Consider the following 55833-nt stretch of genomic DNA (forward strand, 5'->3'; position numbering starts at 1 on the left):
ATACGACGGCGGCAGCCTCACGGCCCAGCGCGTCGTCGTCGCCATACCGCAGACGCTGGCCGGCCGGCTGCGCTACGTCCCGCCGCTGCCAGCGCTGCGCGACGGACTCACCCAGCAGATGCCGGCCGGGGCTGTGATCAAGCTCCACGTCGGTTACGACGCCCCGTTCTGGCGCGAGGACGGACTGAGTGGAACGGTACTCAGCCTCGACGACGCGTTCAACATCGTCCTGGACAACAGCCCGGACGACGGCTCCTGCGGGGTGTTGGTCGGTTTCCTCGAGGGCGCCCACGCCCGCACCGCGAGCCTGATGAGCGCAGCGGAGCGCCGCGAGCTAGTTATCACTGCGCTCGTGAAGTACTTCGGCCCGAAGGCGGCTCACCCGTTCGACGTCGTCGAGCAGGACTGGAGCACTGAGGAGTTCACCCGCGGCTGCTACGGTGGGCGGCTCGGCGCGGGCGCCTGGACCCAGTACGGTCCGGCCCTCGCTGCACCTGTGGGCAGGATCCACTGGGCAGGTGCGGAAACGTCCACGGTTTGGAACGGCTATATGGACGGTGCCATCCGCTCCGGCCGTCGAGCCGCCGACGAGATACTCAAGGAACTCTCGTGACCAGCGTCCTCATCTATCCGGACAGCTTCTGGCCACACGCCTGATCAGCTGCTGCCCGAGGCGCGGACTACTGCTGCCGTCCCAGGTCAAACCCTCGGCCCAAGTGGGATACTAAGCCATGGCTTCTTCCTCTGGCGGGAGTACTCCCGGTGTAGTTGCAGTGATCGGTGCAACGGGCAGGCAGGGGTCGGCTGCGGTCCGGCATCTCCTCAACGACGGATGGCAGGTGCGTGCCCTGACCAGGAATCCGTCCAGCGCCGCTGCACAGGCACTGCTCTCGCTCGGTGCCGAGCTTCAGCAGGCTGATACCGAGGATCCCGGCACTCTCCGGGTGCCGTTCCAAGGGGCCTACGGGCTCTTCAATGTCCAGAACCCGCAGACAATCGGGGTCGAGGCTGAAGTGCGGCAGGGCCGGAACGTGGCGGAGGTTGCAGCCGCGGCCGGTATACGCCATGTGGTGTACGGGGCGGCAGGCGTCAGCGACCAACTGACAGGCGTTGGCTCCTGGGATTCGAAGCTGGTCATCGCCCAGCGCTTCCGCGAACTGGGACTGCCGCTCACCGTGCTGCGGCCCATGGCGTTCATGGAACTGATGACGGACAAAGGTTACTATCCGCAGTTTTCCACCTGGCATCTGATGCCAAAGCTGATGGGCCCGTCCCGGCCGGTGGGCTGGCTATGCGTTGACGATCTGGGTGCCATCGCCGCCCGGATGTTCGCCGACCCGGAACGGTGGAGCGGTGCAGTGCTGGGACTAGCATCAGACGTGCGGTCAATAGACGAGTGCCGCAGTATGTGGCAGGAACGGACTGGGCGAAGACCGCGTGGGTTACCGATGCCGGAGAAGCTCTTTGAACGGTTCGTGGGGAAGGACCTCACCACAATGTGGCGGTGGCTGCGGACAGGGCAGTTCGACATGAGCACCGAAGCAACCCGCGAGATCCTGCCCGAAGCCCGGACCATTAGGGAATGGCTGGCGGAACAGGCCAGATAGCAGGGGGCAGGACGCCGGCCGCATCGGTCACGGCGGGATTGGCAGCACTGCATGCACCCGCCCGCCCCGGGGGGTGCTCTCGGCGGAGAGCGTGCCGCCCAGCTCGGCCGCACGCTCGCCCATAGAGGCAATTCCGACGCCGGCCTGCCACGGCGCACCGGTGCTCCCGTCATCGGTGACCTCGATCTCCAGGGCCTCCTCGCGGACTGTGAGGCTGACCGTCGCGTTAGTCGACATGGAGTGCCTGGCCACGTTAGTCAGCGCCTCGACGACGATGCGGTAGACCGCCACCTCGACGGCCGCGGGCAGCGCCTCCAACCGATCTGCGCGCAGATCGACTCGCAGTGGTGTCCCGTCAGGAGTCCGCAGGGCCAGTGCCTGCTGCCGCAGGGCGGTGACGAGACCGAGCTCGTCGAGCGCCGGTGGACGCATCGCGTAGACCAGCCCCCGGATGTCCTCGAGCGCAGTCACTGTCTCCTGGCGCAGGGTCCGCAGCAGGTCCTTTGCTCCGGAAGGGTCGGTGCGCAGGGTATTGCGTAAGGCGTCTGACGTGAACGCTATCCCGGAGAGCCGGGCGCCGAGGCCGTCGTGGAGGTCGCGGCGCAGCCGACGGCGTTCCTCCTCGATTGCGGTGATGGCCTGGCCGCGTGACTCCCTCAGTTCGTCGGCCAGTGCCCGGGCGCGCAAGGTCTGGGCCAGCAGAGGCGCGACCAGGCTGAGCACGTGGCTGTCACCCGCGGACAGGGTCAGGTCACCGGGCCGCAGCCCCACCGCGAGCTCCCCGGACCGGTCCGGGCCCAGGGCCAGCGGGAGGGTCCTGGTGTGGGTGACCTTTGACCCGGACTCGGCGACGGTTTTCCCGTCCAGGCGGAGCGCAGAGTACGGGAGGACCAGTGCCTCGCGGATCGCCCGCAGTGCGAGCACAGGGTCATCGCCGATGTGGCCGACCACCCGGGTGGCCGCCCCCAGCGGGTCCGGCCGCGCCCCGAAGAGGAGCTCGTCTACAACGGCCCGCAGCACCACCTGCAGCGGATGAAACGTTGTCGCCGCGAGGGCGCCGATGATCGCCAGCGTGCCCGGAGGCGGGACGCGGCCGCCCAGGACCTCGACCAGCGACTCGACGGTCATGAAGAGGGCCACGTAGCCGACCACCGCGGTAACGAAAACCACGAACCGCACCATCAGGCCCCTGACATCGACCACCTCGGGCCGGCGGACCCCGATGTACAGCGCGGGCGCGACGGTGCTCATGGCGAGGTAGGCGATCACCTCTCCCACGGTGCCGAGCTGCAGGAACGGGGTGATGAACATGGTTATCACCACCAGTGACCCCGCGAGCGCCATCCACTTGAGGGCCCACCGGTCGCCGTCCGAGGCACGTTCGATCTTCCACCAGGTGTGCGCGATCAGGGCACAGGCGATCACCAGGACCATCGCGGTGCCAACCGCGTCGCTCTCTGCCCAAACCACCGCAAGGATGCCCGAACCTCCGATCACCACCAGCGAGACGAAGTCCACCGGATGACGCCAGGTGAGGGCCGGGTAAGCGGTCAGCGCGAGCGGCGCCAGCAACGCGCCGCCGATGGTGAAGGCCAGGCGCGGCGCGTTGATTCCCCCCGTCGCTTCCAGAACGGCCCCCGAGATGATGGCCAGTCCTGCGAAGACCATGAGGACGGCGCTCGGCCGGACCCGCGGAACGCCGAGCAACGCCAACCCGCTGATGGCCGTGCTCAAACCAAGGGCGGCCAGCGCGAGCAGCGCAGGAGAGGCGGTCACGTGCCGAGCCCGCCTTCACGGGCGCGGATGATCGCGGCGGCCCGGTCCAACACCTCGAGCTTGGCGAAGATGCTGGTCAGGTGGTTGCTGACCGTCTTGGGGGAGAGGAACAGCGCCTCGGCGATCGCCGTCGTACGTCTTCCGGACGCGAGCAGGTCGAGAATCTCGCGCTCGCGCGCGGTGAGCTCCGGGAAGGGGGCGGGCCGTGGTGTGGGTGGTGCAGTGAAGTAGCCCAGTATGCGTGCCGCCACGCCGGGTCCGAAGATCGCCTGCCCGGTGACCACCGCGCGGATGGCGGCCACGATCTCCTCCTGCCCGGCTCCCTTGAGCAGGTAGCCACGGGCTCCGGCCTGCATCGCGGTGAAAACGGTAGCGTCGTCGTCGTACATGGTCAGCATGAGCACCGCCGTCTCCGGCACCGCGGCACGGATCCGGCGGGTGGCCTCCACCCCGTCGAGACCGGGCATCCGGACGTCCATGAGTACGACGTCGGGCCGCAGGAGTTGTGCCTCCCGCACGGCGGTCTCGCCGTCGCCTGCCTCGCCGGCCACCTCGAGTCCCTCCAGGGTTTCGATCAGCGCCCGGAGCCCGCCGCGGACGACAGGATGGTCGTCCGCGATCAGCACCCTGAGGTTCATGAACCCATTATGGGCGCGTACGCTCCCGGTTGATCCGGGAACTTCCTCCCTTTCGCCGGGGATCCGCGGGAAAATGGACGGGGAGGCCGTCCCTCGTGGACGGAAGCGGCGCGAGCCGAGAGTGGAGTTGTCCGCTTCATCCATCCACCCGAGGAGCAACCATGAAAACCACATCGAAACGGCAGAAGGTCGGCCTCCTGCTGGCCGGCTTCTACAGCGTGCTGAACGTCGTCGGCGTGCTGTTTCCCCCTCCGGAAGGCCAGGTTGGCCCGCCGATCGGCATCCTCATCGTCGACTGCGGGCTCGGCCTGGTTGGCCTGGTCGCCGTGATCATCACGTGGCGTACCGGCAACCGCGCCGCGCTCCGCGTCGCGGCCGGCGCGAGCATCATCATGACCCTCACCGCACTGCCGGCGTTCTTCGTCGACGTGCCAGCAGTTATCAAGCTGCTGGCTGGCGTAGCCGTGCTGCTCACGATCGCGGCCGTCGTGCTCATGTTCTCGCCGGGGCGCCGCACGACGCCGGTCCTGGACTGAGTCTGATCGCAGTCGTCATGGTCCTTATCGCCTTCGCGGCCGGCCGCTCATCCGGGCGCGAAGGCGGGATCGGCGCTGCGCTTGCAATTCGCCGGACGGGTGCAGATCAAGCGGCTCTTCGCGGCTGAGGCCCGGCCCGTCGTGGTGACCATTCTCGACCGCGCCGCCGACTTCAGCACAGCAACCACCGCGCCGTTGCTCGGCCTGCCAGGACGAAGGCGGTTCGCTGCGCAGGCTACAGTGTCTCGGGAACGGGCGTCCCGGGAACAGCGTGAAGAAGTCCGTCATTGGATTGCCCTTGACGCTAGTCAGTGCGACCAGGACCCCTCCCCGGCAGGATTTTTGTCGTCCGCCCTCACACCGCACAATGGCCCTAACCTATTCGTGCGGAACGTGTTAGCGGCCCGACTGCGGGTCAGATCTGGTCAGGCCAGCCAACGCCACCAGCGTGACTTCTCGGGTTCCGGCGTCGGTTCCGGCTCCGGCTCCTCGCCCAAAGCCAGCGCGGCCTCGACGATGTCGTCCGCGGTGAGCGTCATGACGGCCTCACGATCAAGCGCGTCGAGACTTTGTTGCTCGTCGCGCGACAAACGCAGCGCCTGGCGGTTGAGCGACTGCTCGAACAGCGTGCGGGCGAACCGTGCGTTGCCGGAGTCCTCGCCCGCGTGGAGCCCGGTGAAGATGCGGCGCAGAATCTGGTCCGCACCCGGCTCCAGGGTGTACTCGTGCTGGGCCAGCATCTGGTGGAAGATCGTCTGGAGTGCGTCGACGGAGTAGTCGGGGAACGTGATCTCGCGCGCGAACCGGGAGCGCAGTCCGGGGTTCGAGAGCAAGAAGGACTCCATCAGCCGCGGGTACCCGGCCACGATCACGACCAGGCGGTGGCGGTGGTCCTCCATCCGCTTGAGCAGGACCTCGATCGCCTCGGGGCCGAAGTCCATCCGGCCGTCCTCCGGAGCAAGCGCGTAGGCCTCGTCGATGAACAGGACGCCGTCCAGCGCACGCCGGATCACCCGGTCTGTCTTGATGGCGGTCGCGCCGACGTACTGCCCCACCAGGCCTGAACGGTCGACCTCGACCAGGTGGCCTTTCTGCAGCAGACCAACCGCGCGGTACATCTCGGCCAGGAGCCGCGCCACGGTGGTCTTGCCCGTGCCCGGGTTTCCGAGGAACACCAGATGCTGTGATGTGGCCACCTCCGGCAGGCCGTGCGCCTTACGGCGGGCCTGGACCTGGAGCAGTGCGACGAGGGCCCGCACCTGTTCCTTCACGGTCTCCAGTCCGACCAGAGCGTCGAGCTCGGCCTGCACTTCGGACAGCGGCCGGGCCGGCCCGGGTCTCGCACCGATGAGATCGCCGACCAGGTCGTCAACGCGCTCCGAACCGTGCAGCCTGAGCTGGTCGGTCAGATGGCCGATGGTTTCGCGCAGGTCATCGAGCGGATTGCGGCTGGCAGCCATGCATCCACTGTAGTACTCGATGCCCGGCCGGGGGCGGGGTTGGCTTCACCAGCATCAACTAAGCCGAGCCTTGGGGCCGCGGTCTGGCCCCTTACGTCCGGGAGGCCAGGGCGTCGAACTGCTCCTGCCAGAGGGACAGCTCGCGCTCCATGTACTGCCTGCGCGCCGGGGTCCACTTGGGCCAGATATCGGTCGCGACGTGGGCTTCCGGCCGGTCGCGGACAGAGGCCACAATCGGCTTCGGCCTGGGGCTTGCGACAGGCTTTCGGACAGCGGGCTTCCGCCGGGTGAGGCGGGGCTTGAGGTCCGCGATCCAGAGCACGAGATTGCCCAGGACCCAGATGATGCCGACGAGGACCAGTGCGGCAAGAAGGAAGCCGACGTATGCCAGCCACCCGAGGGCAAGAAAGACCAACATGGTCCATTTTACCCACCTGACCCCCGCTTGGAGCAGGCCTCAGCGGCATCCTTTGGATGTACTGCCTGCTCTCGGAAAGTACGACGGCGGCACTCACCTCCGGCGGTTCGGTCACCCTTCGGATTAGGTAGGGCGATCTGCCTGTTGCCCCTATCCGGCTGGGCATCTGTTGGAGCAAGATACCCCCATGAAAAGAACAGTTCTGGCCGGGTTCGCAGCGGCAATGATGGCCTTCGGTGCAATCAACTCGGCGGTAGCCGGTAACGCGGCACCGGCCGACCCATCACATGTCGTTGGCCAGATCATGGTCAAATTCCGCGACCACCGCGCGGCAGCGGACACCCTGCGGCAGCACGGACTGAGCGAAGGGCCCGGAATTGGCAGCACAGGCGCCCATCTGATCAAGGCTCCCGCCGGCAAAGAGCTTCAACTCATCGAAGCCCTGAACCGCAATCCCGCCGTTGAGTACGCCGAGCCGGACCACGTGGTCACTCCGGCCACAGCTGACCAGTACTTCAGCCGCCAGTACGCCCTGCAAAATACTGGACAGTCCTTCACCAACACCGCCGGCACACTGACCGTAGCCGCAGGCAAGGCAGACGCCGACGTGGACGCCGTCGAAGCCTGGACGTTCACGAAGGGGGCCGGGATAAGGGTCGCCGTGCTCGATTCAGGAATCGCCAACGACAACCCCGACATCACACCGAAGGTTAACGCCCGGGCCAACTTCACCACCGGTGAAACCGGCGACGACAACTACGGCCATGGCACCCACGTGGCAGGCATCGTCGCCGCCGCTCACAACACACAAGGCGTGGCCGGTACTTGCCCGGAGTGCACCATCCTGGACGGCAAAGTGCTGAACGACAGCGGGATCGGATCCAGCTCAGGGCTTGCAAGCGGCATCAACTGGGCGGTCAGCAATGGTGCCAAGGTGATCAACATGAGCCTCGGAGTGCGGGCGTCACGCACTCTCGAAACAGCCGTCAACAACGCATGGAGCAAAGGCGTGGTGCTGGTTGCCGCAGCCGGTAACGGAGGCAACCAGACCAAGATCTACCCGGGTGCCTACCCGAACGTCATCGCCGTCGCTGCTACCGACAACAAAGACGCCAAGGCATCCTTCTCAACATATGGCGCCAGTTGGGTGGACATCGCAGCACCTGGCGTCAACGTCTACTCAACGTTCCCCAACCACGAGTTCGTCCTTGAATCGCAATACAACCGGTCACGGGGTTACGACGTCGGCAACGGCACCTCGATGTCCTCACCGATCGTCGCGGCCACAGCGGCCCTTGTGTGGAGCAGGAATCCTGACGCGACCAGCGAGGTGGTCCGGGGCAAGGTCGAATTGACCGCGGACGCCATTCCCGGTACCGGCACGTACTGGAAGCATGGCCGCGTGAACGCCTACAACGCAGTCAAGTAGTCGCGGGGCCAGCCGACCATTTGCCGCTGGGTTGCCCTAGGGGCAACCCCTAGATCGCGATAGAATGACGGGCAAATGACATCTCGGCGGTGAGGTGAATGCCCAAAAAGCAAGACGGGTCCGACGGCTTGGGAGTGGCGGTTTTTTGGTTCGTGGTGATCCTGATTTGGATCGTCGTCACCTATCCATGGCTGCTCCTGTTGGCGGCCGCGATCTGGTTCGGCATCGTCCTTACCAGCCAGCCGAAGCAAGTCCGCCGTCGACCCCGCCCACCGACAATCACGCCTCCGCGGGTGCCCAGAACAGTGGCCGCAAGGCCTCCCGCAAGGAAGCCGGCACCCGCCCCAACGCCAGCGATCATCCCGCCGCCGGTCAAATTCGCCCCTCCCGACTTCATTCGTAAGGACCGCGAATACAACCGGTTCCTGGCCAGGACATGGGACGAGGAGTTCGAGGCGCTTATAAAGAAGCGCGAGCAATACCCCCAGCCCTAAAGGCGCCATCTAAAACGCTGGCATTCTTCCCGCACGCCCGTCGTCCCTCTGCGGAGCTTAACCGCGCGCCACCAGCCCCGGCACCCTGTCCTGGATCTCGTAGGAGGCCTTCGTGCTGACGGGGGATCCCGGCGTCGTGACGTAGTCCAGCACCCGGAAATCAGCAGTCAAAGCGTCCTTAGTGATGCGCGTGTTCACGTATCCGCGATTGTCGTTGTAGAACTTCAGGTGCGGGTTCCAGGCCATGACCGGGTCGGTGGTGGAGCCAGTGCCGTTGCCGGTGGAGGTGATGGAGGTGCAGACGAGTTCCGAGCCGACCACGGGGGAGGCAGGGTCCTTGTAGTCGAGTTTGAGGTCGTTTGCCCAGTTACGGTGCACGTCGCCGGTGAGAACCACGGTGTTGCGGACGCCCGCATCCACCCAGCCCTGGGTGATGCGGCGCCGCGATGCGGCGTAGCCGTCCCACCCGTCCATGGAGACGTCGTCGACCTCCGGCGCCTGGGCCCGATCCCGTTCGGCGAAGAACACCTGCTGACCCAGAATGTCCCAGCGCTGGGTCGAATTCTTGAACCCGTCCAGCAGCCACTTCTCCTGCTCGGCGCCGGTGATGGTGCGGTCCTCGGCCAGGCGTTCGGCCACGTTCTTCTGCCAGCCGTCGCCGGCGAGCTGGTCGTCGCGGTACTGCCGGGTGTCCATCATGTGGAAGTTGGCCAGTTGGCCCCACTGGATGGTGCGGTAGATCTTCATGTCGAACCCGGCCGGCACGGACGAGGCACGCAGCGGCATGTTTTCGTAGTACGCCTGGAACGCTGCGGCGCGGCGCTGCCGGAACCGCTCGGTGGTGTCGTTCAGCTGCGCGGCGTCCGTGTTCTCCGGGATCTCGTCCGCCCAGTTGTTGTCCACCTCGTGGTCATCCCAGACCACCAGCCACGGCGCGATCGCGTGCGCGGCCTGCAGGTCGGCGTCGGACTTGTACTGCGCGTGCCGCTGCCGGTAGCCGGCCAGGCTGGACGTTTCGGGGCCCTGGTGGTCGCGCGGGTTGCCGCCGCCGATCACGTAGCTGCCCTTCTTGTACTCGTACAGGTAGTCGCCCACGTGCAGCACGAGATCCGGGTGGTCCTCGGCGAGACGGGTGTAGGCGGTGAAGTAGCCGTGCTCGTACTGCGAGCAACTGGCGAACGCCATGGCCAGCGCCGTCGGCGTTTCGTGCGGCGCCGGGCTGGTGAGCGTGCGGCCCACCGCGCTGACGTGCCGACCGGTGCGGAACCGATAGAAGTATTCGCGCCCCGGCCGGAGGCCCTTCAGCTCCACGTGCACTGAGTGCGCGCTTTCGATCCTGGCGGTTTCGACGCCGCGGGCTACTACGGTGCGCATGCGGGCGTCCTCGGCCACTTCCCATTCGACGGCGACACTGCGGGAGGGCATGCTGCCCAGGCCGTCCACGGCCAAGGGGTCCAGCGCCAGCCGGGTCCAAATTACAAACCCGTCCGGCCACGGCTCGCCGGAGGCGATGCCGAGCATGAACGGATCGGTGCGGAGACCGGCGTCGTCCGCTGTTGAAACGGCGACGGCGGCACTCGGCAGGGCGGCGACCAGCCCGGCCCCGAGGCCGGCGGAAATCAGGGATCTGCGTGAAATGTTGTCCATGGCTTCGAACATACGGAAGCCTGTTGGACGGTGTCTGAGGCCTTTATGAATGGGTGGTTAACTGCGTGACAAGACCTGTCGACTCGCCCTTGCGGCATGACGAGCTTCGGCCCGTGGAAATCACAGGGCCCCGTTACACTTGCCGGGCTCCCGGACATTATCCACCGGGGCCGTTTGCAGGAAGTTTAGCCGTGAGGACGGCTGCGGCCACTGTGGCCGCTGATGGTCGACGCTGAGGGCCGCGTTTCCTATTACGGGACAACGCTGGCCAACAAGGCGGTCATCCTCAACGAATGGGGCTTCATCAACATGGCGGACCTTGATACGCGTCCGTTGGTCACTGGGCAGTTGACCGCCGAGACGGCGTCGTGCGGGCGTGAGACCCTTCCCGTTTTCGACGTTTGGCCGGAACGGGAAGGAGGCAGCCCGTTCCAGAAGGGCACGCGGTGTAGCGCTGCCCACGCCCTGATCCCAGGCGCCCCGGATGATGGTGTCAGCACCGAATCTTTGACAGGGCTCGCCATCGAGCTATTCAGTTCCTCAGGGCCTCTGCGATCTGCTGGGCTACCTCGGCGGGCGTGAGGTGGGTGGTGTCGATGACCTCAGCTTCAGCGTGGAGCCAGGTTCGGGCAGCTTCGGCATACGGTTCCAGATAGCCGAGTCGGAAGGGGGAAGGGATGGGATGGTCCGCAGCTATCCGGGCGTAAAGGGTGTCCTGGTCGGCATGGATCACGAAGTGCCGTACCGGAATGCCATGTTGAGCTAGGCCGCCGCTAATTTCGCGCCAGTACTCTTCTACCAAAACGGTCATGGGCATCACCAACGTGCCGCCAGTGTAGTCAAGTACGCGCTTGGCGGTCTCCACGACGAGGGGTCGCCATGGCGGCCAGTGCTGGAAGTTGTCCGTGGCGGGCAGGCCGGGAGAGATGTCCATGAGTGTTTCGCCAACCTTTTCGGCGTCGAACACTCTCGAATCGGGAATGAGCTGCTGAACAAGGGCACTCGTTGTCGTTTTGCCGGCACCGTGGGTGCCGTTGAGCCATACGATCATGGCACCAAACGCTAACACCGAGCAGCCAACACAAGGGCTGTTCACTACTCCCGGGGTGCCTCACGTCTACCGCCAGGCCTCGCTATGGACTGCCTTATTTGGGAGGCCTAACCTGAGAGAAGCGGACAAAGGAGTCGTCATGAAACGCTTGCTTATCGGACTTGCCACGGCGGCCATGGTCGCCCTGAATGCAGCACCGGCCGGGGCCGCTCCCAACATTTACCACACCATTTCGTCGACGAATGCCTCTGCAGCGGTGGTCGAAACCGTCGGCTGCGAGCGGACGGAGATCTTCGTCTCCTCCATGTCGGGGATGTTCGCTGCCCAGCCCGGTCCCGTGAACAAGCAGGGCCTGACCAGTGTTTTCGTGCGCATCTCCGACGTCTGCGCGGCACCCGGCCGCGGCGTGGTGCTGTTCCAGGCTGACGGCCAGAACTTCGCACCCCTGGAGGCTGATCCGAGACTGACCAGCGCCTCCATCACCACGCAACTGGCTGGTACCGACGGCGACGGCAACCCCGTCACCATCAGCCTCTCGGCGACGTGGACCGGTACCGGCCAGCTTGAGCACAGCACCCTCAGCTCCCACGAGAACATCCCGGGTCTGGGCAACGTCAACTCTGTGGACAACAACCTCAGGCGCGCCGCCACGGCAACTGTGTCGGTCACGGTCAACGGACTGACGGTTTCGGGTACGGACAGCAACGCAGTGCTGGAACAAGTGAAGGCGCGCTGCATCGAAATCGCCCGGCCTGGTGTGGAGGAGTTCTTCCCCTGCTTTGGGTTCCCGGGGTAGCGGATACCGCACGAAAGCACGGAGCAATTCGAGAGTGAAGCACAGCGGCAAGCCGTGGCGGTTGCTGCCGCGTAATCACGCAGGCCCGCCGCCGTCGGGCGCTTCAACGTCCGACGGCGGGGGTACAGTCCACCGGATTCCAGCAGTACGCGCAGCAGCGCACCGCTGCTCCAAAGCCTTAGCCCACGTGTGCCACAAAAGGTTCGATCACGTGGATCTTCTGCAGGGGTGACGACGATCAGCAGCGGGAGCTTCATCCGCTGGTTACGGCCGGGAGCCCGCACCTGGCGACAGGACGTTCAGGCCCGCATCAACAGCGGCGGCCAAGAGTTCGGCATCGTAGGCCACGAGAAGATCAGCCTGCAGGCGGATTGCACATGCCAGATGAATGGCGTCGGCGCTTCGCAGCCTGCCGGGCAGGGCAGCCGCATACATCAGATCGGACCGTGCGATGTCAACAAGATTGATGCCGCCGAGTGCCGCATTGACCAGCTCGCCTGGCAAACCACGCCGGTGCGCTGCGCAGTGGAGCTCCGTGTAGAGCAGCATCGAAGCCACCAGCCTGTCGTTCCGAGATCCAGCTGCCGATAAGTACTCCGCCGTGGCTGCTGATTCGCTTTCCTCCACCGCCACCTTGAGGACGGCCGAGGTATCCACGTAAATGATCAACTGTCGCCACGAAGGTCGTCTAGAATCTCCGCCGTGCTCGATTCTGAGGTAACGCGCGGCAGGGTGCGGAAGTCGACAGGCCCCATGGCCGGGCGGACCTGGCCTGCCAGGAGCAGACGTTCAAAGGGCGAGGCCGACGGCGGGATCAGCGTCGCAGTGATCTCGCCATTGTTGGTGACATCGATTGTTTCGCCGTTTTTTACGCGTTCGAGGATCTTGCTGCTCTGGTTACGGAGCTCCCGGTGCGGAATGGTTGTCATGATTGCCTCCGTAGCAATCGTAGCAACCGGAGGTCCGGAATGTAAATATCAGCATGTCCGCAGCATCTCAAGCCGCAGCCGGGCTCGATCCTTCCGCAGCCTCCCAGTGCCGCCGAAGCAAATCAGCCAGCCGCTCGGGCTCGATCCGGTGGGGTGGGTCGAAGTGGTGGCGTTTGGGGAACACCTCCAGATGGAAGTCCGGAAAGAACACCCTTGCCAGCCGGCTGGCAATCTCGCCGTAGTCGTCCGGGTTGCTCAGGCCGCCCAGGGCGAGGAACACGGGCCGCGGAAAGGCGGCCAAGCGTTCCCTTTCCAAGTCATAGCTCTTGAAGGTCCGCAGGAAGGCCCGGATGCCGGCAGGCCGTTTAGCCATCCACGGCGGCGGGGGATCCTCCGGCGGTGGCGGCAGGACGACGTCGGGCCTGACTCCCAGCCGCATGAACGCGGACAGGAACTGCTCCGGCGGAAGTGCCTCCAGCTGCTCGTACTTCTTCCAGAGTTCCGCGTGGGCTGGGCTCCAGTCCCAGCTCCCGGCCCAGGCGGGCTCAAGCAGCGCCAGGCTGAGCAGCCTGTCAGCGTGCTTGGCGGCAAACGCCAGCGCCACCGCGCCGCCACCGGAGTACCCCACCAGATGGAATGCCTCCCACCCGAGGGCATCGGCCTCGCGCAGCACGCCGTTAACCTCTGTGTCCAGGGTCCAGTCCGCCGGAGGCTCGTCGCCTGCATAGAGCTCGAGGTCCTTGGCGACAGCCTGGACATCGGGCCCCATCGCTTTGATCAATTCGTTGTACGCCGGCTCTGCGGGGAGGACAGCACCCGGAAGCAGGATGACCCGGATCGGTTGCATCGCAGTTACTTCCCGGCGGCCTTGGGCTTGCGCGCTTTCGGTTCCTTGGGCGGCAGGGTGGCGACATGGTCGAACGCCTTCCCCACCCAGGCGCGGACCCGCGCGTCGTCGCCGTCACCCTCTGCATTCCACACTTCCGGCAACCCGCTGTAGCCGGCCATGGGCCGCTCGGCCGGCCCGAACGGGACCGTCCGCTCCGTGCTTTCCAGCTCCACCCTGTCCGCCTCGTCCAGCTTCACGCCGATGACGGGGCCGAAAAGCCCGGCGAACATGTTGCCGTTCACGAACGCCCCCAGGTTGCCGAACATCGGCTTCACCACCACGTCCGGATGGTCCGGAACCGCCGCCCGGAACCGTTCCTTGTCGGCATCGGACGCTTTGGGCATCTCCATGGTTCTTCTCCCCGGGGTAGTGGTGCGCTGGATCTGTTGGCAGGATATGCCCGCGCTGCCGCCGCGTACAGGGCCCGACGGCGGCGCCTGGCCCGGGTGCCGGACGCCCGGCACCTGCCGTGGATGGGCGGGTGGTAAATGCTGTCCGGAAACTCCTGTACAGTTGATTTTGTTGTTGTGTTTATGCAGTTGGTAGTTCAGGCAGTACGCGCGGTCGAAAGTCCGCGTTCTTCTGAAGTAGCGGTTTTGAACACCCCACACCGGAGGACCCGAAAGTCGGGACTTTTCCTCCACCTTCACGAAGGACAATAATAATGGCTACTGGTACCGTCAAATGGTTTAACGCTGAAAAGGGCTTCGGCTTCATTTCCCCCGATGACTCCTCACAGGACGTTTTCGCACACTACTCTGCGATCGCTTCCTCCGGCTTCCGCTCACTCGAAGAGAACCAGAAGGTCTCCTTCGAAACCGAGCAGGGCCCCAAGGGTCCCCAGGCCGTAAACATCCAGTCCCTCTAATTCTTTAGAGAAACTGGGGCCTTAGGGTTTCATATTTCAAAAGCAGGGCCGGTCATTGACCGGCCCTGCTTTTTTGTTCGCCCACCGGCTTAGCGGCTGTGTCCTCCAGGGTGCTCTCACTCACCGCCCCCTACGCACCGGCTCGAAGATGTATTCGACCTAATAATACTTTATTCGAATACATATCCACATAAGCACACTTGACTCTGGAGGGCGCCAGCCCACCCCCGTAGCTTGGAAACAACCAGCCGCAACATCCAAGGGGGACATGGACAGACATCCGGCGGGCGCTCTCGACCCAGCCTGATCCGGTACATAGAGCGCAATACCTAGAAGCCAGGGCCCGCCCCCTGGATTCGGCATTTTCGGCCCCAGAAATCGGATTTTCGCACACAGATTTGGGGGTCAAGCCACCCAAGGCCGACAAACGACACCTAGCCTCCACTTTGGAGGGCAAGCATTTCCCATGCAGGCATGGGCTGGCAGCGAGGTTGGCGGACGCCATTGGGTCATGCACCTATGACGGTGACCTGATCCTTTTCAGCTGGGATGAGGGGACCACAGAAGGTTGGATCACGTGTTCGAACAGGAAGTGCAACGGACGCTGGACTACGTGGCACGCGGCATCGGCGTTCGGATCGACGGTGCACCTGGAAGCGGTCGAACAACCATTCTTCAAGAGGTCGTAAAAAGGCTGGAAAAGACCGGAGGTACGGTCTACGTGTTCGCCGGGCTTCGCACCCATCGGAACATCGCTTTCGCGGGCGTCCACGGTCTTGGACTTGATATCCGATTGGGTATCCGGGGCGTGTTGGGGGCCGCAGATGCACTGACCGCATACCTGTCGAAGCCAGGTCAGCATGTCCTCATGGTCGACGACATCGAGTACGTCGATAACGAGTCGCTGGCCGTCATTGAGGCCGTCCTCCTGAGGACGAAAAGGCCCTTGGTGGTCACCGTGGACGATTCCAAACTGTACTCAAAGGCTCAACTGCGGGTCCTTAGCCGTGGCCCAGGAGCCCAAGTACAGCTCAATCCGCTGCGCTATGGGCAAGTCAACGAACTGATCCGTCACACTCTCGGTGCCGCAGCAGATGCGGACGCCACTGCACGGATCCTCACCAAATCAGCCGGAAACCCGAGGCTGGTGGTCCGCATTGCTGAAACCGCCTCGCTGAGCAACCTGATGGCGCTCAGGGACGGTCAGTGGCAACTGACCGGAGATTCCCTGTGGAACGATCATCTGCGCGGCACCGTTGAAGCTCTTCTCGAGGGCCTCAATGCAGCCGAGCTCACGGCACTTCAAACGATGGCGATAGTGGGAACCTCGCCTATCGAGGTCCTGCAGAAAGTGATCCACTCGAATGTCCTGGAGACATTGGAGCGGCGTGGATTCGTCTCAGTCATGGAGGACCATCACGGCTGCACCTCCGCAGCGATCAGCCCGCCCGTGCTTGAAGACTATTTCCGCGCGTCTGGGCTCAGTGGCGGCCGGCAGGTCCTGCGGAACAGAATCGCACGGGCCCTGCGCACCTTGCCTCCACATCCACTCGGCGACCAAAGCGCTGCTGACTCGTTCAGGAGCGCCCTGAACGCATTGCATGGTGAGCGAAGTACCAACGACGCCGCAAGCACGCGTCACTTCCATGAGCAGATCCAGGTCAGGGAGCAGGCCCTATACCGGCTGTGGGAGGCCGAAAAATCCGTTTCGAGCGCGGTTGCCTTCCTGAGGGTGCACTGGGGTGCGCCGATTGACGAACTGCGGATTGAACGCGTCTTCAGCCAAACCAGGACGGCTGACGGAGATCCGGGCGACCTCCTGTTCCTCGCTGTGACCCACGCCTTATGGACGATTTACTCCGGCCAAGGGGTGGCCGCGGCAGTCAGCACGCTAAGGCGCTTCGGGACGGAGCACCCCGGCTGGGAGGCTGACGCGGAAGCGTCGGCGCTCTTCCTCACGGCATCCTATGACCGGATGCCCTGCGACCTCGATGCAGCAATGGCCAGGTTAAAACTCACGCCCGGCGAAGGGGGAGTGGCCAATATTGCGTGGGGAATGCTGGATCTCTACAGATTCAATCCATCGGGTGCACTCGAGGCCATCAACTCAGCGAAGGGATTCGCAGTCTTTCCCCGCATGGAACCGTTCATCCGTGGAACCGCCTTGTTCGTCTCCGGGCGAATCGAGGAAGCTCTCACGTTTGCCTTGGAATGGCGTTCCGAATCACGCCGCAACCTCGACCAATTCGGGGTGGTTGCGAGCAGCTACATTGCTGCCCAGGCTCTCGTCTACTGCGGTTACTTCGACGAGGCTGAGTACCTGATGGGGAGTGTATTCGCCATGGGCCGCCCTGGCTTCCTCGTCGACTCGCTGCACGATGCAATGCTGCGTCTGGCCGGCCTGCGTTCGGCAACAACGGCTAGTCTCCCGAGGACAACCTTGGCCGCGCAATCGCGACGGCGGGCCCCGCAAGTAGGTCCGCTCCCCGGGATCGGAAGAGGCGTCTATGACCTTATCGCAGAGCGCCCCATCCAGCCCGAAGGCTTCGACAGGCGGGCAGCCAGGCTCATAGAGAGGCAACTGGACCATGGCTATGTATTGGAAGCGGCATTCAGCGCGCTCTTCTCCACCTGTCTTCTTCCCGGCCGGAGGGTTCTCGAACTGCTGCGGCGCATAATGCGGGTAAGTGGCACTGCCTCCTATGACCAGTTGGTATCAATAGCCGGCGCCGTAATCGAGGGAGACCACCAACTACTGGGTCTGCTGTTGAAGCACTATGAACCCGATGCACACACTTATCAAGTGGGAATGCTTCTGCGCGGGGCCTCCAAACGCCACCTCCTGCTTGGTGATAGCCGCGCAGCGGAAGCAATGGACCAGGCGTTCACAGCATTTACGGCACGATTTCCCCCTAACAGCGAGATTCTGGCCTTCAACGTCCCTGGTCATTTGCAGCTGACGGTTCGCGAAATTGAGATCTCGGCCTTGGCAGGCCATCGCACGAACACGGAGATCGCCGAGCATCTGGGCATTAGCACCCGGACAGTTGAGAACCACATTTCGAATGCGCTGCGGAAAACAGGGGCCACATCCCGGAGCGCGCTTTTTGACCTCGTGCGGAATTCCTACGCAGCCAAATAGGCCCTCAGGCCATGAAGCGGCGCCTATATGTACGGGACTTTTGAAAGACACCACCTAATCTGCGCTAAAGACCACTCAAAAAGACCCAAACCGCCACCTAGGGCCCCAAAACCGGCCATAGTCTCCTTTTTGGTTGCACACGGCGCTTGTTTTGGGGGAGCGCTTCCGTCCCTTGCCGATGCACTGCCTTGGACCCAGCCGGCCAACGAACCGGCCCCTCGTGAAAGGAACCTTTCTTATGAAAAAGACCAGCACCGGACGCAAGCGCGCCTTCCTCACTGGAGGTGCCCTGCTGGGCGTGACAGCACTGCTGACTGCCGCTGCGTTCACCGACTTCGCCAACCTCAACATCGGCAACGGCACCGATGACTCCGGTCTTGGCGGCAACAACCGCTTCAACATCCAGGTGATTGGCACCGACGACAAGGGCCTGCCCGTAGCGGGAACGTGGCAGGAGGCCAATACGGCGGCTGGCGTGAACATCAAGGTTCCGGGCGCGGACCTCATCACGCCGGGAGACACCGTCTCGGTGGACATTCCGTTCCGCAACGAAAGCCCGGCCCTTAGCGCAGCGATCAACTTCTCGCTGAAGGATCGTGCGGGCAAAACGTCAAGTCCCGCTTTGGCAGCAGCGCTTCGTTACACCATCACCCTTAACGGTGTTGCGATCGCAACCAATGTGACTCAGGCTGCCGTCTCGGCGCTGAACCTGGGCACCTTCGTCCACGGTGCTGACGCCGTCCTCGGCGTCAGCATCAGCCTCCCGGACCAGGGCAGTGCTGAGGCCAACAACGCCCTGCAGGGACAGGTCTCCTACGTACAGGCCCACTTCGACGCAACGTCCGTAAAGCCGTAGTCGATGCGGGGCTGGCGGGATCTTTGGGGGACCCGCCAGCCCCGGTCTCTATCACGGAACACCCGGACCATGAAGGACACAGTATGAGGAATCATCGCCGCGGACGACTGCGGTTATTGCTTGCAACCGGATCCCTGGTTGCGGCGGGGGCCCTGATCACCGCGGCCTCCTTCACCGACTATGCCGACGTTGATGTGGCATTCGACGGTTCCCGCAACACTTTTGACATTGTGACGGCAGGGAAGACCGATCCTTCATGGCTGCCTACGCAGGCAGACTGGGAACAGGCAAATCCCCGTGCGCTGCGTATTGCCCTGACTCAGGACGGGAGCGGCTACACCATGGCTCCAGGAAGCGTCCTGGACCTGAGGATCGCCGCCAAGAACAACAGCCCGCGGCTCTCGGGAATCCTGAGCCTGAATCTGGTGGATCCGCTTCCGCGTGGCGCGGAAACCAACCCGCAGACGGGCACCTACGTCGAGCTATTCGACCAACTCGTGTTCACCGTGGCGGATCAGGGTGTCGTGCTTCTCGACCACGTTCCCGCAGACCGGCTCAGCACACTCACCTGGCCGAAGCCTTTGGCTGCCGGCGAATACAAGCTTTTGGACGTCCGCATTGAACTGCCCCAGACCGTCGATAACCGTTGGCAGATGGCCTCAACCGATGTCCAGTTCAACTTTGAGGCGGTGACCCCATGAGGCACGGAACACTAAAGGGCAGCGGACGGAAGCGTCTCGCCCTGGCCTCCGGCGCGCTGGTCCTGGCCATCGGCGCGGGGGCAACCGCAGCGGCCTTCACGGACGTTGCCCGGCTTAATCTCGGAACCGGTGCCCCCGGTTCTGGTATCGGCAATCCCCAGCGGTTCGACATCGCAGTGAAGGACAGTACCGGCATACTGCGAGACGCCGAAACACCGCAAGCGGCAGTGGTACTTCCGCTATCGGCTGGAACCGCCTTCTCCGAGACCACGCCGGTGCAATTCGACGTAACCGTCGCGAACCGGCAACCAGGGATCACCGGAGACTTGGCCGTCTCCCTCTACGATCCCGATCCCGTGAATCAGGATCTTTTCGGCCGGCTGCTGTTCACGGTCTATCTTGACGGAGCGGCCACGCCAGCAGTAGCCAATGCTTCAGCGGACCAAGTCAACCAGGCGGGCTTGGCTTTCCGGGGCGTCGCTCCCGGCCAGGAGCACCGCATCAGCCTGTCGGCAATTCTTCCAGCCAACAGCGGCACCCAAGTGATCGGTAAATCCACGCAGCTCGGCGTCCTCACCAATGGAGAAAGCAAATGATCGCGCTTCGCAGCGGCCGCGCGTTGGTCATCCTCTTGACAGCATTATTTATGGCGCTGGTACAGGCAGCTGGTGCATCGGCAACACCAGCCGACCTCATCGAATCAACGCCCACTTCCGTGGCGATTGATGCTCCTGCACCAGGGGAGACACAGAGTTGGAATATGTCGGTGAGGAGTGTTGTGGACTCACCTTTGCCCCTCGGGCTGGAGATCAGCGGACAGTCTGATGTCCTTTTCTCGGGCCCGACGCCGATCGAGCTCACGGTGAAAACCTCCGACGGCGCCACCGTGGTTGATCGGGTACCGATAGGAGCGGTTCTCGGCCGGTCGCTGGCGTTGCCGGAGCTCCAGGGCGGGCCCTCCTACAACCTCACCGGCACTGTCACCCTGCCGCGGGCGGCCGGCAACGCCTACCAAGGCGCAGGCGGCATGCTGAAGTTCCGATTCGTCTCGATGGCCGATCGGCCTGTCGTCGCTCCCGTCGACCCGGTGCCGGACAAGCCGGCTGCCGGTCCTGGTCTCGCTTACACCGGCCTGAACAACTTGCTTCCTGTGGCTGCCACGGCAGCGGTCCTGCTTGCTGTTGGCGCTGGTTTCCTCCTCATTCGTCGAAAGAACCCCGCTCATGAGTAAGCCACCAATGATTCCGCGCCGGACCTACCTGGCTGCTGCAGGCCTGCTGGGGCTGGCAGCGTCTGTCGGTGCTGCACAGCTGCCAACAGCAACCAGTGCAGCGTACAAAGACCGCACGCATGCCCGTTCCGCGGCAATTCCTGTGAACGCAGGGCCTCCGTTGATGGCAGGTATCGCGAACGCACGCATGGTCGACACCGGGCTGGGCGTCGGAAATGACGGAAATGTGTATGTCTGGGGCCTCACGTACTACGAAATCAACGGTGATGTCCCCACCTCTGGATGGCAGAAACCGCCACAGAAGGTGGCGGGCATCCCGGAAGGCGCCGCGCGTCAGGTGACCGGTCAGATCTACAACGCCAACGCGCTTGACAAGGACGGCACTGTATGGGGCTGGGGATCAATTAACAATCGGGACGGTACAGACGCCGCGAAGCCCAACGGGAACGCCAAGCAAGTCCGTATCAACAGCGCTTGGAACGGTGCGGGCGTGGTTCTGGATAAGATCACCAAGATCTCGTCCACGGAGTACGCCGGCGCCGGCATTCGCAGCGATGGCACCATATGGCACTGGGGCTTTCCAACCGGGTATGGCGGAAACGCCGCGGCCGGCGCAAGCCAACTGATCGGACTTCCTGACCCCTCTGTTCCGGGCAACCGCCCTGCCTACCTGAAGGGCGCCTACACCAACTTCTTCGTGATCCTGGAGAACGGGGAAGTGTACTACTGGGGTGGCGGCGGCGGGAATAGTCTGCCGTCACTCATGCCCAACGTCGATGCCAGTCCGCGCCTCGTCAGTGCACTCGCCCCCTGGTTCCGCCGCAACGTCTCGTCAGGTGCGCCGTTTATCGTGGCGGTCGACGGCGGTATCGGCATGGGTGCGGCGCTCCTGTCCAATGGCCAGGTAGTCAGTTGGGGATCGGACTACACACGAACCGGCAGGGGATCGACCCCGACGCCTCGTGAACCCGGGCTGGTCCCGGCTCTCTCCAACATCACATCTATGCAGTTCGGGTTCACTGGCGTTGCCATGATGAACAACGTCGGAGAGCTCTGGGGCTACGGAGCAAGCGATGACTATGGGCGGTTCCCGCAGGCCCCAACGCGAATCGATACCAATGTGGTCCAGTACGGATCGGGCCAGGGCTTCTACCTCTGGCAGAAATCTGACGGGACGTTCTGGGGCAGGGGCTACAACCCGCAGGGATCAATCGGATTGCCCACTGGACAAATCAACACAACCCGCCAGGTCTCGTGGAACCTCGGAATGGTGGCGAAATGAGGAAGCTGACAATGACTCGAATCCAGCAGCGATGGGCCGTTCCGCGTACAGGTCGAATCAGGCTGGTCCTCACCGCAGGAGTTCTCCTTGCAGCCACCATGGCCGGCACTAGTGCAGCCATGACTGACTTCGCACGGCTGAACATTATCGGCGACAGCCTGATCGAGTCCCCGGAGTTTGATATCGGGGTCGTGCGGGACAACGGCACCGTGGAACAGGCTGACACCGCTGCTGGCTTTGATTGGGCTGTGGCGGGAGCGGCTGCCCTGGTACCTGGCAAGTCAGTGGCAACCACCATCCCTGTCTTCAACAACACGTCGAACCTCAAAGCGGACACTACTTTCAAGATTGTTCTTCGGAACGGCGACGGGACAGTTGCAGCGGGAATTCCGAACATCCTGCCCTTCCTGCGTTTCACCGCAACGGATGAGGGTGGCAAGGCCATCTTCTCCAATGTCCCGTGGGATCAGGCGAAAGGGGCCCTCGGGGTGCTGGAGCCCCGATGGGGTGCGGTCCTTAACCAGGGCGACAGATACACTCGCGCGGCAGATGGGGCTGAGAAGAAACTGAACCTGACCATTACGTATCTGGATGCTCCCGGCGTCGAGAATTACAACGGTGGGCAGGCTGCTATCGCGGTGCACTTCGACGCAACATCGGTGGCTCCGTGAGCCTCCCGCCTGAATTCTGGAAGGAGGACTTGGAGGACGACGCTACTGAAAAAGCCACTCGGCCCCAACTGCATCCTGCGGTGCGGATCTACGCCTTCCTCCGTTCCGGGATCTTGTCGCTGGGTGCCGTGGTCGGCGTCGCATGTATCGCTGCTTTCGCGGTGTCGCTTCTCTTCGGTGTGCGTCCGCTTGTGGTCGTCTCGGGATCGATGGAACCCACAATCCCCGTTGGCTCAGTGGTCTTCTCCGCCCAGGTCTCCGCAGGTGAACTCAAGGAGGGTTCGATTGCGACGGTCGAACGGCCGCGTAACCTCGGGCTGGTTACACACCGCGTGGTCAAGTCCGTCGAGCCAGCGTCCGGGGTCTATGAGCTGACACTCAAGGGCGACGCCAACGCCCAAGAAGATCCCGAACCCTACACTGTGCAAACCGCCGGCAAATATGTGTGGCACATCGTCGGCCTCGGCTACCTTGCCAGCTTCCTTCAGTCCCAAGACGGAATGATCTTTGCCCTTGCTGCCGGCTTGCTTGTCCTCGCCCTGTTCGTTCTTGATCCGGTGCGATCGAAGGGTGGACAAAAGGCTCGCGACGGAGCGACCCATGGAAAGCATTCCTGACTGGATTGCCAGATCGCGGAGTACCCTCGGCCACGGGAGGCGACGCATGGTCACTTCCGTCACAGATCGGTCTTCGATTGCGTTGGTCCAATACGCGGACAGGTCGTTGGCCTCGTGCGGTGACACCATCTTCTTCACCGCGTGGATTCTGAACAACTCCGAAGAGACGCTCGCAGATGTGTCCCTGATGCACGGTTTCCTGACCGACGCAGTCTCGGGGAAACTGTCGTACGCAACTGTGCCGGTCTCCGAGGACTTGCGAATCCCTTCCTTGTCGCCCGGGAAGAGCGCGAAGTTTGGTTTCACCTATGTGGTCACGTATACGGATGTAGCCGAGGGAGGGAAGATTGTGAGCGCCATGCAAGTCAGGGCGAGGTCTAATTCCGGGAATCACCGCGATGAATGCGACGCAACTGTCCGTTTCAAGTTTTGAATAGCCGAAATTTCACTAAGGAATCCTAAGCAACCTTCTAACCGCACGCATTAATGGCTCGGATCTACGCAGGGAATGAGCAGGGTTCCCCGGTCCGGCAGCATGCGAGCACCTAATTGCAGGATTACACCACTCATTTCCGGTGACATGACCACTTAGCCGTCTTTTTTGGCCATAGCGTTTTTGCTGAGGACCCCAGTGTCCTTGAAGGAGTGCCCCGCTATTTCCCCCCGGAACGTGGGGCACGGGCTAAGCCTGTCGACTGAGACCCGGCAGGCATGCGGCCGGTCACCTGCTGGTGGCCGGCCGCACCTTGTCCGGTCACATAGGCATTGCAAACGGCCAGACCCTTGCATCGTTGTGCCTCTGGGCTTCAATGTGGCATCACGTGAAATGAGGAGTTCCAGGTGTTCAAGGAAGAAACCCGCCGTGCGCTTGAATACGCGGCCCGAGGCATCAGTGTGCGCATCGTAGGGGGAGTAGGAAGCGGCCGCTCCACCGTGGCCCAAACGATCATCACAGAACTTGAAAAGACCGGTGCTGAGGTCTACCCACTCTTCGGCGCACGGCTCCTCCAAAAAAGTCCATTGGCGGGTGTCGGGCACCTTGGATTGGATATGCGCGCCCGGCTCAACGGACCTCTGGGCATAGCGGATGTACTGTCGGAAAGACTTGCCCAGCGGGGCACAAAAGTCATTGTTGTTGACGATATCGATTTGCTCGACAACGAATCACTCGCGATCGTAGACATCGTTCAAAAGCGGACCCAGCGGCCGTTGGTGATGACTATGGGCGACTCCAGCCTCTATTCGCGTTCGGACGTGTTCACTCCCGACCGTTGGCCGGAGGCGCAGATCCGGCTAAACCCCCTTCGCTACGACCAAGTGGACAAACTTGTCACAGATACCCTGGCAGCGCCGCCTGATGTCGATTCCACTGCGCACATCCTGATGAAGTCTGCCGGCAACCCGCGGCTTGTGGTCAGGCTCGTCCAAAGCGCGGTCCTGAGCAGGCTCCTCGTCCTCTCCGATGGAAAATGGCGCATGGCCGGTCATACGCTCTGGAACGAGCATCTCAACAGCACCGTGGAGTCCTTCCCGTACGGCCTCGGACCGGACGAACTAACGGCGTTGCACACCCTGTCACTGTTGGGAACCAGGCCCATGGAGTGCCTGCGGCAGACCATGGACCCTGACGTTCTGGACAGCCTCGAGCGGCGTGGTCTGATTGCGGTCATGGAAGACGCCAACAAAGACGTCTGTGTGGCTGTAAGTCCTCCTGTCATTGTCGATTACTTCTTGGACCACCACGTCCTTTCCTCGCGCAGGGTGCTTGTCGACCGCATTGCGCGGGTGGTGGACTCCCCACTGCAGCGAGCCCCAGCAAGTGGCCAACTAGCCCCACAGCTTGCCGGGATGGTCGATGAGCTAACACGGGAAGCCGGCACCGGGGGTGCAGCCGCAGCGCAGCATTTCCAGGACCAGCTTCAAGTGCTCGAGGAAGCCCATTATGCGGTGTGGAAGGCCGAGAAAACCCTGTCCAACGCGGCTGAGTTCCTCAAGTTCTACTGGGGCGGACCGATCGACCCCGAACGCATCGAGGAAGTATTCAACAACACCGAGACAGTGGGTTCTGACCCGGCTGAGTGCTTCTTCTTCACGATGACACGTGCCCTCTGGGCCATCGCTTCTGGCGCTGGCCTTTCGGCCGCCACCGGCATGATCTGCGAGTTCGGAAGAACACACCCTGATTGGCAGGCTGAAGCAGAAGGGTTCGCAGCGTTTCTGAACGCGTCCTATGACCGCATGCCGCCCAACCTGGACGAGATATTGAGCGGACTGACGAGCAGCCAACACACGAGCGGCGTCTTGCCCGTCATCCGCGGGATGCTGGAGCTCTACCGTTTTGACGCCCAGGCAGCACTCGTCGCCCTTGATTCGGCGGAAGGATTTGACCTGGTGGCCAACGTTGAGCCGTTCGTTCGCGGACTTGCCCTCCTGGTTGCCGGGCGTTCGGATGAAGCACTGAATTTTTCCCTGGTGCAGCGCGCCACCGCCCAGCAGTCATTGAACCAGTTCGGGTTCGTGGCGAGCAGCTACGTCGCCGCGCTCGCACTGATGCGGAGAGGGTTCAGCGTGGAGGCTCATTACATGATGAGCAGCGTTTTCGCGTTGGGACGTCCCGGCTTCTTGGTCAACTCGCTTCACGATGCAATGCTGAGAATCGCCGGGCTTCAGGCGCCAACAGGTGCAGGACGGAAAGTCGTTTCCTTGGGAGCACAGGCACGCAAGGACGTCGCCGACGTCGGGCCTCTGCCAGGAATCGGGAAGGGCGTCTACGAGCTCTTCTCGCAGCAATACGACGACGCTGCCACCTTCGATGAAAAGGCCGTCACCCTTCTTGAACACCAACTTGACCACGGCTACATCACGGAGGCTGTCTACTCGGCCCTTTTCATGCTGTGCCTGCTTCCCGGGCAACGCGTCCTGGACAAGTTGCAAAGCCTGCTCAGCGGTGCCGGGGTCACCTCACATGACCAACTCCTGGCCATTGCCGCTGCAGCCATCGACGGCGACTACCAACTGCTGGGGATCCTCCTTGACCAATATGAACCCGACTCCGACCTCTTCTCGGTCGGCATGCTGCTCAAAGGTTCATTCAAACGTCGGCTCCTCGAACGGGACCACGATGCCGCGGGAATGATTCAGCAGATATCCCGGGCTTTCGAGGTTCGCTTCCCCTTGCCCGGACAACATCTGACACTCAGTACGTCAGTGGATGAGCCGCAGCCGCTCTCCCCCCGCGAGACGGAGATTGCGGTCCTCGCGGGCAGTCAAACCAACCCCGAGATCGCCAGCCGGCTGGGGATCAGCACCAGAACGGTCGAAAACCACATCTCCAAGGCGCTGAGGAAGTCCGGGACGTTCTCGCGCAAAGACCTCTACGAATTCGTACGCAGCTCGCGGAGTTGACCAAGCGCCGGGGAGATCCGGTTATTGCGGCCAGCACTCAGGTCGCCGGGCAAGGACCACTCAATTCCGGTGCAAATCCCACATGATTCAAGGCTTGCAGACACCCAGTGCCGACTTCGGGACCCTATTCTCGCCAAGACGCCAAGTTCCTCGAACGTGCACATGGGAGACCCTTATGACCAAACTCTTCGGCGGATTGTTCCGCCTCTTTCGTTCTTGGGGTACAGGTCCGTACATGACTTTGGACTGCCGGGACGCCAACCACGCTGCATGCGAGACGTGTAGCTGTAGTTGCCACGGCGGATCTATTACGCCCAGACCAGATGGGCATACCCATGCCCACATTTGACGGGAACGAAGTTCCCCTGGTTTCCCGTGACGTCCTCGACGCACTCGAGCAGGAGCTTGAGGACCCCGAGGCGTATGCAACGTACATTCGTCTCAACCACCGGCTGTGGCCTGTCCGGCATCAACGATTGGTGGAGGCCATCCGAGCAGGGGATGCCACCGGCGCCATGGACGCGGTGCTAAGCCTCAAGTCAGCCAGCCAAATGATCGGAGCCATGCAACTTGCGGAACTGGCCCTGACGGCAGAGCGCGCGCTGCGGGACGGACGACTTCGTGCTGCAGAAGAGCTCCTGCAAGATCTCGAGATATGTGGAACGGCCACGATGAAACAGATTAGCCGCGAATACTCCCTTGGGGCATCCAATTACCTAGACGACACCGACTGGACAGAATTGGCAGGCAAGACGGTTGAGATCCAGTCTCCGGATGGCGTCACTGACTACGGCGAAGTCGACGCCGTTACCGTGGACGGTTGCATTCTGTGGTTGAAGCTGCACGGCCCGCTGCCGCGCCGGATCGTGGAGAAGGCGGCCGGCGTCCGAGTTCGCGTCATCCGATGAACCCCCGGAGAATTCAGGCCCCCAGGGGCTATAGAGCGTTTCGCCGAAGACTGAGATCTGTCTGGAAATGGTTAAACCTTTCGGAACACACGTTCTCATCCATGCTGATTTCAGGGGTACTTTTTGCCTGCTTCCTCCTCTGGGGCGACTGGCTGCAATGGAACAACCTGGCCGCTCCCGATACGAGGCCTGCTTCATTCCTTCGCCCCCGGGCCATCTCCGACACCATCGGAATCCTTTCGGGCCTGAGCGCCGTCGCGATCGGCGTTCAGGTACTGGCGCGAACGTACCAGACGGACCCTGAGAACTCCGTGGAGGAGATCGCGCGGCGGGAATTGTTGGGATACATCGTGCTGACAGGTGCTTTTGCCAGCGTGATCACGGGCACATATGCAGCTGTTACCCAAATTGTCTCCGGCTTTCCGGACTAGCATCACTCATCGCCGTATTGGCGTTTGTTGCCAGCAACTGTGTGGTCACAGTGGATGCCGCGGCACGAATTCGCCTTCAAGGCAAGGTCGCCGTCGAACAGCAGATCATTCGTGCACGCCGGAACCTTTCGCATTTCCGGCGGCAGCGGCTGCCTCAGGCAAATCGGAAAATCAAATGTCGAGTTGCGTGGGTGGCCTGGCAACTGACCAGCTGTGCGGTGCCGGGGATGGTGCTCACCGCGATCGCAGTGGGAAGGCCACTGTCACCGGGCCAGACATTGGCCATCGCCGGGATGGTCCTCGCGGCTACGGCCATCGTATTCGCAGCATTCATTTGGCTCACTCGCGAATTCCGGAAACCTGACGTTTCGGACCGGCTCAGTGCCGCACTGATAGCCCTGATGGGGATCACCCTCGTCTTGTTGCTGTGCCTGACCGTCGTGGTGAAATCTGAGGTGGGTGGTGCAGCTGTGCTCGCTGTTAGCACGACGCCGATAGTGGCCGGGTGGATCAGTCTCCAGGGCAAGTGGGACATTGCGGGGTTACTTCCTACAGGCCGGCGGCTCTTCCCGGCCACGCAGTAACGAGCCGCGGCCTTCTGAATGCACAATATTGCTCCCAGCCGCCCCTAGGTGGTTCCACGGACCAGATTGAGTGGCCGAAACCTCTGAATTAGGTGGTAGCAGGCACGGTGCTGTGCCCCGCAGGGCTTTTCGTACGGGTCCAGTTCATGCTGGACAAGGAGACTGCCAGAATCGAGGCGAGGATCAGCGCAGATGCGGGCGCGGCGACGGCCCAGGGCGCACGTTCAACGTAGTTAATTCCCTCGGCAAGGACAAGACCCCATTCTGGGGTGGGCTGGTGTGCGCCCAATCCAAGGAAACCCAGCGACGCAAGCGCCAACGCCGTTCCGGGTATCCGAAGCATTGCATGCCGAAACACTGGCCCCAGGACCGCCGGCAGGACATAGCGCCAAAGGACCCGGCCCCGCCCGACGCCTAAGACCGGAAGGATCCCCACATACGGCTTGGCCCTGGCCTCTTGCACCAAGGCCGCCGTGTGCGCCGCCAAAGGTGCCCAGCTCACCAGGGTGACCGCCAGGGCCGCACCATGTGCCGACGGACCGGTGATTACAGCGACAACCAGGCCAGCGAGAATCGGCGGGGCGGCATTGGTAACCTCCAGGGGTCCTGTTGCCGCGAGCGGGAAGAGCCCAATGAGGACTCCGATGGCCAGGCAGGTGAGGACCACCAGCAGCGATGTTCCCAAGGTGGACAATGCGCCGTGTCCCACCCGGGCGAGGAGATCCCGTCCGCTGGCGTCCGCGCCAAACGGCAACGCCAGGCTCGGGCCAGCAAGCCTTGCATGGTTCGAGGTGAAAGGATCCCGCAGTAGTCCGGCGCCTACGATGAGGAGCAGCGCCCCGGCCGCAACGAGCGGCACAGCCGCATCCCGTCGTCGTGAATTCCGTGGAGCGTCCGGGACGGGCATCGTCCCGGACCGGAGGGAAGCTCCTATCAGCAGCTGCCGCACTATGGCCGCGATGGAGCCGAAAACAACTGCCAGAAGCAGGAGAGCCAGCACTCCTGCCTGCAGCGCCGGGATGTCCTGGGCGCTTGCCGCCCCCAAAACGGCACGGCCAAGCCCTGGTATTGCGAACACCTTTTCCACGGCCACCGCGCCGCCTGTGAGGCCGATAAGGACAAGGCCAATCTGGCTCATCACGGAGGGCGTTGCGCGGCGAAGCACAGCGGAGGTGAGCTTGCCCCGACCGGCACCTGCCATAGCCCAGGTGCCCACCCATTTTTCGGCGAACGCCAAGGTGATGGCATCGGACAGCAGGCGACCGATCAGTCCACCTGCCGGAAGGCCCAGGGAAAGTGCAGGAAGCACCGCATAGTGCAGCCCTTCCCAGCCGTAAGGCGGGAACCATTTCAACCAGATGGCACCAACCACGAGCAGCATGGCGGCCAGCAGGAACTCCGGGAGTGCGGTCAGCGCCGCGGCAACCGCGCCGGCTCCATTCCCAGGAGTGCCCCTGAGGCCTCGGAACACCGAAGGGATGCACAGCAGCGCCGCGACAACGCCCGCCACCAGAACAGCGCAGGTCATCAGGGTCAGGGAAACACCGAGGCTCTGGAGTGTTCCGGGACCGACCGGGGTGTTGGTAATCCAAGACGTTCCCAGGTTGCCTTGCATGAGCCCTCCGGCCCACGTCAGGAGAATGTGCAGTGGTCCCCGGTCGAGCCCCAGCTCCGCGCGGATCATTCCCAGCGTTTCTTCCGTCGCTTCCCGGTCCGCGTAGCGTGCGCGCAGAATGGTGTATTCGGGGCCCTGCCCTGAAAGCCACGGGAGGAGCCCGATCAGGGCGAGAACTGCGACAAGTGCCAGGGCCCGCGAGAGCGCGGTCTTGATCAACGCGGAGCGGGGCATTTACTTCGAGATTCCTGTCCTGCTGGTGATCAAAGCGCGTTCGCGCGGGTCCCGTTCAACGTCGCGGATCCTGGCAGACTCACCCTGGATGACCCGTTCGTGCAGCAGCGGCACCGCAGCATCATTGGCCAGGATCAGCGCCTCGGCCGCCGCGATGGCAGCCCGCCGCTCAGGTCCGGCGGGGACGGCCGCCGCCTTTGTCAGCGCCGCATCGACGTCGGCATCGCAGAATTGGGAGATGTTGAAGGAACCTTTGCACGCGAAATCGCTGAACATGTAGGCCACAGGGTCACCTGAGTCCAGCACCGTGGCGCGGGAGAGGATGAAGGCGTCGAACTTGCCGGCGATGGCGTCCGCTTCGATGTGCTGGTATTCGCGAACGTCCTGTTCGACGATGAAGCCTGCGGCCTCGAGCTGTTGTTCAAGCTGGACGGCGACTTCGGGGAGTTCGGCCCGGTCGGTGAAGGTGCCCAGCTTGATGCGGATACCGTTGGCGGGGCCGGCCGAGGCTCGCTTCTTCAGCGCCTCGGCATAGGAAGCGTTCTTGCGTTCTTCGGCTGCCCAGGGGAGGGCCGGTCCGAGGAGCCCTTCAGCAAGGTCCGCCCGGCCTTCATAGACACGCTCGATGATTTGGGCACGCTCAATGGCCTCGCGTGCTGCAGCCCTGACCGCGGGATCCGCGAACGGTCCGGCTTCAGAATTCAAGTACAGGGTGTTCGTCCGCGGCATCGGCACCTCATGGATGAGTTGTGCGTCAATTTGCGCCACCTGTCCCACGGGGATGGCTTCGACGACGTCGGCGTTACCCGTCCTGAGTGCTGCCGCGCGGGCTGTACCATCGGGGACATATTGGACATCGACGCCGCTGCTTGCAGCCTTCTCTCCCCAATAGCCGTCGAAGCGGTTGAGGGTCGCGGAGGTGGTCCCCTCCGCGGCTGCGAGGACGTATGGCCCGGTCCCGGCATTAATGGGGCTCACTACGCCTCCGGGCTTATAGGCGGAGGCGGCAAGGATGGCCAGCTGGGGGCTCGAGAGCCGCTGCGGGATGAGCGGGTCCTCATTTTGGGTCGTGACGACCACGGCGTTCCCGCCGTCCGTCCTGACCGTCAGCTGGACGCCGTCGAGGATTCTGGGCTTGGGACTCGCGTTGGCCGCCGCCGTCAGGGAAGCTGCAACCTGCTCAGCCGTCAGGGACGTTCCATCGTGGAACTTTACGCCCGAACGAAGCTCAAACCGCCAGTTCTTGCTGTCCAACTGGTTCCAAGCCGTCGACAACGACGGCTGCGCGTCGCCAAGGGAGTCAAGCACAATCAAGGTTTCCGCGGTCTTCCAGCGCGAAAGCTTGAAAGCATCGTCACTGAGGGGAGTGAGCCCCGAACGCGGCGGCTGCAGCATTGCCACCTTGATGCGAGCATCCGCGTTTGCTCCCGGCTGGGCATTGCCTGGAGCGAAGCATCCGCTTAGGCCAGCCGCCATCACGGACGCAAGGAGTATCGTGGCGGCTGTTTTTGGGCGTGAAAGAGCCATGTTGATTGCCTGTCTTTCTTGGTAGTGGCGGTGGTTGACGCTAGGTGCGCTGAAGGTCTTGCGGGCAGGCTGGTAGAACCGGTGGTGCTGCCGGCGGAAGGAAGCGGCCAATTGTCAGTGCCGACGTCGCAGCCAAGAGAGCCAGCAGCAGCCACGGAATGGCTGCGGCCAGTGAGGACGCGGAGGCGTGTTCATAGAGCGGACCCAGGACCATGTTCCCCGCGAGGGCCGCTAGTCCTCCGCAGCTGGAGAGCAATCCGTAGAACGCGCCAGTGGGACGCCCGGCAGCGAAATCGAGCACCAGGCCCATGGCCACGGGAGCCACGCACATGTGGCCGAGCGACAGGGCCGTGACCATGACTCCGGCGGGCAGGAAGGGCACCGACTCTGGTGGAGGGACAACGGCCATGGCGGAAAGTGAGGCAAAGCCCGCAGCCTGCAGGGCAAATCCCGTGGTGAGCGCGCATCTGGCCCCGGTCCGGCGCATGAGCCGCGCGATGGGCCACTGAAGCGTAATGGTCAACACCGAGGCATAGGCAAAGATTGCTGCAAGGGCCGAAGTGCCTGCTCCACTGCGTTCCAGTTCGACCGGCAGCCCGAAATAGAGCTGGTTGTAGGCCAGGAGATTGACGCTGAAGAACGCCGCGAAAGCCAGGAACCGTTTCTCCCGTAGGCAGGACCAAACGCCCGACGCCGGTACCGCCTCCCGCTGTTGCACGGACGTGCGCGGCAAGAAGCGGTGAAAAACGACCGACATGGCTGCAAAGACGCCGGCTCCGGCCAGCAGGGCGGCGTCAAAACCGACGCCGAGAAGGAGCGCGCCAAGAAGCGGACCTGCCACGGCTCCGATTTCGCCGCAGATGACCAGGAGGGCGAACAGGTTTGGTTTGTGGGTGGTGGAGTTGTTGGTGTTGCGTTCTGCCCGCGCAACCAGGCTTTCGAGCGCCGGTGAGAACAGGGCGCCGCCTATGCCGGACACTACCGCACCGACCAGAAACAGCGGGAAATCTGACGCCGTGGCCAGCAGAAGGTAGCCGATGATCCTCACCCAGCAACCGATGATCATTCCGCGCCGTGCTCCCCACCGGTCGGCCATCGCGCCGCCAAGCAGGAACAGGCCTTGCTGCGCGAAAGTCCGGGCGCCGAGGACGACCCCGATCGCCAGCGCTCCCATACCGAAGTCTTCGCGCATGGAGACAGCAAGGAATGGAATCACCGAGTAGAAGCCGAGGTTGAAAATGAGCTGGGTGGCCAGCAGGAGCTGAGGGGCGGGTTCCTTGGGGGAGGAGGCCGCGAGGAGGGGTTTCCCGGGGAGGCGATCCGCCGCGGAGGTTTTGCCGACGACGCCGGACGCCGCCGTCGTCGTCATTTGTTGCCTGCTTTGCTACCACAGCGGGGGATCGACGCGATGAGCTCCCGCGTAGCCGGGTGCCGTGCATCGCGGAATAGTTCCGCCGTGGGGCCCTGCTCAACTATCCTTCCCCCTGAGAGGACCACCGTCCGCGAACAGAGCAGGGACACCGCGCCGAGATCGTGGGAAACGAACAAAATGCCCAGCCCGTCGCGGTTAACCAATTGTCCGAGAACAGCCAGAACCGTGTTCCTCAATGGCAGGTCAAGGCCGCTGACGGGCTCGTCCGCAAGGAGGATGCTCGGTGACGGCACCAATGCCCGGGCGATGGCCACCCGCTGGTTTTGGCCGCCGGATAATTGCCCAGGCTTGCGGCGGAGCACTCCAGGTTCCAGTTCAACCCGCTCCAGCGCACGGTTGATCATGGTGTGGTGATCCCCGGCAATGCCAAGCTGCTTCAAAGGCTCCAGCAGCAGGCGGCGAACGTCCATGCTTGGATCAAGGCTGCTTGCAGGGTTCTGCGGCACATATTGCACCAGCCTCCGGTACCACCTCAACGAACTGGCGGAGCCAGGAGCGACGGGTCTTTCATTGAAAACCACAGTGCCGGAGGCTGGCCTCTCCAAGGCAAGCAAGGAACGCAAGAGTGTCGATTTACCGGCACCGGAACTGCCCACCAAGCCGATGCTGTCGCCGGCAGAGACCGTAAGGGAAAGGTCGTGGAGGGCCGGCAGTGTCCGGCGCCGGCCGCGGAATCCATGGCCGCGATAATGGTGCGTGAGGCTGCGGGCGCTGAGTGTCGCGCTCATGCGCTCGCCTCGATGCGGTTGGCGCCGAGCCCTGCCCAGGCAGCTTCCACGAGCTGGGTGGTGTAGGAATGTTCCGGCTGTTCCAGCAGGATTTCCATGGGTGCTTCTTCCACGATCCGTCCGGCCCGTATGACCAGGGCCCGAGTGCACAAGGTTTCGGCAGCGGCGAGATCGTGCGTGATGAACAAGATCGCTTGTGCTGCAGCTGAGGGCCCTGCAAGCACGTCAAGGACCTTGGCCTGGGACACGACGTCCAGGGCCGTAGTGGGCTCATCGGCGATCAGGACCGAGCCGCGGCAAGCCAAAGCCAAGGCGATGCAGACGCGTTGCAACTGGCCCCCGGACAATTCGCCGCTGTAGCTGGACAGGATGCGTTCAGGGTCCTCGATGCCCACTGAAGTGAGTAGCTCAATTGCCCTTTCGTGCGTCGACTGGGATGAGAGCCCGGCCTTCTTCAGGGGGATTGCGAGCTGGCTGCCCAACCGCACCAAGGGGTTGAGTGCGGCGAGGGGATTTTGATGGATCGCCGAGAGCCCGCTGGCTTCGGTTGGCTTTCGGCGCAGTGGGAGGTATCGGCCGTCTATTCTCAGCGAGCCGGACACGTCCATGTTTCGCGGGAGCTGTCCCAGTAGGGCAGAGGCAGTGAGGGACTTGCCAGAACCCGAGGCACCCAACAGGGCGACCTTTTCGCCGGGTTCGATCGCGAAACTGACCCCATTGACCAAGGGCAGTCCCTGCAAGGACACCGTCAGATTCTCTACCAGCAGTGCGGGGGTCATAGTCAGGACTTTCAGGAGGGTCGATGGGGATCAGTTCATGATATCAATAATCATTCGCATTAGATTCCTGTTCCGGTGGGGAAGGACAATCTGATTGCCCCACTCGGTCGGGTACCCACAGCAAGGAGTAAACAATGAAGATGAAATCACCATGATGTTCCATCGTGAGTCGCTTGAAGGACTGAAAGCCAAGCTTGACGCCGTCGACGCTGAGATCGCCTCGCACTCGCTGTCATCTGACCGGGTGAAGGCCGCGCAGGCTATCGTCGAGGCGCGGGAGAACAAGGACACCGAGGAGGTGTCCCGAGAGCTGGCAGACCAGAATCTGCCCAGCTTGGAAGAACTCGGGAAGATTCAGGTCAATGGCACTGTCAGCTGGTGGAAACTGCAACGCAAGAGGAACAACCTCGTGAAAAAGATCGACCGCTCGAAGAGATAGCCGAACCGGCGTCGGCTCGCAGGCACCCGCTCTCTGGATACAACGGAGCGGGTGCCTGCGTGCTGCGGAGGGTCCACGATGCCGTCGAAACACACTCAGGTATCCATTTCGGCCCGCCTGAAAATGAAGGAATGGTTTAAGGACAATCCCTCCGGGACGGTGTGGGAAACGAGGACTATTACCTTGGACCCTGCCCACTCGTTCAGTTCGCCTATGAGGGCCTCAATACCTTGGGCGTCCATGCCGTTGAAGGGCTCGTCGATGGCAACAACAGGGGTATCTGCGACTGTGCACATGAGAAGCCATAGCTTGCGAAGGTTTCCCGTGGACAAGGACGCTGCGGGCTGTTCAGACCAGTCATGCAGCCCGTATTTTTCGACCCGGTCCCGGCTGGCCTTCGGGTCTGTCCGCCGGCTGCGGGCGGCGAAGGTCAAATGGTCCTGGACGGTCATGGAAGGGTACACCGCCGGCGTCGTTCGGCACACGCTGCGCAGGCGCCTTGCCTGGGGAGAAGCGGCGTCAACCCCGCACAGCCGGACGCTGCCCTGCCAAGGCCGCAGGAAGCCGCTGAGAAGTTCAAGCAGCGTTGATTTACCACTGCCGTTACTGCCAGCGACCCGGTACAGCCCGGGCGCGTTCATGGAGAGACTGAGTCCGTGCAGGATCGGAGCATCCTGCCGATAGCCGGCCATTACGCCGTCGAGCTCGATCGAAGCTTCAATAGGTGCGTGCGCAGGCATGCGGCGGCTCCCAGAGTTAAGAGGATGGAGTAGCCCAACAACAGCAGGGTGCCGTATTCGGGGCTGAGGACAAGGATGAGCGAGCACGGAGAAACCAGCAGCAGCGTGAAAAGTGCGTCCATTACGTCATTGGATTTCGTGCCGTCGGTGCTGATGGGTGGCCGGGAGAGCGTCTCGGCGATGATTCCTGAGGCTGTGACGACGATGCCCACAAAGACGGTGCCTGGAGCCGGAACGGCAAACATCAGGAATGCGCAGCAGAAGATGAAGACGCCAATAATTCCTCCGAGGAGGAGATACACCCGGATGACGGAGGCGACAACGCTTCCGGCCGAGCTGCCGTTCTCCCAGGCAAAGCGAAAATGATAGAGCTTCGCAGTGGGTCCGATCCGGTGGAGCATCGGTTCGGTGATCCCCAAGCTGAGCAGCACCGTCATGCCTACGAGGGATCGTTGCAGGTCCTGGCTGTTGAGGGATGTGGCCAGTGGCAGGACGCCGCCTGCTCCAAGAAGGAAACCTACGACAGCGATCCACGCCAAAATGATGCTGCCGACTACGGAACCTTGCTTGCTGCCCAAGAGGTCCAACAACAGGAATCTTGTGAGAGTGCCTGATTGTCTGCGGTGCATACTCAGCTGGGCGGCCAGGAGTACCCTTCTGTAGCCGAGGGCGCGCCATTTCCGGATGCTGCCCAGTAGAACCAACCCGGCCGCGGCGCAGGCGAGCAGTGACATCAGCGGCAGGTAGTCCGGGACTATCCCGACGGAAATGGCCGATGGCCCAGGCCGGGAACCCAGTACCCCGGTGACAGCTCCAAGAACGAGGCCCAGCAACAGCATCAACCCGCACGCCGGCCAACGTACACTCATTCGCCGTGCCGGGGCCGAAGCGAAGTGAAGAACCGAGTACAAGCACGCTGCGGACGACAGGATAAGGACGCTGACTGCAGCCGCAACAATATTTGAGTAGTTCGCCGTTGGCTCGAAGAAGACGGTGAGGAACAACGCTGCCGCGTAGTAGAGCACGGCCATCCGCCGGAACAGTGGTATCACGCCATACCTGACAACTACTTGCCGGAAGGGAAGTTCCAAGGACCTGAACAGCTCAAGGTGCGGTGTGCCCGAGACCGCCAGTCTCCGGCTGGAGACGATTTCGCTAAACACCATCGCGGCTGTGGAGTAAAGGATCGCGAGGAGCCCCCAAACGAGTACACCGGCCGAGTCATCACGGAACGGGCCATCGCGGAGAACTGACATTGCCGACACAAATGCGAGGCTGCCGACCACCACCAAGGCTATCGAACCGAAGGCAACGAGGACCCTGAAACTGTCCAGTGTGAGCGACAGACGCAGGGCATTGACTATCTCGAACACGCGGAAGTCGCGCAACGTCCTGTAATCGGCGAACCACTCAGAGGCAGCGGGGCCAGACGCGCCTCCAGGGCAACTGCCGACGTCAGCAGCGTTAAGTTTCGCGCTCACCAGGGTCTAGAACTTGCTCTGCGGGTTCTTCTTCTGGACGGAGTCCATGAAGGCCAGAATGCTGACGACCGCCAAGCCGAGCCCGCAGGCGACGGCAATGACCGACGTCGTATCTTGAAACGGGACCGCCAGCTCCGGGCTGAGCGCCACCGCGTTGGTCAAACCCGCGACGGCGAACACTGCGGCTTTGAGAACGAGCCACCGCAAGGCGGGGGTGAAGATGGCAGCCAACGGCATAACAACGCCAAGGAATGCGAGGATGAGGACAATGGTGGCCTTCAGAGCCGCGGGGTCGATGTTCTTGAGCCCGGTGGGAGGCGGCGCGGCCCACAACAGCGCCACAGAAATACTGGAGCAGGCGGCAACCACGAAACCTAGGATGCTGAGTAAGTGGCGGTAGTACTGGCTAATCATGAGGCTTTCAGTCCTGGAGAGTTGGGTTTGAAGGCGCTAGCCGAGGGCAAGGATCGTTGAGAGCCCGAGAGCCGAAATCACAACGAGGCACTTCCTCCCAGGCCGGAAGCTTTTCCAATGGCGGTAGAAGAGTGCCAGCGCGAGTATTGCCATAGACGGGAAATAGAACCAATATCCGGGGACTTCCCGCGGCTGGACGATGCCCAGCGCCAGGCTGAACAGGTTGACCGGAACGGTGGCGAGCACAGGGATCACAAAAAAGACGCCGACCTTGAAACGGCCACCGATGACCGCTTTGGCGGGGACCAGCCGTTTGTCGAGGAAACCGGCAAGTGAGAAGTAAAGGCACATGATCACGGCGTACACCAGGAAAAACAGGACGGTACCCACGGTCATCGAGAGGCTGAGCAGGCGATCGTCACCCAGCCCGGCCTTCACCTCCACTGGCACTTCTGCCGTGAGGTGTTGACGGACCAGGGGGAGCCGCAGGCCTATCAACACCATGAGGACGACATACGCCCCGATCCACAGCACCCGCGACGTTGAACTTACCTGGCTCCCTGCGTACGGCTCCGATCCTGTTTTCGGGGCTTGGGGTACCGGGATGACGGTCTCGGATCGCGCAGCGTTCTTCTCGTTGTTCATGGGATTCCCTTAGGTTTTCAGGTGGATCAGGACGCTCTCGATGGCCGCGCCGATGACTATCAGTGCGACGGCGATGAGCAAGGAGCCCAGGGAGCGTGCGATGGAGTCGACGAATGAGCCCACGCTCACGGGCTTGTTCTTCATCAGGCGGTCCGCCAGCCCTGCGGCTGGCTGGAGTCCGGCAGTCGTCGCCAACACCAGGCCGAAGAATTCGAACGGGACGTACCAAATCACGTCGGCGAAGAGGGTTGCCCCGCCAACGGAATTCAACCCAAGGGACAGGGTGGCCCCGACGTACAGGGCCAGGATCCCCGCTCCGATTACCGTGGTGAGCCCTAGCGTCACAACGCCCGAGTAAAGCACCAACGCAGCGCCGATATTCCGCGCCAGGATCTGGAGGAAATCCGTACCGTAAAGCGGACTGCTGCCCGGTCCCTTGGCGTCACGGACCCAAGACACATCGACCGCGACGTAACCGAAGACGGCTATGGCAGCCATGATCAAACCCGTGCTTGAGAGCAGCCCTTTCGGAATGCTCCCAAGCACGCGCGCCATTCCCGGAAGCATTGATTTAGGCGACAGCCTGTGCCCGGCCGACGCGGAAAAGGATTGCCCGGGCTGTCGCGATCAGTGCGCCCGTGATCCCGGCACCGAAGACAGCGCCGATTGCGACGAGCGCCCAGCCTCCGACCTCGATGGCCCTAACGATCTGGGATGCCGCCGCAGCTGAGATGCCCAGTGATCCCGCTATCCAAGAGACGGCGAGGCTGGCGCCAAAGATGCCAGCGACGGCGAGGGCCATTGCCGTCGCGGCCTGCAGCCCTGTCTTTTTCGTGATTGTTGATGCCACTTTCAACTCCTGTTTGTCGACGTAACCGACCAGCCGCGCAGCTGGTCCTGAAAGGTGTAGGCCGTGAATCAGCGCCCACGCCTCTCATCGTCCTGCTGAACGTGGTTGCTAGGTGGCGGATCGGTCGAAAGCCGTGTGGGAAGGGCTAAAAATGGGGCCGGAACTGCCGAATCTGGGTGTTGGGTCGACAGGACCGTGCAACGGTCCCTAAGTGCCGTCAGGGCACTGGCAACAGGATCGGCGGCGTAGTGACAGGCCCTCCGCACTGTTCGGTTCCGCCCACCCTCGTCCAGACAAGCTCTTGCTCCCGCTCTGCCAGCACTCTGCCGTCCGCGGCGTGGGCCCGCACAGTGACCTTTGCCGGATCGCCAGAGCTCACAGTGAAAACCCAGGTGTCCTGATCTTCCCGGCGGCTGTGGAACGGGGGATAGGTGACGGTTGGCTGCGGCTCGGGGGAGAACTCCGTGACCACGGTCTTCATGGGGACCGGCGTGCCCGCCGTAGGCCCCGGTTCCGAACATCGCGTCTCGTCGCACAGCTTTACATCGCTGACGGCCGCGATATTTCCTTCGATGTGCACCGTCAGGGTTCTGACATAGCCGATGGCGGGGCACGCAACCACGGTGCAGCCAGTGGCCGGCACAACCCCGACTGCCAGCGCAGCAAGCAAACCCAGGATCCCCCAATCCGATTTCATGCTGCGAGTCTACGCCCGAGCCGTTTGCGCGCGGCCCGGTCTGGCACAATGGCCTGAACCATGCCTAGTCCACGGTCACCAGCTCCGGAGTGCCGGCTCTCCGGAAACTCCTGTGCCGCAGAATGAAGAACATCGCAGCTGCAAGACCCAGGAATCCCGTCCCCAGCTGTAGCCAGCCGCCAAGCCCCTGGTTGACCACCGTGAATGTCAGGATCAACGGCGCCGCCATGACGCCGAGGGACGTACCGAAGGAAAATACTCCCTGGTAGGCGCCGAGCCTGCGCTGATCCGCCAAGGCGTAGCTGAGGGTCCAGCCGGCGGCGGAAAATACCACTTCCGCCACGGACAACGTGGCCACGCCAAGGAGCAGCGCAATGATGGCGAGTACGGTGTTGGACGACCCGGAGGCGCTGAACAGAACAGTGGCCAAGGCCAGTGCCCCTCCGGACAGCAGGCACGCCCGGACGGCGGCCTCGTAGCCGGACGCCATGGCGGCAAACCGCATCTGCAGCGACACCACCAAGACAGTGTTCAGGATGACGGCCGCAGAGATCATGAAAGTGGGCATAGACGTCCCGGTAGTGATCCACATTGGTAGGAGGAAATCCAGGACGAGGTAGAGGACAGACATCAACCCCGCCAATAATGCGAAAGTCAGGTACTTGCCGTCGCGGGCAACCATGCTCACGGGGAAGTGACTTCTTGCGGCGGGGGCTGCGGGGCGATCGGCGCCGACCCGAAGGAGAAAGCCGCCGGCGAGGGCCTCGAGGGCGGCCATCACGGCAAAAGCTGCCACATACCAGGGAGCCGTGGAGGCAAGGAGAACGGGTACTGCCGCAGCCGCCCCCAGTGAAATACCAATGTTGCCCACCGTGCGCATAAGAGCCCTTGTCAGGACCGAGTAATCACCTGGGACGGCAATCCCGGCGAGCGTGGCGTTGCTGGAACTCGATACACGATCAGCAAACGTTGCGACGCTGAGGAGAACCACAAAAACCGATGCATGCGGCAAAACAGCCAGCCCGGTGAGGGCCGCGGCTGCAAGAAACGAGGACACAGCGGCAACCGTCCGCGGATGCCACCGGTCCGACAGGAAGCCGCCCAGGAGGGACCCCATGAGCCCGAGGCCGCCGGCAATAGTGAAGGCCCATGCCGTTTCGCCGGCGCTCAGTTTCACCTGGGTGGTGGCGAACAGTACAGACACCGCCACCAGCAGCCCACGCGCCAGCGCCTTGAAAAAGGCACTGTACGTCATGGACGCGAGCGTCCTGCGGTTGGCCGTGCCGAGCTGGGGATCGCCAAGCCACGCCATGCCGACAATTTCCAGGAACCTGGGTTTCATCCGTCCAGCCCCCCGTAGGTCCGGTCGCCGGCTGCTGACTCAGGGAAGTGTTTCCGCTGCCACTGGCGCAGCTCCGCCACATCCTGCGTAACCGGCACCACTACCGACGCCTCGTGGAACCACTCCTGCAGGGCTCGGATGCTGGCTTCCAGCTCGGCGTCTGTGCGGGACATCACCAGCGCCTCGGCCGACCTGATGTGAGTTCCATGGCCTTCGCCCTGGGCAACCACCGATCCCGGCGGTGAAAAGACGCGGGCGAACTCAACGTCCGGTTGCGCCTCGATGTCCAGATAGCTCGGACTCGACAGGACCGTGCCCGGCACGTTCAGCAGCTGCGTGGTGCCAACAGCCGAGGGCGAGGAAACGGTGGCGCAATCAGGCCGTTCCCCCAAGCAGCACCTCAAGGCCGCTTCAACGATGTTGAAGGAGTACTTGGCCAGCAGCTGTTCGTAGGTGAAGGCACCGCCCCGGCGGATGCCGCATTCACCGAAAATGGCTGTGCCGTCGCTTGGCCGGTAGAAGAACTCCATGTGGAATGCCCCGTTCAACGCCCCAAGGGCAGCGAGGGCATCGTGGACGAAGGGCGTCAACCGCTCCACATGGACCCGGTGCACGCCATGGTCCAGTTTCTGCATTGTCATCGCCCGGCCGCCGTCGAGGGAATCAAGGCATGGCTCGCCGTAACGGCTGAAGGACAGGAACTCGATTTTCCCGTCGAAGATGATTCCGTCCGCTATCCACTCTTCGCCGGTGACAAACTCCTCGACGACGTAGTTCAGGTCTTCGGCCCGGGTGCCGCGGATCCGGCCGACCGCTTCCGAGAAATCCCCGGCGCTGGCGACTTTCGCCGTATGCATAGTCCCTGCACTGGCTACTGGCTTGAGGACGTGTGGCCCTGACCAGTCCAAGGACGCCGGGTCAAAAGCCAGGATGTCGTGGACATGGACAGCCCTGGCGGTCCTCACCGTGCTCCCGCTGAGTGACATCTTCTGTACGGCCTTGTCGCGGAACTGGATCACCGATCCGTTCGACGTCATTCTGGGCGTACCGGCGAGCTCTGCCAGCCGGTCAGCCGCACCGATGGAGAACTCGTCGGTGGTGTACACGCCGCTGAACGATTCCAGGTCAAGCCCCGCAAGGCTGATGGCAGACAGGCATTGGTCAATCACCGACTGGTCCTCCACCAGCAGAGGAGAAACCTCTGCCCGGTGGGAGCGGAAGGAAGCTTTCCACGCCTTGCTGGAGCAGATGACCACAATGTCCAGGCCCATCCGGGCAGCGGCATCGATGGCCGGCCAGTCAAGCCCCACCATGAGGACACGCCGGGTTGGGGCGCTTCGAGAAATTGCTTCGCTCACACCGTCTCCTTCACCCGGGTCAGTGACAGGTACCAGTCACGAATGCGTCCGGCCACCACAGGTGGGGAATACATTGTTTGGTTGATCCGGGCCACCGGCAGGACCTCGTAGGCAGTTCCGCAGACAAACACCTCAGTGGCTGTGTCGAGCTCCGCGCCCTGGATGTCGCGGATGTGCGTTTTCAGGCCCAACTCCGCCGCGCCGTCGAGAATCGTTTGCCGGGTGATCCCCGCCAGGAAGGAGTCACAGTCCGGCGTGTGCAGTTCGCCGTCGATGACCAGGAAGATGTTGGCCCCCGTGAGATCGGCTACAAATCCCCGGTAGCTGAGGAAGAGGGCGTCATCGAATCCTGCCTGGCTTGCTTCCGACGCGGCCAGCGTGCCGATCGTGTAGAGGTTTGCGCACTTTGCGTCGGTGGGCGCAGACTCAGGCGAGGGCCGCCGCCACCGCGAGACCTGGACGGAAATGCCGTTTTCAACCTGCCGGGCGGAGAACGGCGAAGGCCATTCCCAGGCGGCGATGGCGAGATGGACGGTTGTCCGTTCGCCCCGCACGCCAACGGATTCCTCACCGCGCCAGACCACCGGGCGGACGTAGGCATCCCGAAGGCCGTTCCGGCTCACCACAGCAGCGATGGCGTGCTGCATTTCCGGAATGGTGTACGGAAGGTTGTAGCCCAGGATGTTCGCTGACGCAGCCAACCGGGCCAGATGCTGCTCACATTTGAACGGCACGCCGTCGTAGACCCGAATTCCCTCGAAGGCCGAGCTTGCATAGTGCAGGCTGTGGCTCATCACGCTGATGGCGGCTTTGTCGGCCTGGACCAATCGTCCGTCAAACCATATGTTGTCCGCTTCAGCGATCACTGGAAAACCACCTTGATCCGGTCGTCGAGTTGCCGGTGGAAGACTTCAAGATCGTCAATGTCGTCATGGCGGGACAACACAAACCCCGGGTAGCCGCTGAATTCGGGATAGGGCTTGACCAAGTGTCCGGGCTGCATGGTGGAAACTACGAGGTCGACTCTGGGGTCGGTCCCGATCTCGGACAGGCCTTCGACCTCTTGGAAGACCCCGGATCCCTGGCACTGCACGATGTAGTTGCCGGCGGCCGCAAGGGTCCGGATTTCCGGCACTTTCATCACCTTTGGTTCGCGGCCCACTGCTGCCGCGAGGACTTCTCCGAAGTAGTCCACACCGGTCGATGCCTGCACGATATAGTGCGAGACCCCGGACCCGCCCACCCGTCCGCCGATCTCGAGGATGTACGGCTGTCCGCCCGGACCGAGCCTGAGCTCTGTGTGCGTGGGTCCCCAGCCAATTCCGAGATGCCTGTGGGCGGAAACTACTTCGTTGCGCACGAGCTCAAGGAGTTCTTCGTCCAGCCGGGCGGGCGCCTGATAGACGCTTTCTTCAAAGTAGGGCCCGGAAGGTTGTCCCTTGAACCCGATGGCGAGAATCTGCGTCTCGCCCGCGTAGCTCAGTGACTCTACGGCCAGCTCCACGCCGTCGAGGAATTCCTCCACAACCAGCCGTTGCGCGGTGATGCCGAGTTGTTCGCGGAGCGGCCGGGCTGCCTCCTGGCAACTGGCGATGGCCTCCGGCAGCAACTCATGCCGGTCAACCCTGATCACCCCTGCGCTGGAGTACCCGTCCACCGGTTTCACAACCGCCGGAAACCGCAGACTGGCACTTGCTTCGAGGAGTCCGTCCTCCGCAGTTCCGGCGGCGAAGCGCGGAACGTTCAACCCGCCGTCGTCGAGCGCTGAGCGGAATGTTCCTTTGTCCCGCAAAATGTCCGCGGTTGACGGTGATATGCCGGGCAGTCCGCAGGCTTCCGCCAGGCGGGCTGCGAGGGCCACGGAATCCTCGTGGCAGGCGAGGACTCCATCGATGGCGTGCTCGGCAATAACAGTGGCCAAGAAGCCGACAAGGTGGTCAAGGTCCTGCGTGTAGTCGGCCCAGACGACGTCAGTGACGCACGGCGGCAGTTGGTCGCGGCTGACCGATTTCTCCGCGTCGAGCGGCACCAGGACAACGTCAAAACCGGCAGCTGTTGCGCTGTCAAACAGCCACGCGAGGCTCGTACGCTGGTGCAGGGCCAAGACCTTTGGCCGTTTTGTCGATCCGGGGTTGGCTCCCTCAACAGTCATCGGGATCACAGGACGGGATTGGAGAAGTCGAGAGGCGCCTGCTCAGCGAGGTGGCTGCTCCTGGAGCGCAGGATGTCCTGATATGGCAGGAACCTGTACCTGCGGCCGTCCTCGCCGGGGGCCAGGTACTCATAGACAAAGGCCTTGGCCGCTGCTTTGTATTCGTCCGGCGTATCCGCACTGTTCTCAACGGCTTCGATCTCACTCACCAACCGCGGGAGCAGTGCGAGCACAGCCTCACGGTCGATTGCCAGGCGGCCATCGGAGACCTGAAGGGCTCCGGCGGCATGGAACCAGGAATACAGGAAGACGCCCGTTGCCGCGTCAAAATTCGATTCCGCTTCCTTTTCCAGCGGGTACCGGAATAGCCGTTCGACAAGAATCATGGCGAGCAGTTCGTTCGCATACGGCATAGATGTTGAGTGAGCCAAGACGATTGCCTTGGCATCAACCTTGATCTCTTCAAGGACACCTATGAACCAGTTCATCTTCAGCAGGGTGTAATCGCCAATAGGCCATTTGCCGCTGAAGTGTGCCCTGTCGTGCAGGTACCCCCAGAGGCTGCGGGCTTCGTAGCACCCGTAGGGGTCCATGCCCTCGGAATCGAGGATGACGGATTCGGGCGTCATCACCTCGCGGGCAGCCGCCACGCCGATTTCCTCATGGATGGCTTGGAACTTGCTGAAGAAGAACACGGCATAGTTCTGCTCCTTGATCTTTTCTGCCGCGGCAATATTTTCCGGGAAGAAGACAAGGCAGTTGCCGCGGGTAAAACCTTCACTCCCCGCAACGAGAATGACCTCCTGCACTACATTGTTCGGGTGGGGATATTCCTCGGCTATTGACGTCACAAACGTGGGCTCGTGGCGCTGCGCGTAGAAGTAGTCCAAACGGTGGCCGCACGGCTGTTCGCTGTTGGTGGCGTAAACAGCCCCCAGGAAGAACATCTCAGCATTGTTCGGGACCACGGTGAAGGTGTCCCGGCTGCGGTCAAAGGCGGGTTTGGCGTCGAGGCCAGCGTTAATCCAGGCGTCGATGTCCTCGCGGAGGGCACGTGCCTGCTGGTCCCTTCCCATTTCGCGAAGGAATGTACTTGCCACGTCTGCGATCTCCCGAAGGAGCGTTCCATCGCTGTCATTGGGCCGATCGATGCGTCCGTCAAGTTCCTGCCGGCGCCGGAACCTGTCCACGAGGGGGGACAGCACACGCCGCAGATAGTCGGCGCGGCCTTTGTTCGCGTCTTCGACAAAACTCCCGAGAGTCTTGGGGGTTGTTGTTGTCGGGTTCATATTTTCTTCCTCAGTTCCAAGTCTTTTCCAGCAGTCTCTGATCCGGTGCGATGGCTACGGCGCGGCATGCAGCGTAAAGGCCATGGGCACCGGCCCGAAGTCACGAATCACGGACATTCCATGTCGCCGGGCGGAGACATCGGTGGTTATGCACGCATCTGCCGATCCGCTCAGGCAGTCCAGTGCTGCCTGCGAGTTGCTGGCGCTTTCGATCCAGCGCACGCCTTCCGGCAGGAGGGAACTGGGCGCGCGGTGACTGGCGCAGGTCGATATGGCACTGCTGCCAACAGCGGCCAGGACCATGTTGTGCGTCGGCATAATGAAGCTGTCGACGATTTCCAGGGTCGAGAGGTTCCGGAACACAATGTCGTGAAACTTTGGATAGGCGGCGCACGCCATGATCGCTTCGTCTTTGCCATCGGTCTTTTCGATGGCGTCCTCAACGCTTGGATGCAGCACAACAGTTCCGGCGATCCCATTTCTGCGGAACCATTCATGTGCAGCGGCCTCGAGATTTGATCCCTCCGGACCGAGAGTTCGTACAGTTTTATAGTCCAGATTCCCCAATTTGGTCCCATTTCAATCAGCCGGAGCCCACGCAAAAAGTGCCACCAAGTACTGTCACCTTTGGTGCCGAGATAATCGCGCTGGTCCGGAAAGTCTTTGGCGGTGGATGGCGTTGCATCCATGCTTATCCAACGAGTGGACATATTGCATCGGGATCGACCCTACGGAAACAAGTCCGGGCTTGCAGTTTGTTACGGACCAGTCCACATCTGTATGACGCGCGGTTGCCAGCACTGAGCGGGGCCGGTCAATGACCGGCCCCGCTCAGTGTCAGTGGCCCCGGGTTACTTGTCCGGGTTGGGATTACGGACGTCCTTTTCGCCGATATCGGCGGCCCCCAGGGCTGCGGCCGCGGGGCTATGGGTGGTGTCGTGCTCGCGCACGCGAAGCTCCGGGTGATGCAGGTCAAGGGCCGGACGCTCGGAGCGGATCCTTGGCAATGACGTGAAGTTGTGGCGCGGCGGCGGGCAGGACGTGGCCCACTCGAGCGAGGCGCCGAAGCCCCACGGATCGTCCACTTCGACCTTTTCCCTCGAGCGCGCCGTGATGTAGACGTTCCAGAAGAACGGGATCATCGAGGCGCCCAGGAGATACGACCCGTAACTGGAAAACTGGTTCATCCACATGAAGTTGTCTTCAACCAGATAGTCCGCGTACCGGCGGGGCATGCCCATGACGCCCAGCCAGTGCTGAATGAGGAACGTCCCGTGGAAGCCGAGGAACAGCATCCAGAAGTGGATCTTGCCGAGCCGCTCGTTGAGCATCTTGCCAGTCCACTTGGGCCACCAGAAGTAGAAGCCGGCGAACATCGCGAACACCACGGTGCCGAACACGACGTAGTGGAAGTGCGCCACCACGAAGTAGGAATCAGAGACGTGGAAGTCCAACGGCGGCGAGGCCAGGATGATGCCGGTCAGGCCACCGAAAAGGAAGGTGATCAGGAAGCCGAGACTCCACAGCATGGGCGTTTCGAAGGTCAGGGAACCGCGCCACATGGTGCCGATCCAGTTGAAGAACTTCACTCCGGTGGGCACCGCGATCAGCATGGTCATGAAGGCGAAGAACGGCAGGAGCACCGAACCGGTCACGTACATGTGGTGCGCCCATACGGTCATGGACAGGGCGGCGATGGCGATGGTGGCGTAGACCAGGCCCTTGTAGCCGAAGATCGGTTTCCGGCTGAAGACCGGGAAAATCTCGGAGACGATGCCGAAGAACGGCAGGGCGATGATGTACACCTCGGGGTGGCCGAAGAACCAGAAGAGGTGCTGCCACAGGACGGCGCCGCCGTTCTCCGGGTCGTAGATGTGGGCGCCGAATTTGCGGTCCGCACCGAGGGCGAACAGTGCAGCGGCGAGCGGCGGAAAGGCCATGATCACCAGGATGGCCGTGACCAGCGTGTTCCAGGTGAAGATCGGCATCCGCCACATGGTCAGGCCCGGGGCACGCATGCAGATGATGGTGGTGATGAAGTTGACGGCACCGAGGATGGTGCCGAAACCGGACAGGGCAAGGCCAAAGACCCACAGGTCGCCTCCCACTCCCGGGGTGAACGTGGTGTTGTTCAACGGTGCGTAGGCGAACCAGCCGAACGCCGCCGCGCCCTGTGGGGTGATGAAGCCTGCGACGGCGATAGTGGAGCCGAAGAGGAAGAACCAGAAAGCCAGTGCGTTCAGCCGCGGGAACGCGACGTCAGGTGCGCCAATCTGCAGGGGCATGATGACGTTGGCGAAGCCGGCGAACAGCGGGGTGGCGAACATCAGCAGCATCATGGTGCCGTGCATGGTGAACAGCTGGTTGTACTGCTCCTTGGTCTGCAGGATCTGCATGCCGGGCTCGAACAGCTCGGCCCGGATCAGCAGGGCCATCACCCCGGCCATCATGAAGAACACAAACGAGGCGATCAGGTACATGTACCCGATGATCTTGTGGTCTGTGGACGTAATCCATCTGACAACCATGCTGCCTTTGCGCCGCGGTACTGCTGCGGGCGCGGAAGCGGCTGTCCTTTGTGAATGTCCGGCGATGGCCATTTTCCACCTCACAGAATTCCTGTACGGCGCGACAGGGTCCCTAGTTTGAGTCCCTAATTGCAGGCTACTCAGGAACGCGGCCTCCGGGAAGAGGAGAGGCTAGTGCAGGCCCATCGCGTTCCGGACCTCGTCAAGGATGTGGTGCATGGCGGACTCAGCGGTGACGGCGTCCCCACCGGCCACGGCGGCAGCCACATCCTCATGCGCCTTCAGCGCTTCGTTCCGTGGCTTGAACGGCATGAGCCCCTGCTTGGTCCGGCTGGTCAAGACCTCGGCCACCATGCCTTCCAGCGCCGTGAACATCTCGTTGCCGCAGCTATGGAGCAGCAGACGATGGAACTCGATGTCCGCGGCCAGGAAGCCCTCAAGGTCGCCGGCCTCACCCAGGCGGCGAAGGTCGCCCGCCAACGAAAGCAGCTTGGCGCGCTCGGCGGCGCTCGCCCGGCGCGCGGCCCCGGCCGCGGCAATGGGCTCGACGGCGATGCGCAGCTCCGTGAGGCTGCTGTACTGCTCGGCGCTGTTGTCTGAGGCGAGGCGCCAGCGCACCAGCTTGGGGTCGTAGACGTTCCACAGTGCGCGCTCCTGCACCACGATGCCCACCCGGCGGCGGGAATACACGAGGTTCATGGATTCAAGGACCTTCATGGTGTCGCGGGCCACGGTGCGGGAGATCCCGTACTCCTGCTGGAGCAAGTCCAGCGTGAGCCGGCTTCCGGGCGGAAGGCTGCCGGACGCGATGGCTATGCCAACCGCCTCCAGAACGCGTTCATGCATCGCGGGGGAGGCCCCGCCGTCGTCCGCGGTCTCCGCGTCCTGTGGTGTCGCCGTCGACATCTGGCCTACCTTCCTCTGCGCTGCGCGCCCTGCAATCGTACCGAGAAAGTCGTAAAGGTATGACTTGTGACACCAAAAGATAGTATCTGTGGGCGGGAATGGTGATACCTTATCTCCAGCGCATGTCACTGTGAGATGCGCAACGAGCTTTCTTCACTAAGCCAACGGCGTCTTCTTCGGAGGTAAAACATGCAGTATCCAGCCACGCACCTGGTGGTAATGGGCGTTGCCGGTTCCGGCAAGTCCACCATTGCGGCAGCTCTTTCCCGGCAGCTTGGCTGGGCCTGTGCCGAAGCGGACGAGTTCCACCCGCAGTCCAACATCGACAAGATGACCCAGGGCGTTCCGCTGCAGGACGAGGACCGCTGGCCCTGGCTGCGGGAGATCCAGGACTGGATGACCTCCCAGGCCACCGCCGGGAAAAGCACCGTGCTCACCTGCTCAGCGCTCAAACAGAGCTACCGACGGCTGCTCTCCGAAGCGCAGGGCCGGGTCCTGTTCCTGCACTTGCACGGCGGCGCCGACCTGATCGGCCAACGCATGCAGGGCCGCGAAGGCCACTTCATGCCGCCCACGCTCCTGCCCAGCCAGCTGGCCACCCTGGAACCGCTGACCGACGGCGAACTCGCCGCCGGCAGCCTCCGGCTGGACATCTCCCTCTCCCCGGAGGAGATCGTCGCCGCCGTGATCGCAGCGCTCAAGCTGCCCGCACAGCCGGCAGCTAGCTGACCCCCTCAATTTTGATCGGTCCTTGAGCCCTTGGGCTCGCCGGACCGCCGATTTCCCCCCATAAATTCTGTTTCAAAGGAGAACCATGGTCATCGAAGGATGGACCCAAACGCTGGGCGCAGGCCCCCTGCTGCTCATCGCCGCGGCAGCGATTGTTGTGCTGCTGTTCCTGATCATCAAGCTGCGGATGCACGCGCTCGTCGCCCTGATCCTGATCAGCCTCGCCACCGCATTTGCCACCGGAATTCCCGCCAACCAGGTGGTGCCGGTATTGATCAACGGGTTCGGCACCACCCTGGGCACCGTGGCGCTCCTCGTCGGCCTGGGCGCGATGCTCGGCCGCATCGTTGAAACGTCCGGCGGTGCGAAAGTCCTCGCCGACTACCTGATTGGTGTCTTCGGCGAGAAGCGGGCCCCGTTCGCCCTGGGCCTCGCATCGCTGATCTTCGGCTTCCCCATCTTCTTCGACGCCGGCCTGGTAGTCATGCTGCCCGTCGTCTTCGCCGTCGCCCACCGCCTGGGCGGGGGAGTGCTGCGCTACGGCCTCCCGGCTGCCGGTGCGTTCTCCGTGATGCACATCTTCCTGCCGCCACACCCGGGCCCCGTCTCCGCCGCGGCGTTCTTCGACGCCAACATCGGCCTGGTCATGATCGCCGGCCTCATCACGGCCATCCCCACCTGGTACGTCACCGCCTACCTGTTCGGCCTGTGGACCGGCAAGAAACTGGTCCTGCCCGTTCCGGAAATCCTCGGCCACGCCAGCGCCGAAGCCGAGTCCCACCCGCCGCGCTTCCGCACCATCATTGGCCTGCTGCTCCTGCCGCTCGTCCTGATCTTCCTCAACACTGGGCTGAACACCCTGGCCTCCTCCGGCGCCATGTCTGAGACGGTCAAGAACGAACAGTGGTTCCAGATCCTGCGCACCATCGGTGAAACCCCGGTGGCCCTGCTGATCGCCGTCCTGGTGGCCGTGTTTGTCCTGGGTGCCCGTCGCGGTAAGGACGCCGGCGCCATCGAGAAGCTGCTCGAATCCTCACTGGGTCCGGTCTGCTCGGTCATCCTCATCACCGGCGCCGGTGGCATGTTCGGCGGCGTGCTCCGCGCCTCCGGCATCGGCGCCGCACTGGCCGACGTGCTGGGCAACCTGGGCATCCCGCTGATCCTGGCCGGCTTCCTGATCTCCGCCATCCTGCGCATCGCCCAGGGCTCGGCCACCGTGGCACTGACCACCACCGCAGGCCTGATCGCCCCGGCTGTGGCACTGGCCGGCCTGACCGGTATGCAGGTTGCCGCGCTGGTCATCGCCGTGGCCGCTGGCTCCGTGGTTGTCTCCCACGTCAACGACTCCGGCTTCTGGCTGGTGGGCCGCTTCTTCGGCATGGACGTCAAGACCACGCTGAAGACCTGGACCGTAATGGAAACGCTGATCGGCGTCATGGGCTTCGCCATCGCGGCGGCCCTGTTCTTTCTCGCCGGGGTGGCTGGCTAACCTCCCCCGCTCCAGCCCAACTAAGTAGCAGCAGATGTTGTTTTGAGCCCTCAAAACGACATCTGCTGCTACTTAGTTGGGGGGGCGCTTAGGGGGCTAGGGGGAACACCGGCCGTCCCGCCGTCGTTGTCCCAGAGGCAGCGTGTTCTACCCGAGCGCTGAATCCCGATCAAAGGACACCCCTTGACCCAACGCACCATCGTGATCACCGGCGCCAGCGACGGCATCGGCGCAGCAGCCGCGCGGACGCTGGCGGAGGCAGGGGACCGGGTTGTCGTCGTCGGCCGTTCCGAGGAAAAGACCCAGGCCCTCGCGAAAGAACTGAACGCGGACTACTTCGTCACCGACTTCGCCGAACTCGCCCAGGTCCGCACCCTCGCCGCGCAGCTCAGGGACGATTACGACCGGATCGACGTCCTGGCCAACAATGCCGGCGGCATCCGGAGCGGGCACCAGCTCACGGTGGACGGCAACGAATCCACCTTCCAGATCAATCACCTGGCACCGTTCCTGCTCACCACCGAGCTCATGGACGTCCTCACCGCCAGCAACGCCAAGGTCATCAACACCGCCAGCGGCGCCAACAACTTCGGCAAACTGGACCTCTTCGACCTCAACGCCGAGCATAGCTACTCCACGCACCGTGCCTACGGCACCGCCAAGCTCGCCAACATCCTCTTCACTTCAGAACTGCACCGCCGGTTCGGCGAGCAGGGAATCACGACGGCGGCATTCCACCCGGGCGTGGTCCGCACCAACTTCGCGGCAGACTCCTCCAGCCCGTGGCGGCACGCCTACAAGACCCTGCTCAACCGCTTTATGCTCAGTCCGGACCAGGGTGCCGACACCATGCTGTGGCTCATCAACGGGACCGCCGGCACTGACTGGGTCTCCGGCGCCTACTATGCCAAGCGCGCACTGGCCAAGGCCAACCCGCAGGCTTACGACGCCGGGCTGGCGCAGGGGCTGTGGGAGGCCAGCGAAGCGTTGGTAGCGCCCTAAATCTCCAGGGGGGCGGGTCACCCGAGGTAACAAGTGTGCAATATGAACAAGTTCGCATGATTTTAACGAGCGTAATTCGGCGATTGTGCTAATTTCTCTCTGTTGACGTGCATATCTTCGTTACCCGGGACGGGACTGGAGTGCGCGCATCTGCCGAACACCTGCTGACCACCCCTCCTGGAGACGATCGTGGAATCCCCATCACCCCTGACGCTGGATGCTACGACGCCGACCGGGCTGGCGCCGGTTCAACCCGGACTCCGCAGATCCATGGGCTCCCGGCACCTCGTGATGATCGCGATGGGCGGCGTCATCGGCTCCGGCCTGTTCCTCAGCTCGGGGTACACCATCTCCCAGGCCGGTCCGCTGGGCGCGGTGCTCGCCTACCTGGTGGGCGCGTTTGTGGTGTACCTCGTGATGGCCTGCCTGGGCGAGCTGGCCATCGCGTATCCGGTGTCCGGGGCATTCCACATCTACGCCGCGCGCTCCATCGGCCCAGCCACCGGCTTCGCCACGGCGTGGCTGTACTGGCTCTGCTGGGCCGTGGCCATCGGCTCCGAGTTCACTGCGTCCGGGCTCCTCATGCAACGCTGGTTCCCGGACGTTGACGTGTGGGTCTGGTGCCTGGTGTTCGCCGCCGTGCTGTTCGGCTTCAACGCTGTGTCCGCCAAGTTCTTCGGCGAGTCCGAGTTCTGGTTCGCCATCATCAAGGTGGGCGCCATTATTGGCCTCATCGTCCTCGGCGGCGCCGCGCTGTTCGGCTTCCGCCCACTCAGCGACGGCGGCAGCCACCCCAGTCTGTTCGAGAACTTCGCCACTGAGGGCGGACTGTTCCCCAACGGCTTCACCGGCGTGCTGGTCACCGTGCTCGCCGTGTTCTACGCCTTCTCCGGCTCCGAGCTCATCGGCGTGGCGGCCGGCGAAACCAAGGACCCCGCCACAAGCATCCCCAAAGCCATGCGCACCACCGTGATACGCCTGCTGATCTTCTTCGTCGGGGCCATAGCTGTCATCGCCGCCACCATCCCGTACACCGAAGTGGGGCTGGACGAGAGCCCGTTCGTTACGGTCTTCTCCGCCGTCGGGATCCCGTTCGCCGCCGACATCATGAACTTTGTGATCATCACCGCGCTCCTGTCCGCCGGTAACAGCGGCCTCTTCTCCTGTGCCAGGATGCTCTACTCCCTGGCGGACGAGGGGCACGCACCCCGGGCCCTGAAGAAGCTGACCCGCCGCGGCATCCCGCTGATCGCACTCTCGGTGAGCATGGTGGGCGGCATCGCCTCGCTGGTCAGCAGCGTGGTGGCCCCGGAAACGGTGTACCTGGTGCTGGTCTCCGTAGCCGGCTTCGCTGTGGTGGGCGTATGGATGTCCATTACCGCCTCGCACTTCTTCCACCGACGCGCTTTTGTGCGGAACGGCGGAGACGTTGCGGCCCTCGCCTATAAGGCCCCGTGGTTCCCGGTGGTGCCCATCCTCGCGTTCACGCTGTGCGTCATCTCGCTGGTGGGCATCGCGCTGGATCCCAACCAGGTGGCCGCACTCTATTTCGGCGTCCCGTTTGTCGCGGCCTGCTACGGCTACTTCTACCTCCGGCACGGCCGCCAAACGCCGGTCAGGCCCTCACTGGGGAGCTGAATCCACGATTCGGTAGTCGATGGCGGTGTGCCCGATCACCTCATTGGACCCGAAGCCGAAGGCAGCGTAGGTCATGATGGTCCGTTCCCCGATGACCAGCCCGTTCGCGGGGTCGATGATCATTTCGGCACGTTGTCCGGCGCGAAGGGGTTCCGTCCGTCCGATCGCCACGCCAACCTTGCCATCGAAGTTGGCCTGCTCGCTGGCGGTGACTCCGGGGATCAGGGCCAGCGCCTGGTAGAGGCCAGCACGCAGGTCCGCAGGAATGAGCCCCATCCTGAGGATGTCGGTGATCCGGACGAAGTTGTTCTCATCCCGTGAGGCTGATCCGCCCTGGTAGCTGGAGTTGAAGTGGTCATACAAGGCCTGCCCGTCCCTCGGCAGGGCAGCCAGCTCGTCGCCTGACATCAGCGTCCAAGGGCCGCCATAGAAATGTCCGTCCTTCGCCCGGATGACCTCAATTTCCATGGGCACCGGGTGTCCGTCGCCCCAGTCGCGCCTGAGGACCCAGTCGTCGTCGGGGTTAGCCGGACGGTAGACGTCGATGGTCTGGGCGTTCATGCCGTGATTCATGTTTCCTGCCTCGTCGATTCCGGTGACGGACCAGTTGGCGTGCGTGTGCACCAGCAGGTACTGCCCCGGCCCCGGCACGGGATCGACGAAGGTCATGGACTGGTCCGCTACGGCCCGCAGGACGCCTGCTGCGTGCGCGCTTTGGGCGGTGACGCTGAGCTGCCCTACCACGAGCGCACCGACGAGGGCTGCCGCTGCCGTGAGCAGGATCCGTCGCGTCGGGCGGGGACGGGCCGGCGGGACGACCACGGCGAGACCGGGGAGCTCGACGAGCTGCCTGCGCAGGGCTTCACGCCGGTCGGACTGGAACTGGGAGGTGTTCATGGTGTTCTCCGTCCAAGGATTGCCTGGGCATCAGGCTCGTGTTCCTGCACTATCTGGCTGTAAAGGGTCCCCAGCCGGGACTTTGCCCGGTGGAGTCGTGACTTCACCGTTCCGTCCGCGATGCCCAGGGCGGCGCCAGCGGCCCTGGCTCCAAGGCCCTCGATGATGCAAAGGGTGAGCACGTCCCGCTCCGGTGGCCTCAGCCGGGTGAAAGCCTCCCTCAGCACAGTAGTTTTGAAGGTGGACTCGTCGGCTTCGGCGATACTCTCGGCGATGTCGGATTCATTCGCGGGCGGGGGAAGCTGGCTGAGGAAGTGCCTGTAGCGGCGTTGCTGGCGGACATGGTTGCGAAGGGTGTTGTTCGTCGTCACCAGGAGCCAGGGCAGTATTGAGTCATTCACCATGCGGATGCTGGCCCGCCGTCGCCATGCTTCGTAGAAGACCACGGCAGTGACGTCCTCAGCCACATGCGGCTGGCCCAGCACTTTTGTCGCGTGACGCCAGACCCGGTCATGGTGGCGGTCAAAAAGTATCCCGAAGGCGTCGCCATCACCGT

57 protein-coding genes (2 of these 57 cut by a window edge) are annotated in these 55833 nt (G+C 63.0%); 25 read left to right on the forward strand and 32 right to left on the reverse strand.

All coding sequences use genetic code 11. The features are described from left to right. Positions 1-613, forward strand: the 3' portion of a protein-coding gene (locus ACLKOZ_RS01640) for a flavin monoamine oxidase family protein (RefSeq protein WP_436472385.1). The gene continues 737 nt to the left of window position 1, outside the view; only the last 613 of its 1350 coding nucleotides appear in the window; its start codon lies beyond the left edge, outside the window; it ends in the stop codon at positions 611-613. 118 nt (positions 614-731) lie between these two features. Beyond that, complete coding sequence (locus ACLKOZ_RS01645) at positions 732-1607, forward strand: NmrA/HSCARG family protein (protein ID WP_436472386.1); 876 nt, start codon at positions 732-734, stop codon at positions 1605-1607. Between the two features lie 27 nt (positions 1608-1634). Here the strand turns inward: ACLKOZ_RS01645 and ACLKOZ_RS01650 are convergent, their stop codons facing one another. Further along, a complete protein-coding gene (locus ACLKOZ_RS01650) occupies positions 1635-3383 on the reverse strand; it encodes a sensor histidine kinase (RefSeq protein WP_436472387.1) in 1749 nt (582 codons plus the stop codon). Further along, on the reverse strand, positions 3380-4021 hold the full coding sequence (locus ACLKOZ_RS01655; RefSeq protein ID WP_436472388.1) for a response regulator: 642 nt from the start codon (positions 4019-4021) through the stop codon (positions 3380-3382). The genes ACLKOZ_RS01650 and ACLKOZ_RS01655 overlap by 4 nt, the downstream gene beginning before the upstream one ends. A 161-nt stretch (positions 4022-4182) precedes the next feature. Between ACLKOZ_RS01655 and ACLKOZ_RS01660 the strand changes: the two genes are divergently transcribed. After that, the gene (locus tag ACLKOZ_RS01660; protein WP_436472389.1) at positions 4183-4557 is read left to right on the forward strand and encodes a hypothetical protein; all 375 of its coding nucleotides are present in this window, start codon (positions 4183-4185) and stop codon (positions 4555-4557) included. A 425-nt stretch (positions 4558-4982) separates the two neighbouring features. Here ACLKOZ_RS01660 and ACLKOZ_RS01665 read toward each other — a convergent pair whose 3' ends face one another. Further along, positions 4983-6017 (reverse strand): AAA family ATPase, encoded by a 1035-nt coding sequence (locus ACLKOZ_RS01665; protein WP_436472390.1) that lies wholly within the window; start codon positions 6015-6017, stop codon positions 4983-4985. 91 nt (positions 6018-6108) lie between these two features. Beyond that, positions 6109-6435, reverse strand: a complete 327-nt coding sequence (locus tag ACLKOZ_RS01670; RefSeq protein ID WP_436472391.1) for a hypothetical protein — start codon at positions 6433-6435, stop codon at positions 6109-6111. 187 nt (positions 6436-6622) lie between these two features. Here ACLKOZ_RS01670 and ACLKOZ_RS01675 point away from each other — a divergent pair, with 187 nt between their 5' ends. Then, positions 6623-7864 carry a S8 family peptidase gene (locus ACLKOZ_RS01675; RefSeq protein WP_436472392.1) on the forward strand — a complete coding sequence of 414 codons (1242 nt, stop codon included), beginning with the start codon at positions 6623-6625 and terminating at the stop codon, positions 7862-7864. A gap of 98 nt (positions 7865-7962) precedes the next feature. After that, positions 7963-8358 (forward strand): hypothetical protein, encoded by a 396-nt coding sequence (locus tag ACLKOZ_RS01680; RefSeq protein WP_436472393.1) that lies wholly within the window; start codon positions 7963-7965, stop codon positions 8356-8358. A 57-nt stretch (positions 8359-8415) separates the two neighbouring features. Here ACLKOZ_RS01680 and ACLKOZ_RS01685 read toward each other — a convergent pair whose 3' ends face one another. Both ACLKOZ_RS01685 and ACLKOZ_RS01690 read right to left on the reverse strand, forming a co-directional pair. Further along, positions 8416-10005, reverse strand: a complete 1590-nt coding sequence (locus tag ACLKOZ_RS01685; RefSeq protein ID WP_436472394.1) for an alkaline phosphatase D family protein — start codon at positions 10003-10005, stop codon at positions 8416-8418. A gap of 532 nt (positions 10006-10537) precedes the next feature. Then, complete coding sequence (locus tag ACLKOZ_RS01690; protein ID WP_436472395.1) at positions 10538-11056, reverse strand: ATP-binding protein; 519 nt, start codon at positions 11054-11056, stop codon at positions 10538-10540. Positions 11057-11195: 139 nt separating this feature from the next. Between ACLKOZ_RS01690 and ACLKOZ_RS01695 the strand changes: the two genes are divergently transcribed. Further along, the gene (locus tag ACLKOZ_RS01695; protein ID WP_436472396.1) at positions 11196-11852 is read left to right on the forward strand and encodes a hypothetical protein; all 657 of its coding nucleotides are present in this window, start codon (positions 11196-11198) and stop codon (positions 11850-11852) included. A gap of 264 nt (positions 11853-12116) precedes the next feature. Here the strand turns inward: ACLKOZ_RS01695 and ACLKOZ_RS01700 are convergent, their stop codons facing one another. The 4 genes from ACLKOZ_RS01700 to ACLKOZ_RS01715 all read right to left on the reverse strand — a co-directional run bounded on the left by ACLKOZ_RS01700 (position 12117) and on the right by ACLKOZ_RS01715 (position 14020). Beyond that, positions 12117-12521 (reverse strand): type II toxin-antitoxin system VapC family toxin, encoded by a 405-nt coding sequence (locus tag ACLKOZ_RS01700; protein WP_337350139.1) that lies wholly within the window; start codon positions 12519-12521, stop codon positions 12117-12119. Beyond that, complete coding sequence (locus tag ACLKOZ_RS01705) at positions 12518-12781, reverse strand: type II toxin-antitoxin system Phd/YefM family antitoxin (RefSeq protein ID WP_436472397.1); 264 nt, start codon at positions 12779-12781, stop codon at positions 12518-12520. Before ACLKOZ_RS01705 ends, ACLKOZ_RS01700 begins: the two co-directional genes overlap by 4 nt. A 67-nt stretch (positions 12782-12848) precedes the next feature. Beyond that, entirely contained in the window at positions 12849-13628 is a 780-nt protein-coding gene (locus tag ACLKOZ_RS01710; protein ID WP_436472398.1) for an alpha/beta fold hydrolase, read from the reverse strand. Positions 13629-13633: 5 nt separating this feature from the next. Continuing rightward, entirely contained in the window at positions 13634-14020 is a 387-nt protein-coding gene (locus tag ACLKOZ_RS01715; protein ID WP_376045209.1) for a TfoX/Sxy family protein, read from the reverse strand. Between the two features lie 314 nt (positions 14021-14334). Here ACLKOZ_RS01715 and ACLKOZ_RS01720 point away from each other — a divergent pair, with 314 nt between their 5' ends. From ACLKOZ_RS01720 to ACLKOZ_RS01785, 14 genes are all read left to right on the forward strand, one after another. Further along, positions 14335-14538: a cold-shock protein gene (locus ACLKOZ_RS01720; RefSeq protein WP_066274236.1), complete on the forward strand. Its 204-nt coding sequence runs from the start codon at positions 14335-14337 to the stop codon at positions 14536-14538. A 577-nt stretch (positions 14539-15115) separates the two neighbouring features. Continuing rightward, positions 15116-17680: a LuxR C-terminal-related transcriptional regulator gene (locus tag ACLKOZ_RS01725; RefSeq protein ID WP_436472399.1), complete on the forward strand. Its 2565-nt coding sequence runs from the start codon at positions 15116-15118 to the stop codon at positions 17678-17680. Positions 17681-17918: 238 nt separating this feature from the next. Next, positions 17919-18536, forward strand: coding sequence for a hypothetical protein (locus ACLKOZ_RS01730; RefSeq protein ID WP_337348372.1), 618 nt, complete (start codon positions 17919-17921; stop codon positions 18534-18536). An 83-nt stretch (positions 18537-18619) separates the two neighbouring features. Beyond that, positions 18620-19237 carry a hypothetical protein gene (locus tag ACLKOZ_RS01735; RefSeq protein ID WP_337348371.1) on the forward strand — a complete coding sequence of 206 codons (618 nt, stop codon included), beginning with the start codon at positions 18620-18622 and terminating at the stop codon, positions 19235-19237. Continuing rightward, the gene (locus tag ACLKOZ_RS01740) at positions 19234-19833 is read left to right on the forward strand and encodes a SipW-dependent-type signal peptide-containing protein (protein ID WP_436472400.1); all 600 of its coding nucleotides are present in this window, start codon (positions 19234-19236) and stop codon (positions 19831-19833) included. Before ACLKOZ_RS01735 ends, ACLKOZ_RS01740 begins: the two co-directional genes overlap by 4 nt. Further along, on the forward strand, positions 19830-20468 hold the full coding sequence (locus ACLKOZ_RS01745; protein ID WP_436472401.1) for a hypothetical protein: 639 nt from the start codon (positions 19830-19832) through the stop codon (positions 20466-20468). The genes ACLKOZ_RS01740 and ACLKOZ_RS01745 overlap by 4 nt, the downstream gene beginning before the upstream one ends. Further along, a complete protein-coding gene (locus tag ACLKOZ_RS01750; RefSeq protein WP_436472402.1) occupies positions 20461-21750 on the forward strand; it encodes a hypothetical protein in 1290 nt (429 codons plus the stop codon). The genes ACLKOZ_RS01745 and ACLKOZ_RS01750 overlap by 8 nt, the downstream gene beginning before the upstream one ends. 11 nt (positions 21751-21761) lie before the next feature. After that, entirely contained in the window at positions 21762-22421 is a 660-nt protein-coding gene (locus ACLKOZ_RS01755; RefSeq protein WP_436472403.1) for a hypothetical protein, read from the forward strand. Next, positions 22418-23038: a signal peptidase I gene (locus tag ACLKOZ_RS01760; RefSeq protein ID WP_436472404.1), complete on the forward strand. Its 621-nt coding sequence runs from the start codon at positions 22418-22420 to the stop codon at positions 23036-23038. The genes ACLKOZ_RS01755 and ACLKOZ_RS01760 overlap by 4 nt, the downstream gene beginning before the upstream one ends. A 46-nt stretch (positions 23039-23084) precedes the next feature. Then, the gene (locus ACLKOZ_RS01765; RefSeq protein ID WP_436472405.1) at positions 23085-23471 is read left to right on the forward strand and encodes a DUF7507 domain-containing protein; all 387 of its coding nucleotides are present in this window, start codon (positions 23085-23087) and stop codon (positions 23469-23471) included. 407 nt (positions 23472-23878) lie between these two features. After that, the gene (locus ACLKOZ_RS01770; protein ID WP_436472406.1) at positions 23879-26443 is read left to right on the forward strand and encodes a LuxR C-terminal-related transcriptional regulator; all 2565 of its coding nucleotides are present in this window, start codon (positions 23879-23881) and stop codon (positions 26441-26443) included. A gap of 335 nt (positions 26444-26778) precedes the next feature. Continuing rightward, complete coding sequence (locus ACLKOZ_RS01775; protein ID WP_436472407.1) at positions 26779-27351, forward strand: Hpt domain-containing protein; 573 nt, start codon at positions 26779-26781, stop codon at positions 27349-27351. A 101-nt stretch (positions 27352-27452) separates the two neighbouring features. Then, the gene (locus tag ACLKOZ_RS01780) at positions 27453-27782 is read left to right on the forward strand and encodes a hypothetical protein (protein WP_436472408.1); all 330 of its coding nucleotides are present in this window, start codon (positions 27453-27455) and stop codon (positions 27780-27782) included. 191 nt (positions 27783-27973) lie between these two features. Continuing rightward, positions 27974-28366: a hypothetical protein gene (locus ACLKOZ_RS01785; RefSeq protein WP_436472409.1), complete on the forward strand. Its 393-nt coding sequence runs from the start codon at positions 27974-27976 to the stop codon at positions 28364-28366. Positions 28367-28454: 88 nt separating this feature from the next. On the opposite strand, the gene ACLKOZ_RS01790 is transcribed toward ACLKOZ_RS01785, so the two are convergent. Genes ACLKOZ_RS01790 through ACLKOZ_RS01810 form a run of 5 tightly spaced genes read right to left on the reverse strand, consistent with a single transcriptional unit; the run spans position 28455 to position 34681 of the window. Then, positions 28455-30215 carry an ABC transporter permease subunit gene (locus tag ACLKOZ_RS01790; protein ID WP_436472410.1) on the reverse strand — a complete coding sequence of 587 codons (1761 nt, stop codon included), beginning with the start codon at positions 30213-30215 and terminating at the stop codon, positions 28455-28457. Beyond that, on the reverse strand, positions 30216-31742 hold the full coding sequence (locus ACLKOZ_RS01795) for an ABC transporter substrate-binding protein (protein WP_436472411.1): 1527 nt from the start codon (positions 31740-31742) through the stop codon (positions 30216-30218). A gap of 40 nt (positions 31743-31782) precedes the next feature. Next, positions 31783-33111 (reverse strand): MFS transporter, encoded by a 1329-nt coding sequence (locus ACLKOZ_RS01800; RefSeq protein ID WP_436472412.1) that lies wholly within the window; start codon positions 33109-33111, stop codon positions 31783-31785. After that, a complete protein-coding gene (locus ACLKOZ_RS01805; protein ID WP_436472413.1) occupies positions 33108-33902 on the reverse strand; it encodes an ABC transporter ATP-binding protein in 795 nt (264 codons plus the stop codon). The genes ACLKOZ_RS01800 and ACLKOZ_RS01805 overlap by 4 nt, the downstream gene beginning before the upstream one ends. Next, positions 33899-34681 carry an ABC transporter ATP-binding protein gene (locus tag ACLKOZ_RS01810; protein ID WP_337350122.1) on the reverse strand — a complete coding sequence of 261 codons (783 nt, stop codon included), beginning with the start codon at positions 34679-34681 and terminating at the stop codon, positions 33899-33901. The genes ACLKOZ_RS01805 and ACLKOZ_RS01810 overlap by 4 nt, the downstream gene beginning before the upstream one ends. A gap of 94 nt (positions 34682-34775) precedes the next feature. Between ACLKOZ_RS01810 and ACLKOZ_RS01815 the strand changes: the two genes are divergently transcribed. Continuing rightward, positions 34776-35120 carry a hypothetical protein gene (locus tag ACLKOZ_RS01815; protein ID WP_436472414.1) on the forward strand — a complete coding sequence of 115 codons (345 nt, stop codon included), beginning with the start codon at positions 34776-34778 and terminating at the stop codon, positions 35118-35120. A gap of 95 nt (positions 35121-35215) precedes the next feature. Here the strand turns inward: ACLKOZ_RS01815 and ACLKOZ_RS01820 are convergent, their stop codons facing one another. From ACLKOZ_RS01820 to ACLKOZ_RS01890, 15 genes are all read right to left on the reverse strand, one after another. Next, positions 35216-35860 (reverse strand): ABC transporter ATP-binding protein, encoded by a 645-nt coding sequence (locus tag ACLKOZ_RS01820; protein WP_436472415.1) that lies wholly within the window; start codon positions 35858-35860, stop codon positions 35216-35218. Next, positions 35812-37341: a hypothetical protein gene (locus tag ACLKOZ_RS01825; protein WP_436472416.1), complete on the reverse strand. Its 1530-nt coding sequence runs from the start codon at positions 37339-37341 to the stop codon at positions 35812-35814. The genes ACLKOZ_RS01820 and ACLKOZ_RS01825 overlap by 49 nt, the downstream gene beginning before the upstream one ends. 6 nt (positions 37342-37347) lie before the next feature. Then, positions 37348-37755 (reverse strand): hypothetical protein, encoded by a 408-nt coding sequence (locus tag ACLKOZ_RS01830; RefSeq protein ID WP_436472417.1) that lies wholly within the window; start codon positions 37753-37755, stop codon positions 37348-37350. Positions 37756-37791: 36 nt separating this feature from the next. Beyond that, entirely contained in the window at positions 37792-38400 is a 609-nt protein-coding gene (locus ACLKOZ_RS01835; protein ID WP_436472418.1) for a hypothetical protein, read from the reverse strand. Positions 38401-38409: 9 nt separating this feature from the next. Then, the gene (locus ACLKOZ_RS01840; RefSeq protein ID WP_436472419.1) at positions 38410-38898 is read right to left on the reverse strand and encodes a stage II sporulation protein M; all 489 of its coding nucleotides are present in this window, start codon (positions 38896-38898) and stop codon (positions 38410-38412) included. 73 nt (positions 38899-38971) lie between these two features. Beyond that, positions 38972-39250 carry an uberolysin/carnocyclin family circular bacteriocin gene (locus ACLKOZ_RS01845; RefSeq protein WP_337348349.1) on the reverse strand — a complete coding sequence of 93 codons (279 nt, stop codon included), beginning with the start codon at positions 39248-39250 and terminating at the stop codon, positions 38972-38974. 217 nt (positions 39251-39467) lie between these two features. Further along, positions 39468-39947: a hypothetical protein gene (locus ACLKOZ_RS01850; RefSeq protein ID WP_337348348.1), complete on the reverse strand. Its 480-nt coding sequence runs from the start codon at positions 39945-39947 to the stop codon at positions 39468-39470. A 64-nt stretch (positions 39948-40011) separates the two neighbouring features. Continuing rightward, on the reverse strand, positions 40012-41289 hold the full coding sequence (locus tag ACLKOZ_RS01855) for an MFS transporter (RefSeq protein WP_436472420.1): 1278 nt from the start codon (positions 41287-41289) through the stop codon (positions 40012-40014). Continuing rightward, the gene (locus ACLKOZ_RS01860; protein WP_436472421.1) at positions 41286-42647 is read right to left on the reverse strand and encodes an ATP-grasp domain-containing protein; all 1362 of its coding nucleotides are present in this window, start codon (positions 42645-42647) and stop codon (positions 41286-41288) included. The genes ACLKOZ_RS01855 and ACLKOZ_RS01860 overlap by 4 nt, the downstream gene beginning before the upstream one ends. Then, a complete protein-coding gene (locus tag ACLKOZ_RS01865; protein ID WP_436472422.1) occupies positions 42644-43513 on the reverse strand; it encodes a branched-chain amino acid transaminase in 870 nt (289 codons plus the stop codon). The genes ACLKOZ_RS01860 and ACLKOZ_RS01865 overlap by 4 nt, the downstream gene beginning before the upstream one ends. Next, complete coding sequence (locus tag ACLKOZ_RS01870) at positions 43510-44799, reverse strand: ATP-grasp domain-containing protein (RefSeq protein ID WP_436472423.1); 1290 nt, start codon at positions 44797-44799, stop codon at positions 43510-43512. Before ACLKOZ_RS01870 ends, ACLKOZ_RS01865 begins: the two co-directional genes overlap by 4 nt. A 5-nt stretch (positions 44800-44804) precedes the next feature. Further along, positions 44805-46088 (reverse strand): DUF6421 family protein, encoded by a 1284-nt coding sequence (locus ACLKOZ_RS01875; RefSeq protein WP_436472424.1) that lies wholly within the window; start codon positions 46086-46088, stop codon positions 44805-44807. 54 nt (positions 46089-46142) lie between these two features. Beyond that, complete coding sequence (locus tag ACLKOZ_RS01880) at positions 46143-46655, reverse strand: hypothetical protein (protein ID WP_436472425.1); 513 nt, start codon at positions 46653-46655, stop codon at positions 46143-46145. 284 nt (positions 46656-46939) lie between these two features. After that, positions 46940-48688: an aa3-type cytochrome oxidase subunit I gene (gene ctaD / locus ACLKOZ_RS01885; protein WP_436472471.1), complete on the reverse strand. Its 1749-nt coding sequence runs from the start codon at positions 48686-48688 to the stop codon at positions 46940-46942. 99 nt (positions 48689-48787) lie between these two features. Then, positions 48788-49522 carry a FadR/GntR family transcriptional regulator gene (locus ACLKOZ_RS01890; RefSeq protein ID WP_436472426.1) on the reverse strand — a complete coding sequence of 245 codons (735 nt, stop codon included), beginning with the start codon at positions 49520-49522 and terminating at the stop codon, positions 48788-48790. Between the two features lie 189 nt (positions 49523-49711). On the opposite strand from ACLKOZ_RS01890, the gene ACLKOZ_RS01895 reads away from it, so the two are divergent. From ACLKOZ_RS01895 to ACLKOZ_RS01910, 4 genes are all read left to right on the forward strand, one after another. After that, positions 49712-50251, forward strand: a complete 540-nt coding sequence (locus ACLKOZ_RS01895; RefSeq protein WP_436472427.1) for a gluconokinase — start codon at positions 49712-49714, stop codon at positions 50249-50251. Between the two features lie 85 nt (positions 50252-50336). Next, entirely contained in the window at positions 50337-51740 is a 1404-nt protein-coding gene (locus tag ACLKOZ_RS01900) for a GntP family permease (RefSeq protein WP_436472428.1), read from the forward strand. Between the two features lie 183 nt (positions 51741-51923). After that, entirely contained in the window at positions 51924-52742 is an 819-nt protein-coding gene (locus ACLKOZ_RS01905) for an SDR family NAD(P)-dependent oxidoreductase (protein WP_337346739.1), read from the forward strand. Between the two features lie 189 nt (positions 52743-52931). Next, positions 52932-54380, forward strand: coding sequence for an amino acid permease (locus ACLKOZ_RS01910; RefSeq protein ID WP_436472429.1), 1449 nt, complete (start codon positions 52932-52934; stop codon positions 54378-54380). Here the strand turns inward: ACLKOZ_RS01910 and ACLKOZ_RS01915 are convergent. Together ACLKOZ_RS01915 and ACLKOZ_RS01920 are read right to left on the reverse strand one after the other, a co-directional pair. After that, complete coding sequence (locus tag ACLKOZ_RS01915) at positions 54366-55277, reverse strand: CU044_5270 family protein (RefSeq protein WP_436472430.1); 912 nt, start codon at positions 55275-55277, stop codon at positions 54366-54368. The genes ACLKOZ_RS01910 and ACLKOZ_RS01915 overlap by 15 nt on opposite strands. Then, on the reverse strand, positions 55274-55833 hold the 3' portion of the coding sequence (locus ACLKOZ_RS01920) for an RNA polymerase sigma factor (RefSeq protein ID WP_436472431.1). The gene runs 52 nt beyond the window's last position; the window shows 560 of its 612 coding nt (coding positions 53-612); the start codon falls outside the window, past its right edge; the stop codon is at positions 55274-55276. The genes ACLKOZ_RS01915 and ACLKOZ_RS01920 overlap by 4 nt, the downstream gene beginning before the upstream one ends.

This window comes from Arthrobacter sp. R4, assembly GCF_051365025.1.
In the GTDB taxonomy this organism is placed as follows: Bacteria; Actinomycetota; Actinomycetes; order Actinomycetales; family Micrococcaceae; genus Arthrobacter.

Coding starts and splice junctions, on each gene's coding strand:
- ACLKOZ_RS01690 (WP_436472395.1), bottom strand. CDS start 11,056: ATGATCGTATGGCTCAACGGCACCCACGGTGCCGGCAAAACGACAACG.
- ACLKOZ_RS01870 (WP_436472423.1), bottom strand. CDS start 44,799: ATGACTGTTGAGGGAGCCAACCCCGGATCGACAAAACGGCCAAAGGTC.
- ACLKOZ_RS01875 (WP_436472424.1), bottom strand. CDS start 46,088: ATGAACCCGACAACAACAACCCCCAAGACTCTCGGGAGTTTTGTCGAA.
- ACLKOZ_RS01915 (WP_436472430.1), bottom strand. CDS start 55,277: ATGAACACCTCCCAGTTCCAGTCCGACCGGCGTGAAGCCCTGCGCAGG.
- ACLKOZ_RS01890 (WP_436472426.1), bottom strand. CDS start 49,522: ATGTCGACGGCGACACCACAGGACGCGGAGACCGCGGACGACGGCGGG.
- ctaD (WP_436472471.1), bottom strand. CDS start 48,688: ATGGCCATCGCCGGACATTCACAAAGGACAGCCGCTTCCGCGCCCGCA.
- ACLKOZ_RS01695 (WP_436472396.1), top strand. CDS start 11,196: ATGAAACGCTTGCTTATCGGACTTGCCACGGCGGCCATGGTCGCCCTG.
- ACLKOZ_RS01755 (WP_436472403.1), top strand. CDS start 21,762: ATGACTCGAATCCAGCAGCGATGGGCCGTTCCGCGTACAGGTCGAATC.
- ACLKOZ_RS01735 (WP_337348371.1), top strand. CDS start 18,620: ATGAGGAATCATCGCCGCGGACGACTGCGGTTATTGCTTGCAACCGGA.
- ACLKOZ_RS01900 (WP_436472428.1), top strand. CDS start 50,337: ATGGTCATCGAAGGATGGACCCAAACGCTGGGCGCAGGCCCCCTGCTG.
- ACLKOZ_RS01820 (WP_436472415.1), bottom strand. CDS start 35,860: ATGCCTGCGCACGCACCTATTGAAGCTTCGATCGAGCTCGACGGCGTA.
- ACLKOZ_RS01665 (WP_436472390.1), bottom strand. CDS start 6,017: ATGGCTGCCAGCCGCAATCCGCTCGATGACCTGCGCGAAACCATCGGC.
- ACLKOZ_RS01805 (WP_436472413.1), bottom strand. CDS start 33,902: ATGAGCGCGACACTCAGCGCCCGCAGCCTCACGCACCATTATCGCGGC.
- ACLKOZ_RS01855 (WP_436472420.1), bottom strand. CDS start 41,289: ATGAAACCCAGGTTCCTGGAAATTGTCGGCATGGCGTGGCTTGGCGAT.
- ACLKOZ_RS01835 (WP_436472418.1), bottom strand. CDS start 38,400: ATGAACAACGAGAAGAACGCTGCGCGATCCGAGACCGTCATCCCGGTA.
- ACLKOZ_RS01850 (WP_337348348.1), bottom strand. CDS start 39,947: ATGAAATCGGATTGGGGGATCCTGGGTTTGCTTGCTGCGCTGGCAGTC.
- ACLKOZ_RS01675 (WP_436472392.1), top strand. CDS start 6,623: ATGAAAAGAACAGTTCTGGCCGGGTTCGCAGCGGCAATGATGGCCTTC.
- ACLKOZ_RS01895 (WP_436472427.1), top strand. CDS start 49,712: ATGCAGTATCCAGCCACGCACCTGGTGGTAATGGGCGTTGCCGGTTCC.
- ACLKOZ_RS01790 (WP_436472410.1), bottom strand. CDS start 30,215: ATGCCCCGCTCCGCGTTGATCAAGACCGCGCTCTCGCGGGCCCTGGCA.
- ACLKOZ_RS01840 (WP_436472419.1), bottom strand. CDS start 38,898: ATGGCTGCCATAGCCGTCTTCGGTTACGTCGCGGTCGATGTGTCTTGG.
- ACLKOZ_RS01645 (WP_436472386.1), top strand. CDS start 732: ATGGCTTCTTCCTCTGGCGGGAGTACTCCCGGTGTAGTTGCAGTGATC.
- ACLKOZ_RS01765 (WP_436472405.1), top strand. CDS start 23,085: ATGGTCACTTCCGTCACAGATCGGTCTTCGATTGCGTTGGTCCAATAC.
- ACLKOZ_RS01685 (WP_436472394.1), bottom strand. CDS start 10,005: ATGGACAACATTTCACGCAGATCCCTGATTTCCGCCGGCCTCGGGGCC.
- ACLKOZ_RS01660 (WP_436472389.1), top strand. CDS start 4,183: ATGAAAACCACATCGAAACGGCAGAAGGTCGGCCTCCTGCTGGCCGGC.
- ACLKOZ_RS01715 (WP_376045209.1), bottom strand. CDS start 14,020: ATGGAGATGCCCAAAGCGTCCGATGCCGACAAGGAACGGTTCCGGGCG.
- ACLKOZ_RS01810 (WP_337350122.1), bottom strand. CDS start 34,681: ATGACCCCCGCACTGCTGGTAGAGAATCTGACGGTGTCCTTGCAGGGA.
- ACLKOZ_RS01655 (WP_436472388.1), bottom strand. CDS start 4,021: ATGAACCTCAGGGTGCTGATCGCGGACGACCATCCTGTCGTCCGCGGC.
- ACLKOZ_RS01775 (WP_436472407.1), top strand. CDS start 26,779: ATGCCCACATTTGACGGGAACGAAGTTCCCCTGGTTTCCCGTGACGTC.
- ACLKOZ_RS01800 (WP_436472412.1), bottom strand. CDS start 33,111: ATGACGACGACGGCGGCGTCCGGCGTCGTCGGCAAAACCTCCGCGGCG.
- ACLKOZ_RS01795 (WP_436472411.1), bottom strand. CDS start 31,742: ATGGCTCTTTCACGCCCAAAAACAGCCGCCACGATACTCCTTGCGTCC.
- ACLKOZ_RS01830 (WP_436472417.1), bottom strand. CDS start 37,755: ATGATTAGCCAGTACTACCGCCACTTACTCAGCATCCTAGGTTTCGTG.
- ACLKOZ_RS01740 (WP_436472400.1), top strand. CDS start 19,234: ATGAGGCACGGAACACTAAAGGGCAGCGGACGGAAGCGTCTCGCCCTG.
- ACLKOZ_RS01670 (WP_436472391.1), bottom strand. CDS start 6,435: ATGTTGGTCTTTCTTGCCCTCGGGTGGCTGGCATACGTCGGCTTCCTT.
- ACLKOZ_RS01710 (WP_436472398.1), bottom strand. CDS start 13,628: ATGCAACCGATCCGGGTCATCCTGCTTCCGGGTGCTGTCCTCCCCGCA.
- ACLKOZ_RS01705 (WP_436472397.1), bottom strand. CDS start 12,781: ATGACAACCATTCCGCACCGGGAGCTCCGTAACCAGAGCAGCAAGATC.
- ACLKOZ_RS01780 (WP_436472408.1), top strand. CDS start 27,453: ATGCTGATTTCAGGGGTACTTTTTGCCTGCTTCCTCCTCTGGGGCGAC.
- ACLKOZ_RS01720 (WP_066274236.1), top strand. CDS start 14,335: ATGGCTACTGGTACCGTCAAATGGTTTAACGCTGAAAAGGGCTTCGGC.
- ACLKOZ_RS01730 (WP_337348372.1), top strand. CDS start 17,919: ATGAAAAAGACCAGCACCGGACGCAAGCGCGCCTTCCTCACTGGAGGT.
- ACLKOZ_RS01745 (WP_436472401.1), top strand. CDS start 19,830: ATGATCGCGCTTCGCAGCGGCCGCGCGTTGGTCATCCTCTTGACAGCA.
- ACLKOZ_RS01680 (WP_436472393.1), top strand. CDS start 7,963: ATGCCCAAAAAGCAAGACGGGTCCGACGGCTTGGGAGTGGCGGTTTTT.
- ACLKOZ_RS01750 (WP_436472402.1), top strand. CDS start 20,461: ATGAGTAAGCCACCAATGATTCCGCGCCGGACCTACCTGGCTGCTGCA.